This is a genomic window from Aeromonas sp. R4-3 (assembly GCF_040908275.1).
Classification (GTDB): Bacteria; Pseudomonadota; Gammaproteobacteria; order Enterobacterales; family Aeromonadaceae; genus Aeromonas; species Aeromonas rivipollensis.
The window spans coordinates 57,672-111,925 of record NZ_JBFODK010000062.1; the positions used below are offsets into that span (position 1 = coordinate 57,672).

Genomic DNA, 54,254 nt, shown 5'->3' on the forward strand with positions numbered 1-54,254 from the left:
CCCTGATAGCTGTCGCGCAGCATGGTCTGGGTCACCACTGATCCCACGGCGGCGCCGAAGGCCGAGACGACCCTGGCCAGCAGCAGGGTCTCGAACTCACTGGCCAGCAGAGCCAGCAGGGTGCCGACCCCGTAGGTGAACAAGCCCGCCAGCATGGCGGGACGCCGCCCGACGAGATCGCAGAGCCGACCCCAGCAGACCACGCCCACCGCAAACGCCAGGAAGTAGACAGACAGGGTCTGGGATGCCTGCCCCTCGCTCACCCCAAACTGGCTGGCAATCTGGGTCAATACCGGGCTGTAGAGGGTCTCAACCATCTGGGGAAACATCATCAATCCCACCACCAGCCAGCGCGGTGGCAACTTGTTGTGCATGACAAACCTCCTTCACAAGAGGTCGTCATTCTAGAGAGAGGGGGAATGTCCCATTACAATAAGCAGGACTATATACATCAAAAGTCGGACACATGGCCTTTATTCTTCCCGATCACCCTTTCGACCCGGACAGCCACGCTGGCAGCGTGATCGGCATCGCCTCCGCGCTGGGCTGGCATGACTCCGGCCTGCACAGGCACCAGCGCCACCAGCTGCTGTTCGCCCAATCCGGCTGCATGACCATGGAGCTGGCGGACAGGGTTTGCCTGCTCCCGCCGACGCGAGCGGCCTGGCTGCCGGCGGGCACGCCCCACAGGGTCTTGATGCGCGGTGTGGTGGCCTATCGCTCCCTCTACTTCACCCCGCACCCCGAGTTGCCGACCACAATGGCGGTGCTGGCGGTCAATCCGCTGCTGCAGGCACTGATCGAACGGATGGCGCTCTGGCCATGGGACCAGCCACAAGAGGAGCAGCATCGGACGTTGGCGCTCTTCATGGAGGAGTTGGGTCAGGCACCCCGAGAGTCCTGGCAGTTGCCGTTGCCGTCAGACCCGCGCCTGGCGGCCTGGCTGCAGGAGATAAAGCGGGGTGGCACCCTGCCCCCTCGGCTCAACCGGCTGGCCGAGGAGGTGGGTGCCAGTGACAAGACCATAGGTCGCATCTTCATGAGGGAGACCGGCATGAACTATCAGGCCTGGCGCCAGCAGTGGCGACTGCTGCGAGCCATGGAGTTGCTGGCAGAAAGCGAACCCATCAGCCGGATTGCCGCTTCCCTGGAGTTCTCCAGCGACAGCGCCTTCATCAGCTTCTTCAAACAGCACTCGGGGCAGACGCCCCTGCGTCACCTCAACTCTCGGGGTGAGTCGCCACGGCGGGGCTGACCTCCACCACCAGGGTATCCAGTGCCAATGGCTGGAGGTTGTGGATGGCATCCAGTACCACGGCATGGGATGCCTGCTGCTGCTGGGCACGCATTTCCTGCGCCAGCTTGGCGCTATCCAGCTCGGGCCTGGGGTTGTCGTTGGCCATGACGTTCAGGCTCAGGCTGCTCAGTATCAGGGTCGCGATCAGGGTCTTCATCTGGCTTGCTCCGGTATGGTTGAGATGACCAGAGAGTTATTCCAATAGTCGTGCCAACTATATAAACAATTGATTTTGTTTAAATAAAATGAAATCTGACGCCATTTGAGGCTTTGTTGCCCATCTTGCTGGTTATTTTGAAACCCATAAGTGGTAATTTTTACCACATCCAATTTCCGGGGCCCGTTCCACGTGGAACGTCCCATGATTTTGATCGACACCCGCTTTTAAACTGAGCTATGGTGCTAGCTCCCCCGTAACTGACTCTGGATCTGTCACCGAATGGAATTCTCCTTGTTCGGCGAGAAGTTCACTCGCCACGCCGGTATTACCCAACTCATGGATGACCTCAATCAGGGGCTGCTCAATCCGGACGCCATCATGCTGGGAGGCGGCAATCCGGCCCCCATCCCCGCCATGCTGGAACGTTTTCAGACCGAGGCCAAGCAGCTGCTCGACAATGGCGAGCTGATCAAGGCCATGGCCAACTACGATGGCCCGCAAGGCAAGGACAGGTTCACCAAGGCGCTGGCCGCCCTGCTCAAGAGAGAGCTGGGCTGGGACATCTCGGCCCGCAACATAGCCCTGACCAACGGCAGCCAGAATGCCTTCTTCTACCTGTTCAACCTGCTGGCCGGCGAGTTCGCCGATGGCCGCAAGAAGAAGGTACTCTTCCCCCTGGCCCCCGAATACATCGGCTATGCGGACTCGGCCCTGGCGGAGGATCACTTCGTCGCCTACAAGCCCACCATAGAGAAGCTGGCCGACGGCCAGTTCAAATACCATGTGGATTTCGAGAGCCTGGAGGTGGGCGACGACATAGGAGTGATCTGCGTCTCTCGCCCCACCAACCCCACAGGCAACGTGCTGACCGATGAAGAGATAGAGCACCTGGATCAGATCGCCCGCGACAAGGGGATCCCGCTGCTGCTCGACAACGCCTATGGCGTGCCCTTCCCCGGCATCATCTTCAGCGAGGCCAAGCCGTTCTGGAATGCCAACACCATACTCTGCATGAGCCTCTCCAAGCTGGGCCTGCCGGGCACCCGCTGCGGCATCGTCATCGCCGACGAGAAGATCATCCAGGCCATCACCAACCTGAGCGGCATCATCAACCTGGCACCGGGCAGCCTGGGGCCCGCCATCACCATCCCCATGATAGAGAGCGGCGAGATCATCGCCCTGAGCGAACAGGTGGTGAAACCCTTCTACAAGCAGAAGGCCGACTTCGCCGTGCAACTGCTGCGAGAAGCGATCCCCGATCCGCGCTTCCACATCCACAAGCCGGAAGGTGCCCTCTTCCTCTGGCTCTGGTTCGAAGGCCTGCCGATCCACTGCCAGGAGCTCTACGAGCGGCTGAAGGCGAAGAACCTGCTGATAGTGCCGGGTCACTACTTCTTCCCCGGTATCGACGACCCAGAATGGCGCCACAGCCAGGAGTGCATCCGCCTCAACTACTCCCAGAGCGAGGAGCTGGTGCGGCGCGGCATCGCCATAATGGCGGACGAGATCAACGCCATTTACCGCGGCAGCTGACTTGCCTGCAAATAAAAAGAAAGGCCTGCGATCGCAGGCCTTTCTCGTCTCTGGCGTCAGGCACCCCGGCCTGACATTCCCGGCTTAGCTCGGCAGCGCCAGCTGATCGGGTTTGCCGATGGGGATGGCGCGGGGTTTGAGTGCCTCCGGCAATTCGCGGGCGAGATCTATGGTCAGCAGACCATGCTCCAGTCTGGCCCCCTGTACCTCTACGTGCTGGCTCAGCTTGAAGGCGAGCTCGAAGTCACGCTCGGCAATTCCCTGGTGGAGGAACTGACGCTCACCGGCCGCTGCGGCCTTGCGCCCCTTCACCTTGAGGGTGCCATTTTCGGTCTCCAGCTCCAGCTCTTCGCGCTCGAAGCCAGCCACGGCGACCGTGATGCGGTAGCCGTCATGCTCCCGCTTCTCGATGTTGTAAGGGGGATAAGCCGCCGCCTTCTGGTCGAACAGGCCTTCCAGCTCACGGGCCATCCGCTCGAAGCCGACGGCATTGGAAGAGAGGTGAGAAAAATCGAGGTTACGCATAATCCTATCCTTCTAATAAGCAACAGGTTTGACTCTCCACAGGCCCGTCATCGGCACCCGGAAAGCAGGTAAAAACACTGAGAGTTCAGGCTATCAGCCGTTGATCTCGATCTTGCGGGGCTTCATCGCCTCGGGCACTTCACGGGCCAGATCGATGTGCAGCAGGCCATTCTTGAGATCGGCCCCTTTCACCCGCACATAGTCGGCCAGCTGGAAGCGACGCTCGAAGCCGCGCTCGGCTATGCCCTGATAGAGATAGTGGCGCTCGGTGTCAGCCTGCTTGTTGCCCTTCACCGTCAGCAGATTTTCCTGGAAGCTCAGCTCCAGCTCTTCCTGGGTAAAGCCCGCCACCGCCATGCTGATGCGGTAGTCGTTGTCACCCAGTTGCTCGATGTTGTAGGGGGGATAACCGGCATTGCCATTGCTGGCCGCAGATTCGATGAGATTGGCCAGACGATCGAAACCAATGGCAGAACGATAGAGCGGAGAAAAGTCGATAGAACGCATAGTATTACCCTCTTGTGAGCGATAACGGATTGTTTGCCCTCCTGATGGACGGGCGCCTGGTCGAAACCTCTGTCGAGCGTTCCGGCCTTGTTACCTATATAGGGGCTCACTTTTTCCTTTCAAGGGAAAAAATGAAAAGAAATTTTTGGCCACCCGTCAAAACTCATTTTGGCCCGATTGATATGGTAATAGGCCCGCGGGCCACTCATTCCCTGATGCCCTCCGCGCCATACTGGCTGCGTCCCCCCACCAGAGACCGGAGCACAACACCATGCAAGTTACCCAGGTTCGCAATGCCACCCTGCTCATCCACTACGCCGGCACCCGCTTCCTGATCGATCCCATGTTGTCTGCCAAGGGCAGCCTCCCGGGGTTTGAGGGAACGGCCAACAGCCAGCTGCGCAATCCGCTGGTCGAGCTGCCCCTGCCCATGACTGAGATCCTCGATGTGGATGCGGTGATAGTCACCCACGATCACCTGGACCACTGGGACCCTGCCGCGCAGCAACTGCTGCCCAAGCATCTCCCGCTGTTTGTGCAACACCAGAAAGATGCCGACACTATAAGCGCCAGCGGCTTCAAGGATGTGCGCCTGCTGAGCGAGCAGGCCGAGTTTGCCGGGATCCGGTTGCACCAGACCGAGGGGCAGCACGGCAACGATCAGGTCATGGCGGTGTTGGCCGAGCGGCTGGGTGAGGTATCCGGGGTGGTCTTCTCCCATCCCGCAGAGAAGACCCTCTATCTGGCGGGCGACACCGTCTGGAACGCCCAGGTTGAACAGGCGCTGCAACGGCACCAGCCCGAGGTCGTCATCCTCAACTGCGGCGATGCCCAGGTGCCGGGGCTGGGTTCCATCATCATGGGCAAGGAGGATGTCGCCGCCGTGTATCAGGCAGCGCCACAGGCCACCCTGATCGCCAGCCACATGGAGGCGGTCAATCATGCCCTGTTGTCACGGCACGAGCTGCGCGACTACATCGGCAAACAGGGGATGGCAACGCGGGTGCTGGTACCCGAGGATGGCGAGTCCATCGTCCTCTGATGAGAGAGGGCCATGCCACCACATGGCCCTTCGGCTTTCTGTTGCCGCCCCTTATCATGGGGATCCGAGTGCAAAGGAGTCTGCCACCATGCCCAACCCCATCGTCGTCGCCGTCATCACCTTCGATCACTTCAGCCCCTTTCACTGCGCTGTGCCCTGCCTCATCTTCGGCGACACCATGATGCCAGGCGCCTCCCTGTTCGAACTCAGACTCTGCGCCGGCGATGCCACCCGCCAGCCCGGTTCCTCCCAGGGCTTTCGCATCGACGCCAGCCACGGGCTGGAGGGGTTGGTCGGGGCTGACATCGTCATCATCCCCTTCTGGCGCGATCCGGCCGAACGACCGGCCCAGCCCCTGCTTGATGCCCTGATTGCCGCCCGACACAGGGGTGCCCAGATAGTGGGGCTCTGTCTGGGCACCTATGTGCTGGCCTATGCCGGTCTGCTGGAGGGGCGCAGGGCCTCGACCCACTGGGAGTTCGAGCAGGACTTCATGGGCCGCTTTCCCGCCGTGCGGCTCGATACCAATGCCCTCTACGTGGACGATGAGGGCCTCATCACCTCGGCCGGCACCGCCGCCGGGCTGGACTGCTGTCTCTACCTGGTGCGCGAGCACCATGGCAGCCGCATCGCCAACAAGCTGGCCAGGCGCCTGGTGGTGCCGCCCCATCGGGAAGGGGGCCAGGCCCAGTTCATCGAGCAGCCGGTGCCCGCCTCCACCCGGGATGCCAGGATCAACCAGCTGTTCGACCACCTGCGCATGCACCTGGCCGAGCCTCACAACCTGGACACATTGGCAGAGCACTGCCTGATGAGCCGCCGCACCTTCACCCGCCGCTTCCAGCGGGCGACCGGTCTCTCCGTCGGGGAGTGGTTGCTGGCCGAGCGCCTCAGGCGCAGCCAGGAGTTGCTGGAGACGAGCTCCCACTCCATGGATCGCATCGCCGAACTGGTGGGATTGAGGACGGCAGCCATACTGCGCCAGCACTTTCGCACCCGTTTCGGCGTGTCGCCGAGTGAATGGCGCCGCACCTTCGGGGGCCTGCGTTAGCCAGCAAAAAGCCGCTCACAGGGAGCGGCTTGTTCAATCGCGAGGACGCGTCGGATTAGACGTCGAGGTTGGCGACCCGCAGGGCGTTGGTCTCGATGAAGTCACGACGAGGCTCGACCGCATCACCCATCAGGGTGGAGAAGAGCTGGTCGGCGCCGACGGCGTCGTCTATGGTGACGCGCAGCATGCGACGGGCTTCCGGATCCATGGTGGTTTCCCACAGCTGATCCGGGTTCATCTCACCCAACCCTTTATAGCGCTGGATGTAGATGCCACGCTTGCCTTCGCCCATCAGCCAGTCGACGGCTTCCACGAAGTTGGCCACAGGTTTGACCTTCTCGCCACGCTTGATAAAACCGCCTTCCTCGATCAGGTTGGCGATCTCCTTGCCCAGGGAGACCAGCTGACGGTACTCGGAGGATTGCAGGAAGTCGTAGCTGATCGGGTACTCCCGGTCGACACCGTGCTGACGCACCACCGCGTGGGGCACGTACAGGCTGCGCTCTTCGTCGCGACGTACCTGGATCTGGTACTGGATGCCGTGGTTGCTCTCGTTGAGCACGGCTTCCATCCCCTGGCACCAGGCCAGCAGATCGCTCTCGCTGGCCAGCAGGGTTTCGTTCAACTCAGGCTGATAGATCAGCTGGGTCAGCACGGCATCCGGGGCACGGCGGGACATGCGGGTGATCAGGTGAGAGACGGCACGGTGCTGGTTGACCAGACGCTCCAGCGCCTCGCCACCTATGGCAGGGGCAGACTCGTTGACGTGCAGGGTAGCACCGTCCAGCGCCATGGAGGTCTGGTACTGTAGCAGCGCGTCTTCGTCTTTCAGATACTGCTCCTGCTTGCCCTTCTTGACCTTGTAGAGCGGCGGCTGGGCGATGAAGACGTAGCCACGCTCGATGATCTCCGGCATCTGACGGTAGAAGAAGGTCAGCAGCAGGGTACGGATGTGCGCACCATCGACGTCCGCATCCGTCATGATGATGATGTTGTGGTAACGCAGCTTGTCCGGGTTGTACTCGTCGCGACCTATGCCGCAGCCCAGTGCCGTGATCAGGGTGCCCACCTCTTGCGAGGAGATCATCTTGTCGAAACGGGCCTTCTCCACGTTCAGGATCTTGCCCTTGAGCGGCAGTATGGCCTGGTTCTTGCGGTTGCGACCCTGCTTGGCGGAGCCGCCAGCAGAGTCCCCTTCCACTATGTAGAGTTCGGAGAGAGCCGGGTCTTTCTCCTGACAGTCTGCCAGCTTGCCGGGCAAACCGGCGATGTCCAGGGCCCCCTTGCGGCGAGTCAGTTCGCGGGCCTTGCGGGCCGCTTCACGGGCACGGGCCGCATCAATGATCTTGTTGACCACTATCTTGGCATCGCCCGGGTTTTCCAGCAGGAAGTCGGCCAGCTTCTCGCCCATCGCCTGTTCAACGGCTGTCTTCACTTCGGAAGAGACCAGCTTGTCCTTGGTCTGGGAGGAGAACTTGGGGTCAGGCACCTTGACGGAGATGACCGCAATCAAGCCTTCACGGACGTCGTCGCCACTGGCGGCAGACTTGGCCTTCTTGCTGTAGTCCTCTTTGTCCATGTAGGAGTTGAGGGTACGGGTCAGCGCGGTACGGAAGCCCACCAGGTGGGTGCCACCATCCCGCTGCGGTATGTTGTTGGTGAAGCAGTAGACCCCTTCCTGATAGGCATCGTTCCACTGCATCGCCACTTCGACACCGATACCGTCCTGCTCTGTGGTGAAGTGGAACACCTTGGGATGGATCGGGGTCTTGTTCTGGTTCAGGTATTCGACGAAGGCCTTGATGCCGCCCTCGTAGCAGAAGTGAGCCTCGCGGCCATCCCGCTCGTCCAGCAGACGGATGGAGACACCTGAGTTCAGGAAAGAGAGCTCACGCAGACGCTTGGCCAGGATCTCGTAGTGATACAGGGTATCGGTAAAGATGGTCGGGCTCGGCCAGAAGCGCACTTCGGTACCTGTGCCCGTGCTGTCGCCAATCTGCTTGAGCGGCGCCTGCGGCTCACCCAGGTGATAGGTCTGCTCGTAGACGTGGCCGTTGCGACGTATGGTCAGCAGCAGCTTGTCAGAGAGGGCGTTAACTACGGAGACACCCACGCCGTGCAGGCCGCCGGACACCTTGTAGGAGTTGTCATCGAATTTGCCGCCGGCATGCAGCACCGTCATGATGACTTCGGCGGCGGAGCGGCCTTCCTCCTCGTGCATGTCGACCGGAATACCCCGGCCGTTGTCACGCACTGAGACGGAACCGTCGGAATGGATCTTGACCTGAATATCGGAGCAGTAGCCAGCCAGAGCCTCGTCAATGGAGTTATCGACGACCTCGAACACCATGTGGTGCAGGCCCGAGCCATCATCCGTATCGCCGATATACATCCCCGGGCGCTTGCGGACCGCATCCAGGCCCTTCAGCACCTTGATATTCGAGGAGTCGTAAGTATTTTCACTCATAGCTTACTCTCTGCCTTCTCTAACGTTTCGGAGATCTTGCCTTGTTCCACGTGGAACAGCTTGCAGTCACTCGCATCCATCATGTCTGCGAGCTGACCGGTATCGATGGCGGTGATAAACACCTGGGACGCGCACTGCTTCAGCCTTGCGGCCAGCAGGCGACGTTTGTCGACATCCAGTTCAGAGGCAAAATCGTCAATTAAAAAAATACAGCCACGGCTGCTATGTTGATTCAAATAGAGCCCTTGAGCCAGTCGCATGGCACAGACCAGCAACTTCAACTGACCCCTGGACAAAATATCCTGAGCGGGCACACCGTTCGCCTTGAGCCGCACATCCGCCTTCTGCGGACCGACCCCAGTGTATCCCAGCGAACGATCCCGCTCGAACCCCGCCTCCAGCAAGTCGCCGAGGGGAGTCTCTCTCTCCCAGCCCCGATAGAAACCGAGGCTGATGTCGAATTCCGGCAGAAAATCCGCCGTCATCTCCTTGATCAGGGGCGTAATAGCCTGACAGTAACTGGCGCGAAACTCCGCCAGTTCACCCCCGAGCCGCACCAGCTCCTGATCCCAGAACGCCAGCTGGCGATACTGGCTGCTCTGGCGCAGCAGCGCATTGCGCTGTTTCAGCAGACGCCGTACCCGTCCCCACAGGGAGAAGAAGGTCGGCTCCTGATGGAAGACACCCCAGTCCAGCCAGGCCCGGCGAGCCTGGGGCCCACCGGTCAGCAGGTTGAAACCATCGGGGTGGATCAACTGCACCGGCAGCAGCTCGGCCAGATCGGCCAATCGCTGGGCCTGGGCCCCGGCGATCTTGAGCTGGGTCTCGCCCCCCTTGTCCTTGGCAAGCCCGATGGGCACCTGACGCCCCTCCAGCTCGCACTGGGCAAACAGGGTAAACGCCCTCTCCCCCTGGCGGATGACCCGCCCGGTCAGGTGAGTACGAAAAGAACGACCGAGACCGAGGTAATGGATGGCTTCCAGCACGCTGGTCTTGCCGCTGCCATTGCACCCGACCAGGATATTGAGGCCGGGGGACAGCGCGAGACTGGCGTGCTGGATGTTGCGAAAGTCGCTGAGCTGGAGTTTGACCAGGGACACGACTAGATCCGCATCGGCATCACCACATACTGGGCATCTTGGCTGTCAAAATCCTCAATAATGGCACTGCTGATGGAATCGCTCAGGCTGATCCGGATTTGGTCACATTTTAACGTATTCAGCACGTCCAGCACATAGGAGACGTTGAAGCCGATCTCCATCTCGCCAGCGGCATATTGTACGTCAAGCAGCTCCTCGGCTTCTTCCTGTTCCGGGTTGTTGGCGGTGATGCGCAGCAGGTTTTCCTGCAGATTGAGACGCACCCCACGGAATTTCTCGTTGGAGAGGATGGCGGCGCGGGCGAAGGCCTGGCGCAGATCCTCACGACCGGCGATCAGGGCCTTGTCGCTCCCCCGGGGAATGACGCGACGCCAGTCCGGGAAGCGGCCATCCACCAGCTTGGAGGTAAAGATGAAGCCATCCAGGGCGGCACGCAGGTTGCTGCGACCGACCTGCAACCGCACCGGCTTGTCTTCCGCCTCCAGGAGGCGCACCAGCTCCAGCACACCCTTGCGGGGCAGGATGACCTGATGATCGGGCAGCGATTCCCCGACCACTTCGCGGCGGCAGGTGGCCAGGCGGTGACCGTCGGTGGCGACGGTGCGCAGGCCATGGCCCTCGCTCTCGAACAGCATGCCATTCAGGTAGTAACGCACATCCTGGCTGGCCATGGAGAACTGGGTCGCATCGATCAGCTTCTTCAGCTCCAGCTGGCTGATGTCGAACTCGAGCACGGATTCCCAGTCCTCGATGTTCGGGTACTCGGTCGCCGGCAGGGTAGAGAGATTGAAGCGGGAACGACCGGAGCGGATGATGAGGCGATCCCCTTCGGTGTTGAGACGGATATCCGCCCCTTCCGGCAGGCCACGGCAGATATCCAGCAACTTGCGGGCCGGTACTGTGGTACGCCCATCCTGGCTGTCGCTGCTGAGATAGACCTGGCCTATCATCTCCACCTCGAGATCTGTCCCGGTCAGCGATAGCAGGCCATTGCTGACATCGAGCAGGACGTTGCCGAGGATGGGCAGAGTCGGCCGGCCACCCAGGGCACCGGACACCAGTTGCAGAGGACGTAACAGGGCCTCACGGCTAATTTCGAGCTGCATCTGTGCTCTCCGTTGTGATTAGGAGGAAAAATTTCGGATCAGGTTGGAATATTCGAGCCCCATCTGTCCACTCAGTTCCGTTATCAGGACGAGAGGGTACGGATCAGGTTGGAATAGTCTTCCTTGATGTCGTGACTCTCCTCCTTCAGCTGCTCGATCTTGCGGCAGGCATGAAGAACAGTGGTGTGGTCACGGCCACCAAAGGCATCCCCTATCTCCGGCAAACTGTGGTTGGTCAGCTCCTTGGCCAGTGCCATCGCCAGCTGACGCGGGCGGGCAACGGAGCGGGAACGACGCTTGGACAGCAGATCCGCCAGCTTGATCTTGTAGTACTCCGCCACCGTCTTCTGGATGTTGTCTATGGTGACCAGCTTCTCCTGCAAGGCCAAGAGGTCGCGCAGCGCCTCGCGCACGAAGTCGATGTTGATGGCACGGCCGGTGAAGTTGGCGTTGGCGATCACCCGGTTGAGGGCACCTTCCAGTTCACGGACGTTGGAGCGCAGACGCTTGGCGATGAAGAAGGCCACCTCGTCCGGCAGATGGATCTGGTTCTCGTCCGCCTTGCGCATCAGGATAGCCACCCGGGTCTCCAACTCAGGCGGTTCGATCGCGACAGTCAGACCCCAGCCGAAGCGGGACTTGAGGCGATCCTCGACACCGTTGATCTCCTTCGGATAACGATCCGAGGTCAGGATGATCTGCTGGTTGCCTTCGAGCAGGGCGTTGAAGGTGTGGAAGAACTCCTCCTGGGAGCGCTCCTTGTTGGCGAAGAACTGGATGTCATCGATGAGCAGGGCATCGACGCTACGGTAATAACGCTTGAACTCTTCAATGGCGTTATTCTGCAGCGCCTTCACCATGTCCTGCACGAACCGTTCGGAGTGCATGTAGATGACTTTGGCGTCTTTCTTGCGTTCCTTGATGGCATTGCCAACGGCGTGCAGCAGGTGGGTCTTGCCCAGACCTGTGCCGCCATAGAGGAACAGCGGGTTATAAGCGCCACCCGGATTGTCGGCCACCTGACGGGCCGCCGCACGGGCCAACTGATTGGACTTACCTTCGACGAAATTCTCGAAGGTGTAGTTCACGTTGGTGTTGCTCTTGTGGTTCGGCTCGGGCTTGGCTTCCGCCTTGCTTTCCCAGCTCTTGTGAGAGTTATTCACAGGATCGACACCACGCGCCGGCGCTCTGGCGACCGCGACGGGATGGGGACGATTACCGATGTCAAAACGCAGGGTGGGAGCATCGGCTCCGCACAGCTCGTTGATGATGCCATTGACCCGGAGCAGGTACTTGTCGCGTACCCAGTCCAGAACGAAGCGATTCGGTGCATACAGGGTCAGAGTATTGTCACTCAACTCCGCTTGAAGCGGCCGGATCCACATGCTGAATTCTGCCGAGGGCAACTCATCTTGCAGCCGGTTAAGGCACTGCTGCCATAGCGAAGCAGTCACTCTAGACTCCCGTCAATTGATTAAGTAAAGACCGGCTATTCTACGTTTTTAGTGGCTGGATCTCCAGTTGCCGCCGCACGGATCCAGCAAATAAGATCCTTGACTTTCAAGGATCCAACGCCCCAGGATCTGATTTCATCCCCAAAGTTACCCACAGCCACCAACCGGTGATGTGGACAGAATGAGACCCTGTTGCTGCGGTTATTTTATATAACCAAATATCATTTATTCTTTATATTTTATTCCAATAACATCAGCGCCAACCCGTGATTACAACTAAAAATACAGAACTACAGAGAGAGGAATCCCCATGAAATCCACCATCAAGCTGATCTCCGGCGCCGCCATTCTGCTGGCCAGCCTGTCCGGCCAGGCCATCGCCCAAGAAACCATCAAGGTCGGCATGTCCGGCAAGTATTTCCCGTTCACCTTCGTCAAGCAGGACAAGCTGCAAGGCTTCGAGGTGGACATGTGGAACCAGATCGGTGAGCGCACCGGTTACAAGGTCGAGTTCGTCACCGCCAGCTTCTCCGGCCTGTTCGGCATGCTGGAAACCGGTCGCGTCGATACCATCTCCAACCAGATCACCATCACCGACGAGCGCAAGGCCAAGTACGCCTTCTCCCAGCCCTACGTCTATGACGGCGCCCAGATAGTTGTACGCAAGGGCAACAGCACCATCCACGGTCTCAAGGATCTGGAAGGCAAGACGGTCGCGGTGAACCTGGGCTCCAACTTCGAAGAGCTGCTGCGCAAGAACGACCCGAACAAGAAGATCGACATCCGCACCTATGACTCCAGCTTCGAGCAGGACGTTGCCCTGGGTCGCATCGATGCCTTCGTGATGGACCGCGTCTCCACCGCCCAGCTGATCAAGGAATCCAAACTGCCGCTGCAACAGGCAGGCGCACCGTTCGAGACCATCGAGAACGCCCTGCCCTTCCTGAAGACCCCGGAAAAACAGGCCGTGCTGAAGAAGGTCGACGAGGCACTGACCGCCATGCGTAAAGACGGTTCCCTGACCAAGATCTCGGAAAAATGGTTCGCAGCGGACATCACCAGCAAATAAATGATGGAATTTGATCTCGAGTACACGCTAGGGCTGTTTCCCATCCTGCTCAAATACCTGGGCACTACTATGGAAATGGCCCTGTGGGGATTCGTATTGGCACTCGTACTGTCGCTGGCCCTGGCGATAGTACGGGTGTTTCGCGTTCCCGCAATTCACTGGCTGGCGATGCTGTATATCTCGTTCTTCCGGGGGACCCCCCTGCTCGTCCAGCTGTTCCTGCTCTACTACGGGCTGCCGCAACTGTTCCCGATCTTCGTGGGGATGGATGCCTTTACCGCCGCCATCATAGGTCTGACCCTGCACTTCGCCGCCTACATGGCCGAGTCGATCCGGGCCGCCATTCTCGGCATCCACAAGAGCCAGATGGAAGCGGCCCTCAGCATCGGCATGAGTCGTTATCAGGCGATGCGGCGGATCATACTGCCGCAGGCGGCCCGCATCGCGACGCCGTCGCTGATGAACTACTTCATCGACATGATCAAGAGCACCTCACTGGCGTTTACCCTGGGGGTGGCCGAGATCATGGGCAAGGCGCAGATGGAGGCCTCCTCCTCCTTCAAGTTCTTCGAGAGCTTCATGGCGGTGGCCCTGGTCTACTGGGTGGTGGTCATCATCTTTACCCGCTTGCAGCACCTGCTGGAAGTACGCCTCAATCGTGCTTACTAAGAGGATGCCAGCGATGATGAACAAGCCATTACCCACTTGCGGCACAGGCTGGAAGTACCTCTCAACGGCCGCGCCTATTAAAGGAGACCTGTCATGATCAAGTTAACGGGTCTTGCCAAGGCCTATGACGGCAATCAGGTATTGAACGGCATCGATCTGGAGGTGAAGAAGGGGGACATTGTCGTCATCATCGGCCCCTCCGGCACCGGAAAATCGACCCTGCTGCGCTGCCTGAACCTGCTGGAGACCCCGGATGCAGGCACCCTTGCCATCGATGACCTTGAGCTGGATCTGGCCCATGCCAGCGAGCAGCAGGCCATCGAGCTGCGCAAGCGCGCCTCCTTCGTGTTCCAGAACTATGCCCTGTTCGCCAACAAGACGGCGCTGGACAACATAGCCGAGGGGCTGATCACCGTCTGGAAACAGCCGAAGGCGGAGGCCAGGGCCACCGCCCTTGGCATCCTCAAGGACATAGGCCTCGCCGACAAGCAGGATGCCTACCCGGCGTCCCTGTCCGGCGGACAGCAGCAGCGGGTCGGCATAGGCCGCGCCATGGCGGCTCACTCCAAGGTCATCCTGTTTGACGAGCCCACCTCGGCCCTCGATCCCGAATGGGTCGACGAGGTGCTGGGGTTGATGAAGGAGCTCGCCCGCCAGCACCAGACCATGGTGGTGGTGACCCACGAGATCGAGTTCGCCCGTGATGTCGCCGATCGGGTGATCTTCATGGAGGGGGGCCGGATCGTCGAACAGGGCCCGCCGGATCAGATATTGGTCGATCCCAAGGATCCCCGTACCCGGGAGTTCTTGCGGAAAGTCCTTAAATAGCTCTCTCTTTGGCGGCCTGGCCGCCTTTTTTCTTGGTGGATCCTTGTTTAACCCGGGGTTGCCAGTATAATTCGGGGCCCTTGATCCTCTGGATCCTGCCAGCTTCTCCTGCTTATTGTTGAGCCAGAAGAAGATGAGAGGGAACGGCGGATTGACGAGAAGCCGAACTCTGTTTAGAATTCGGCCTCTTTTGCTAGTCGTCACACGCTATAGCTGGCGCGTCGGCTAAGTGTGACAATCAAAACTGTACAGAAATACGGAATCGAATCATGAAACGTACTTTTCAACCGTCCAACCTGAAGCGCAAGCGCTCTCACGGTTTCCGCGCTCGCATGGCTACCGCCAACGGCCGCAAAGTTCTGGCCGCTCGTCGTGCCAAGGGTCGTGCCCGCCTGGTAGTCTAATGCCTACCCAGCACACCTTCTCTCGGGAGTTACGTCTGTTAACTCCCGAACACTTCAAACGCGTTTTCGCCGAGCCTGTCCGGGCCGCTTCTCCGCAAATTACGCTTCTTGCTTGCCCCAATTCCCTCGAACACCCCCGTCTTGGCCTGGCTGTGCCCAAAAAAGCACTCAAGCGTGCCGTCTGGCGTAACCGTGTCAAACGAGTGGTACGGGAGAGCTTCCGTCTCAATCAGGCCAATCTGCCCGCTATCGACATCGTCGTCATAGCCAAGGGTGGCGTAAAGGAGATGGACAACGAAGAGCTGTTCAAGTTACTGGAAAAGCTATGGCGCACTCTGTCACGCCGTTGCAATGGGTAGCTATCAAACTGATACGCCTGTATCAGCTAATCATTAGTCCCCTGCTCGGGCCGCGCTGCCGTTTCACCCCGACTTGTTCCCAATTTGCGATAGAAGCAATCCGACTTCACGGTTTCATAAAAGGCGTTTGGTTAGCCAGCAAACGTCTATTAAAATGCCATCCCTTATCCGAGGGTGGTTATGACCCGGTTCCGCAACCAAAGCGAAGAAACTGAAGACTATGGAATCACAACGCAATTTACTCCTGATCGGTTTGCTGTTCGTGAGCTTCTTGCTCTGGCAACAGTGGGAGTCCGACAAGGCTCCGAAGCCGGCCCCGACTACCGTGGCCCAAACCGAACATTTCGTACCTGAAGCCGGTCAGACCGGTGATATTCCTCAGGTTTCCGAGCAAGCCAACGCCACTACCGCACGCAAGCTGATCACCGTCTCCTCCGACGTGCTCAAGCTGACCCTGGATACCCAGGGCGGTGACATCGTCTCTGCCGAACTGCTGGCCCACAAGCTGGAAGAAGGCAAGGAACAGCCGTTCACTCTGCTGACCAGCCAGCCTGCGCACCTCTATGTTGCCCAGAGTGGTCTGGTGGGTCGCGATGGTCCTGACAGCCAGGCCCAGGGTCGTCCCACCTATGAAGCAGCCCAGACCAGCTACCAGCTGGCCGACGGTCAGGATCAAGTCGTCGTACCGATGACCTGGACCGACAGCAAGGGCGTCGTCTTCACCAAGGAGTTCGTGCTCAAGCGCGGTGACTACGCCATCGGCGTCGATTACAAGATCGACAACAAGTCTGCCGAGCCGGTTCAGGTGCAGTTCTACGGTCAGCTGAAGCAGACAGTGACCACGCCGAAGGACCAGGAAGGTCATGCCATGGTGGCCAGTGCCTACCGTGGTGGTGCCTTCTCCAGCGAAGATACCCGCTACAAGAAGTACACCTTCGACGAGATGAAGGATGCCGACCTGAACAAGACCACCAAGGGTGGTTGGGTCGCCATGCTGCAGCACTACTTCGTCTCTGCCTGGGCACCGAACGCCGAGGACACCAATAGCTTCTACAGCCGCGTGATCCCGGGTAAAGACCAGGCCATCATAGGCTACAAGGCGCCGCTGGTTGACGTGGCTGCCGGTCAACAGGCCGAAGTGAGCGGCAAGCTGTGGGTCGGTCCCAAGTTGCAGGATCAGATGGCCAAGGTGGCAAACCACCTGGACCTGACCGTCGACTACGGCTGGCTCTGGTTCATCGCCCAGCCGCTGCACTGGTTGCTGACCGTGTTCCACGGTTTCGTCCAGAACTGGGGTCTGGCCATCATCATGCTGACCCTGCTGGTACGCGGCATCATGTTCCCGCTGACCAAGGCCCAGTACACCTCCATGGCCAAGATGCGCATGCTGCAACCCAAGCTGGCTGCGCTCAAGGAACGCTTCGGTGACGATCGCCAGAAGATGTCCCAGGGCATGATGGAGCTGTACAAGAAGGAGAAGGTCAACCCGCTCGGTGGCTGTCTGCCGATCCTGGTGCAGATGCCCATCTTCATCGCCCTGTACTGGGCACTGATGGAGTCTGTCGAGCTGCGTCACGCGCCGTTCGCCCTGTGGATCACCGACCTGTCGGTGAAGGACCCCTTCTTCGTGCTGCCAATCCTCATGGGTGCCTCCATGTGGTATCTGCAGAAGATGAGCCCGACCACCATCACGGACCCGATGCAGCAGAAGGTGATGCAGTTCATGCCGATCATCTTCACCTTCATGTTCCTCTGGTTCCCGGCAGGTCTGACCCTGTACTGGCTGGTGAGCAACGTCATCTCCATCATCCAGCAGACCATTATCTATCGTCAGCTGGAGAAGAAAGGCCTGCACTCACGCACTTGATGCGCAGCCCATCTTCCCTGATGACAAAAGAGGCGGCCCTGGGGCCGCCTTTTTTATTACAATGTCCCCCAATTACCGAACAGACGAGTCAAGCAAGATGACAACAGATACGATCGTGGCCCAGGCCACCGCCCCCGGCCGGGGTGGCGTCGGCATAGTCCGCGTCTCAGGCCCCGCCGCCGAACGAGTCGCCGAAATCGTGCTCGGTCGACTGCCCAGGGTGCGCTATGCCGAATATCTGCCGTTCAAGGACGAGCAGGGCCAGCCCCTGGATCAGGGCATAGCCCTGCTGTTCAAGGCCCCCAACAGCTTCACCGGCGAGGATGTGCTGGAGCTGCAAGGCCACGGCGGCCCCGTCATCCTGGACATGCTGATCCGCCGTATCCTGCAAATCGAGGGCATACGCCCCGCCCGTCCCGGCGAGTTCAGCGAACGCGCCTTCCTCAACGACAAGCTGGATCTGGCCCAGGCCGAGGCCATCGCCGACCTGATCGAAGCCTCCAGCGAACAGGCAGCCCGCAGCGCCATGCACTCCCTGCAGGGGCAGTTCTCCGGCAAGATCCAGCAACTGGTGGAGAGTCTCACCAGATTGAGGATCTATGTGGAGGCCGCCATCGACTTCCCGGACGAGGAGATCGACTTCCTCTCAGACGGCAAGGTCGCGGGGGATCTGTACGGCATCATGGCAGAGCTGGATGGCGTACGTGGCGAGGCCAAGCAGGGGGCCCTGCTGCGGGAAGGGATGAAGGTGGTGATCGCCGGCCGTCCCAACGCCGGCAAGTCCAGCCTGCTCAACGCCCTGGCCGGGCGCGAATCCGCCATAGTCACCGAAATCGCCGGCACCACCCGCGACGTGCTGCGCGAGCACATCCACCTCGACGGCATGCCGCTGCACATCATAGACACCGCCGGCCTGCGCGATACCCAGGACAAGGTGGAGCAGATCGGCATAGAACGCGCCTGGGCCGAAATAGAGCAGGCCGACCGGGTGCTCTTCATGGTGGATGGCACCACCACGGATGCGGTCGACCCGCGGGAGATCTGGCCGGAATTTGTTGATCGGTTGCCAAAAAACATCGGCCTCACGGTAGTGCGCAACAAGGCCGACCTGACCGGCGAGGATCTGGAACCTAGCCAGGAACTGGGCCACGCCGTCTACCGCATCTCAGCCAAGACAGAGCTGGGGCTGCCCGCCCTGCGCGATCACCTGAAAGCCTGCATGGGCTTCCAGGGCAACACCGAAGGGGGCTTCATGGCCCGCCGCCGTCACCTGGATGCCCTGGAGCGCGCCGCCGAGCGGCTGCTGGTGGCCAAGGAGCAGCTCGAGGTCTATGTGGCCGGCGAGCTGGTGGCCGAGGAGCTGCGCCTGGCGCAGGAGTCCCTGTCCGAGATCACCGGCGAGTTCAGCTCGGACGATCTGCTGGGCCGCATCTTCTCCAGCTTCTGCATCGGCAAATAAACCTGCACGGCAGGCAATGAAAAGCCCGGGATGATCCCGGGCTTTTTTTGTGCATTTTTTCTTCACAACCCTAGAGGCGGCGCAGGCACCACATGAAGTAAGCGCCCCCTAACAGGGTGGAGACCAGCCCGACCGGCACCTCCTGCGGGAACAGGATCTGCTGGCCGACCCAGTCCGCCAACACCATCAGCAGGGCCCCGCACCCCGCCGCACCGAGCAGGTGCCAGCGGGCCCGCACCAGCCCCATCAGCTTGGCCATGTGGGGGGCCAGCAAGCCGGCGAAGGAGAGCGGCCCTATGACCATGGTGGCGCTGGCGGTGAGCACGGCCACCAGCAGCAAGATGATGAGCTGGGCACGGTTAAGACGAATGCCGAGCGCCGTCGCCACCGCAGGCCCCATGGGCATCAGATCGAGCCAGCGGCTCACCAGCAGGCAGGCCGCCAGCATCAGCAGCGCCAACCCTGTCAGGCCATAGGCCACCGGCAGGGTGACGTAATAGGTGGAGCCGGACATCCAGGAGAGCAGCTGCTGCACTCGCAGATCGCCGTTGGCCAGGGCGATGGCCTGCAGCGGCTCGAACAGCGCCGTGATGGCGATGCCGGAGAGCAGGATCCGCTCAGGCTGGAAGCCGTGCTTGCGGTTGACCAGCACCAGCAGCAAGAGGCAGCCGAAAGCGCCGATCAGGCCCCCAAGCATCATCATGGGCAGCGGCAAAGCGGGCAGCAGCAAGGCCGTCGCTATCACCCCCATAAAGGTGCCGCCGCTCACCCCCAGCAGCTCGGGGCTCGCCATGGGGTTGTTGCTGACCCGCTGCAGCAGGGTGCCCGCCAGGGCCAGCAAGACCCCGGCCGCCCCCGCCGCCAGGGTACGCGGCAGGCGCCACTCCAGCTGGGCCTGCCACCTGAGCCAGCTCGGCCAGCTCCAGCCGTGCATCCCCTGCCCGACCAGCAGGGACGCAACCACCGCCAATGCCAGCCCCATCAGCAGCAGGCTGATGAGGCGAGCAGGTGCGCCATGGCGTGCCACCGTCAGGCCGTTGGCGGCCTTGGGGGCACCCGACTTGAAGGCAAGCCGAGGGATCAGCCAGAGCAGCAGCGGCGCCCCCAGCAGTGCCGTCATGGCCCCGGTCGGGATCAGCACCGGCCAGAAGCGACTCATGGATTGCAGCAGCAGATCCGTGGCCGCCAGCAGTAGGGCACCCAGTATGGGGGCCCACAGCAGGCGCTGGCCGAGTTGCCTCACCCCCAGCAGTCGCACCATGGCCGGCGCCGCCAGCCCGATAAAGCCGATCAGCCCCACCACGCTCACCACACAGGCGGTGACGAAGACCGCGAGTCCAAGTCCGGCGAAGCGCAGCTGCTTGAGGGAGACCCCCAGACTGCGGGCGCTGGCATCGTCCAGCTCCAGCACGCCCAGGGGGCGGACCAGCAGGGCGGCCAGGGCCCCGGCTACCAGCAGCCGCGGCAGCAGGTAGAGGACGCCGCTCCAGCTGTTCTGGGCCAGGGAGCCGCTGCCCCACACCAGCAGGCCTTTCAGCTCCTCCTGGAAGAAGAGCAGCAGCCCCATGCTGATGGCCGCGAGATAGAGGTTGATCACCAGCCCGGCGAACACGATGACCACGGGATTGAGCTGGCGACGCCAGGCCAGGGCAAACACCAGCCCCATGGCGAGGCTGCCACCGGCCATGGCGATCCACTCCCTGCCGATCAGCAGCCAGGAAGGGGCGAACAGGGTCACCATCATCAGCGCCAGCTGGGCGCCGGAGGCCACCCCGAGCGTGGTGGGGGACGCGAGGGGATTGCGCAGCACCTGCTGCATCAGGGTGCCAGCGAGACCGAGAGCGGCACCGGCCAGCAGGCAGACCACCAGTCGCGGCAGCCAGCTGAAGTGGATGACAGCCTGGCGGGCGTCGTCCAGCCTGGGAGAGAAGAGCGCTTGCCACCAGAGGGAGCCCGGCAGCTGGCGCGCCAGCTCACCACAGGCCAGCACCAGGGTCAGCGCCAGCAGGCAGAGGCCCGGGCGCAGCAAGGGAGAGGAGACAAAACGGTTCATTGGGCTTCTCCCTTGAGGGTCACGCTTGCCTGCTCCTGCAGGGCCTCGCCGAGCAAGGTGGCGAAACGACGGGCGGCCAGCATGCCGCCGAAACTCCAGGTCGCGGGCAGATGCAGCACAGGCGTGTTCTGTACCAGCGGCAGGTGCTGCCAGAGCCCGGGTTCCTGCAGTTTTTCACTCACCCCCACGGGAATGGGATCCACCACCACCAGCCTGGCCTCGGGAATGGCCAAGAACTGCTCGAGACTGGCCACCGAGAAGCCCCAGGCGTTGGTCTCCCCCTGCCAGGCATTGCGCAGGCCGAGCCGCTGCATCACCGCCTCGAACAGGCTGTGGCGGCCAAACACCCGCACATGGCGCTCGTCGATGAACTGCACCACCAGCAAGGGGGGCAGATCGGCGGGCAGCGCCCCCTTCATCTGCGCCAGATCCCGCTCCAGCGCGGCGAGCTGGCGCTCGGCCTCGGCGGTTCTGTTCACCAGCGCGGCTATGGTCAGTGTCGCCTCGCGCAGTCGCGGCCACAGCTCGGCATCGGGCTCATAGAGGGCGATGGACTGCACGGGCGCGATGCGGGACAGGGTTGGCGCCAGCGGTGCCGCCAGCGGGGATATGAGGATGAGATCGGGCTTGAGCTCCGCCAGCAGCTCCCGGTTGGGCTGGGCCCGCAGGCCTATGTCGATCACCTCGGCGGGGAGCCGGGGTTCGCCGACCCAGGCACGATAGGAGTTCACATCCCCCATGGCCAGCGGGGTCACGCCGAGGGCCAGCAGGGTTTCGGCTATGGTCCAGTCCACGGTGGCGATGCGCGGAACCGTGCCGCCGGCAGCAGGGGCTGCGGGCTGCGACTCAGCCTGCGCCGCCAGCGGCAACAGCAGGCTGACGAGACAGGGGGCAATCTTCAGTAGACGATTCAAGAGAGGACCCCGACTAGACGATAGCGATGGCGTGGTCATGGGCCGGGTGGCGAATGACTTCCATCGGGATGCCATAGATGGCATGCAGGGTCTCGCCGGTCATGATGCGCGAAGGCTCGCCATGGGTCAGCAGACGACCGCTGTGCAGCGCCACCAGCCGATCGCAGAAGCGGGACGCCATGTTGATGTCGTGAATGACGATGATGACCCCGAGGTTGAGCTGGCGACTCAATTGTTTGACGAGCGCGAGCACCTCCACCTGATGAGCCACATCCAGCGCGGCCAGCGGCTCGTCCAGCAGGATGAAGCGGCTCTCCTGGGCCAGCAGCATGGCTAGCCAGACCCGGCCCCGCTCGCCGCCGGAGAGGGTATCCACCAGCCGGTCGGCAAACCCCTCGGTATGGGTCAGTGCTATGGCCTTGTCGACCTGGCGGTGATCGGCCTCCCCCATTCGCCCCAGCAGACCACGCCAGGGATAGCGCCCCATCTCCACCAGCTCACGGCCAAGCAGATTCTCGGCGCTCGGCAGATGTTGTGGCAGATAGGCGACCTGACGGGCGAAGTCCCGGTTGCCCCAATCGGACAGCGGCTTGTCATCGAACAGTATCTCCCCATCGCTCAGTGGCTGCTGGCGTGCCAGCAGCTTGAGCAGGGTGGATTTGCCCGAGCCGTTGTGGCCGATGAGGCCATAGACCTGACCCTGCTCGAAGCGCAGGCTGGTGGGTTGCAGCAGCGTGCGGTCATTGACCGCGAAGCTCGCGGCTTTCATCTCAAACATGATTCATTCCTGTGCTGAAGGGGACAGGCTCTCGCCTCCCCCTTGCGGCCGGTATCAGACCGGCACCTCGCTATCCAGATGGGCGACGGCATCCCGGCTCACCTGCTCGCGCCGCTCGCCAGTCAGCTCGGTGAGGCGGCCCTGACGCATCTCCAGCAGGCGATCCGCCAGGGAGAAATAGAGATCGTCGTGGCTGATGGCGATCACCGTCTTGCCCATCTCCTTCAGGCGCGGTAACAGCACCTGATAGAAGATGCGGCGGAACTGGGGATCCTGATCCGCCGCCCACTCGTCAAACAGCATCACCTCGCGCTGCTCCGCCAGTGCCAGCAGCAGGGCGACCCGCTTGCGCTGCCCCTGGGAGAGATCGATGTTGGCGATGAAGCCTTCCTCTATGACGAGCTTGCTGCCCATCTGCAGCCGCTCCAGCCACTCGGCTACCAGGGCCTCTTTCGGCTCAGGCCCCAGCAGGTGCTGGAACAGGTGGTAGTCGGTGAAGATGGCGGAGAAGAGCGCCAGGTAGGCGTTGCGATCGGCGATGGGCTCACCATCCAGCAGGATCCGGCCAGAGACAGGCTGATAGAGCCCGGTCAGCAGCATGGCCAGGGTCGACTTGCCGGAGCCGTTGCCGCCTATAATGAAGATCTGCTCCCCCCGCTCAATGGTCAGATTGATGGGCCCCACGGCGAAGCCGCCCTCCCCCTGATAGTGAAAGCTCACCTGCTCCAGCTCGATCCGTTGCCAGGCACTGGGGGCCGGTGGCAGCGGGAAGGCGGGTTCCGGCTCGGCCAGATTCAGGGTCGCTATCTTGTCGAACGCCACCTGGGCCGAGATCAGGGTCGGCAGGGCGCCAATGCCCTGCAACAGCGGGGTGCGCAGGAACAGCAGGGTCAGGGCGAAGGTGGCGGCCACATTGGTGTTGGCCCAGCCGAGGCCATTGGCCAGGAAGAAGACCAGGCCTATGGCCCCCAGCATCATGATGTTCGACCAGTTCACCGCGCTCAGGTGATAGGTATCGGCGCGGATGATCTGCTCCCGGTAATCCCGGGCGTTCTGCTCATAGAGCTGGTGGTAGACGAAGTGGGCCCGCTCGCGATTGAGCGCCAGTTCCTTGCTGCCGGCGATGATGGACTGGTAGTTCTGATAGAGCCTGTCTTCGGCCTGACGCATCTGGGCCAGGTGACGATAGACCCGGTTCACCAGCAGCCAGCCCACCACCATGGTCACAGTGACCCAGAGGGCGGTGACACCGAGCAGGGCGGGAGAGAGCAAGCCGAGGTAGATGATGGAACCCAGGGTGAGCACCAGCCCCTGCACCAGCTCCGGCAGGCGCACGAAGGCGATGGTGATCTGGCCGATGTCGCTGGAGAGAGAGGCCAGCAGCGGTCCCTGCCCTATCTGGCGAATGCGGGCGACGTCGGTGTCCAGCAGTTGCTTGAGCAGGCGGCCGCGCAACCTGTAGACGAAATGATGACCGAGTGTGGTCAGGGCTAGCTGGGATCCGAGTGTGATCACCAGCAGCAGCAAAATGAGGCCGAGCAGTTGGCCCAGGATCGGCAGCGGATCGCCGACTGACTCGATAAGATATTGATTGATAAAGGCAATGACGCCTATCCCACTCACAGCGCTGAGCAGACTGAGCAGGGTAATGGCGATGAAGGGCCAACGGTATTGGCGGTAAACCAGTGACAAGAGTTCCATGACAGGCCTGTATACAAAAAGAAGGAGGGCGGGAGCTTGAGGCTCCCGCCCGGCCTGTATCTTACCAGCGGTAGTTGACTGAGCCGACTATGCTGCGCGGCTCACCGTAGTAGCAGTAGTAATCACAGCTCGCCACATAGGTGTCGTTCAGCAGGTTGTTGACGTTGACCTGGGCACGCCAGTTCTTGGCGAAGTCATACCCGATCATCGCATCCCACACCGTCTGGGCCGGCACCTGGGCCGAACCGTAGATGGGGTTGTAGTTGGCATCCACGGCACCTATGCCGACGCTGGAGCCGATGTAACGTACCCCGGTGCCCACTTCCAGCCCGGAGACCGGACCCTGCTGCACCTTGTAGTTGCCCCAGAAGGAGGCCTGGTGGCGCGGGATCAGGCTGGCCTGGCGATCACCGTTGCCGGTGTCGTTGGTCTTGGCGTCGGTGTAGGTATAAGCAGCGGTCAGGCGCAGCGCCTCTGTGGCCTGCACGCTCCCTTCCAGTTCGACGCCCTGGGAGGTCACTTCGCCAGCCTGGGTTTGCTGGCCGGAACCGGTAGAGACCAGCGAGTTGGTCTGCTCCAGATCGAACAGCGCCAGGTTGATGTAGCCATCGAGGAAGCTGGGCGCGTACTTGATGCCGGTCTCGTACAGCTTGCCCTCGAGCGGCTTGTAGGAGTTCTTGGTGTTGGGATCTATACCCGGCAGCACCTCGAACGACTCGGCATAGGCGAAGTAAGGGGAGAGGCCGTTGTCGGCCAGGTACATCAGACTGCCGGAGAGCGAGAGGTTGTCATCGTACTGTTTCTCGTTCTTGCTGGTGGCTTCGCTGATGTTGTGGGTCTCCACATAGTCGAAGCGGCCGCCGGCGGTCAGCAACCAGCGATCGTCCCAACGGATCTGGTGCTGGGCATAGAGGCCGCTCTGGCCCTTGGTGTTCTTCTGATAGGTGGCGGTGGACTCATCGAAACCGGGGAAGCCGCTGTAGTCCGGGTTCATGGTATCGATGGATCCCATGCCGTAGTTGTCGGCCTCGACTCCTTCGTTCACGTGACGCTGCAGATCGATCCCCAGCAGCAGAGTCTGCTCGGTACGATCCGTGTTCCAGTAACCCACCATCTGGTTGTCCATGGTGGCGCTCTTGGTGTCGCCATCACGGTAGACCAGGCCACGGTAGGCGGTGGTGCCTTCGTAAGTCGGGAAGATATAGGTCTGGCGCAGCAGCAGATCGTTGTAGTTGAAGCGGACGTTCTGCTTGAACTCCCAGGTCTGGTTGAACTGGTGGGCCAGCTCGTAACCTGTGGAGATCTGGGTATTGCGGTTGCGATCGTAATCCGGCTGACTCAGGTTGGTGGCGGGCTCGATCTGGCCGCCCGAGGTGTTCAGGGTGCCATAGACGGGGAAGAAACCGTTGGTGGGCACCCCTTCGTCGTGCAGGAAACTGGCCAGCAGGGTGAGGCTGGTGCGATCCGAGATATCCAGGGTCACGCTCGGCGCCAAGTAGGCGCGCTCGTTGTAAGTGCCATCCAGCACGCCGTCGCGCTCCTTATAGAGCGCAACCATGCGATAACGGCTGTCGTCGGTCAGATCGTCGGAGAAGTCGACCCCGACCTGACGCAGATCCCGGTTGCCCAGTTGCAGATTGACCAACCCTTGCGGGGTCGCGGTCGGACGCTTGCTGATGGAGTTGATCACGCCGCCGGGAGGGGCCTCGCCGTAGAGGATGGAGGCCGGGCCTTTCAGCACTTCCACGCTTTCCAGGCCGAAGGGCTCGGGGGTCCACACATAGTAGCCGGTGCTGAACAGGCGGTTGCCATCCAGGTAGGAGGCGGCATCGAAGCCACGGACCTTGAACCAGTCGGTGTTGTTGTCCGAGCCATAGAGACCGGTGAGCACGCCAGAGCGGTAGCGCACTGACTCATCGAGCTGAAGCACGGCGTGCTGATCCAGCTCCTCGCGATTTACCACGGAGACGGCGCGTGGGGTCTCTGCCATGGGCACTTCGACCTTCATGGCGGTGCCGGTGACCACCATGGTTTCAGCCGCCTTGGGCAGCTCTTTATCCGCTTGTTCCGCAGCCAGAACGGGCAGGCTAGCCAGCAGGCAGGAGAGCGGCAACAGCTGGGCCCCCTTCTTTCGCATCACTGCATTTTGGGTATTTTTTTGCGCAATCATATAAGTGTCTCAAATATCAATGAGTTATATTTTGGTTTCTTATTATGGGTGCCCAATGCGGCCGGTCTGCCCGACTCCTTAGGCGAATAAATCGGCACAATGCTACTACAAGAGCCATGATCGAATCGATTCAATAATTGCTAATCATTTGCATCTCTATTGTTACCTGCTGTATCAACGGACGACATTTCCGGCAGAAAGACTCATTCAGGAGGGTGATCAAGAGGAGGGAACCAGGGGAAGATGAAAAAAGATGGCGAGGGCGGCCTCTGCCATAAAAATCGTGAAGGATCCTTATCCCCAAGCTTTATCCATATTTATCCACATCCTTTGGCGGTAGAATCCCGGCTCTCCGTTTCTTTCGATGACATCAGGATCCATTCCATGGCCAAACTCAATCTTGTCGTCGGCTCCATGCTGGGCGCCGCCGAATATGTCGCAGATCATGTCGCCAGCCTGCTGGAACAGGCGGGCCACCAGACCCGGATCCACAACCCGGCCAGCCTGGCCGAGGTGCTGGCGGAGCCGGATGCCATCCTGTTGGTGATCACTTCCACCCATGGTGCCGGCGACGTGCCCGACAATCTTCAGCCCTTCGCCAAGGATCTTGCCGACCAGCATCCGGATCTCAACGCCTTGAAATATGGGGTGATCGGGCTTGGGGACCGCAGCTATGACACCTTCTGCCAGGGTGGCAAGACGCTGGATCGACTGTTGGCCGAGTGCGGCGCCAGCCGGATCGGGGATCGTCTGGAGATAGACGTGACCCAGCACGAGATCCCGGAAGATGCCGCCGAAGCCTGGATCCATGACTGGATGCAGATGATCGCCTGATCAGGGCCTGGGAGATCCGGTAAAAACACCTTGATCTCCCCGCTTATCCCCAAATTCCTATCCACCAGGTTATTAACAGATAGATCCGGGAGAGTTGTTCTACACGGTTACCCACAACGTCCAGGGGTAATGTGCATAACTATAGTGTTAAGCTCTGTAAAACCTATAGTTATCCATGTATGAGATCTTATCCAGTTCTGGTCTGTGTATAAAACCACTGGTTATCCCCCCGTTCACGGCCCTGGGATCCAAGCTTTTCCACAAGCTGGGATCGTCTTTAAACGGATGATCTTTATGATCAAAAAGGGCTTATCAACAGAAATCGTGGATCCTAATAAAAGATCCAGTAAAAGATCGATCTAAAGATCCTTAAGATCTACTAACGGATCCTGCATCCATACTGATCCTGAAGTAGACGTTCCCCTCAAGAGGCTAAACGGATAGAATGATCCGCCCTTCAGCCCAGGCAAATAAAGATCTTCAGGCGTGCAGATCAAGGTGATCCCCAATGCAATACCATGAACAATTTGATGTGATCGTCGTCGGTGGCGGTCATGCAGGAACCGAAGCAGCAACAGCGGCCGCCCGTATGGGCCTGAATACCCTGTTGCTGACCCACAACATCGATACGCTGGGACACATGTCCTGTAATCCGGCGATCGGCGGGATCGGCAAGGGACACCTGGTCAAGGAAGTGGATGCCCTGGGCGGGATCATGGCGCAGGCCATCGATCTTGGCGGGATCCAGTTCCGTACCCTCAACTCCTCCAAAGGGCCCGCGGTGCGTGCCACCCGTGCCCAGGCGGATCGCCTGCTTTACAAGGCCGTGGTGCGCCAGACCCTGGAAAATTACCCGAACCTGAAGATCTTCCAGCAAGCCTGTGACGATCTCGTCATGGACGGGGATCGTGTCGCCGGTGTGGTCACCCAGAGCGGGATCCGCATCAGCGGCAAGACGGTGGTGCTGACGGTAGGGACCTTCCTGAACGGCCTGATCCACATCGGGATGGAAAACTACAAGGGCGGCCGCGCCGGGGATCCTCCCTCGATCGCCCTGGCCCAGCGTCTGCGCGAGCTGCCGCTGCGTATCGATCGGCTCAAGACAGGCACGCCGCCACGCATCGATGCCCGCACCGTGGATCTCTCCGTGATGCAGCAGCAGCACGGCGACGATCCTCGTCCCGTCTTCTCGTTCATCGGCAACGCCAGCCAACACCCCCGTCAGGTGCCTTGCTACGTTACCCACACCAACGAGAAGACCCACGAGGTGATCCGCAACAACCTGGATCGCAGCCCCATGTACGCCGGGGTGATCGAGGGGATAGGCCCCCGTTACTGCCCGTCGATCGAGGACAAGATCACCCGCTTCGCCGACAAGACGGCGCACCAGATCTTCGTCGAGCCGGAAGGCCTGACCACCCACGAACTCTACCCGAACGGGATCTCCACCAGCCTGCCGTTCGACGTGCAGGTGCAGATCGTCCGTTCGATCCGCGGCTTCGAGAATGCCCACATCACCCGCCCCGGCTACGCCATCGAATACGACTTCTTCGATCCGCGGGATCTCAAGGCCAACATGGAGAGCAAGTGCATTCCAAACCTCTTCTTCGCCGGCCAGATCAACGGCACCACTGGCTATGAAGAGGCGGCCGCCCAGGGGCTGATGGCCGGTCTGAACGCCGGTCTGCGCGCCCAGGGCAAGGATGCCTGGCATCCCCGCCGGGATCAGGCCTACATGGGCGTGATGATGGACGATCTCTCCACCCTGGGCACTCGCGAGCCCTACCGCATGTTCACCAGCCGCGCCGAATACCGTCTGCTGCTGCGGGAAGACAACGCCGATCTGCGCCTGACCGCCATAGGTCGCGAGCTGGGCCTGGTGGATGACCATCGCTGGAGCCTGTTCAACACCAAGATGGAGCAGGTGGAGCTGGAGCGTCAGCGCATGCGTTCGACCTGGATCCACCCGCAGCACCCGTCGCTGGAGGCGGTCAACGCCCTGGTCAACACGCCCCTGACCCGGGAGCAGAGTCTGGAAGAGCTGCTGCGTCGCCCCGAGGTGACCTACGATGCCCTGATGGCCATCGAGGGGGTCGGCCCGGCGCTGGAAGACGCGGCAGCGGCGGATCAGGTGGAGATCCAGATCAAGTACGCCGGCTACATCGAGCGCCAGCACGACGAGGTGGAGAAGCAACTGCGCAACGAGAACACCCTGTTGCCGCTGGACATGAACTACCGCGACGTGAACGGTCTCTCCAACGAGGTGATCGCCAAGCTGAATGATGCCAAGCCGCAGACCATAGGTCAGGCCTCCCGCATCTCCGGCATCACCCCGGCGGCCATCTCCATCCTGCTGGTTCACCTGAAGAAACACGGCCTGCTGCGTAAAACCGCCTGAGGATCCTTACCGTTGGAAAATATGCTGGAAAGATTGAACGGCCTGCTCATGCAGGCCGGTATTGTTATCACCGACACTCAAAAGACCCAGTTGGTGCAGTTGGTTGAGTTGCTGCACAAGTGGAACAAGGCTTACAATCTCACCTCGGTGCGAGATCCTGACGCCATGCTGGTCAAGCACATCCTCGACAGTCTGGTGGTGAGCCCTCACCTGCACGGTGAGCGTTTCATCGATGTGGGCACAGGCCCGGGCCTGCCCGGCCTGCCGCTGGCCATCATCAATCCGGACAAGCAGTTCGTGCTGCTCGACAGCCTGGGCAAGCGGATCAACTTCATCCGCCAGGTGATCCAGGAGCTGGGGCTGACCAATGTGACGCCCGTCAAATCCCGGGTGGAAGAGTATCAACCCGAGGTGGGTTTCGATGGGGTACTCAGCCGGGCCTTCGCCTCGCTGGAGGACATGCTGAACTGGTGTCACCATCTGCCGTCACCCGAGGGCAGCTTCCTGGCGCTCAAGGGACAATACCCCGAGCAGGAACTGGCACAGTTGCCTGCCAGCATTCGTCTGGTTGCCACCCATCAGCTGGTGGTGCCCGAACTGGAAGGTGAGCGTCATCTGCTGGAGTTTAAAGCCATCCAGCCCGAATAGGGCCGCCGTATTCATTTAGGGGATAGTGTGGGAAAAGTCATTGCCATAGCCAACCAGAAGGGTGGAGTGGGTAAAACCACCACCTGTGTGAATCTGGCCGCCTCCCTGGCCGCTACCCGGCGCAAGGTGCTGGTGATCGATCTGGATCCGCAGGGCAATGCCACCATGGGCAGCGGCGTCGACAAGTACGAAGTCGAACGCACCGCCTATGAACTGCTGATCGACGATGCTCCCATCAACGAGGTGATCATCCCCGAGACCTCGGGTGGCTATCACCTCATCGCCGCCAATGCCGACGTGACGGCGGCGGAAATCCGTCTGATGGAGTTCTTCGCCCGCGAGATCCGCCTGCGCAACGCCCTGGCCTCGGTAAGGGACAAGTACGACTATGTCTTCATCGACTGCCCGCCTTCTCTCAACATGCTGACCGTCAACGCCATGGCCGCCGCCGACTCCGTGCTGGTGCCCATGCAGTGCGAGTATTACGCGCTGGAAGGGCTCACCGCCCTGGTGGACACCATCAGCAAGCTGGCGGCCGTCGTCAACCCGGAGCTGAAGATCGAAGGCGTGCTGCGCACCATGTTCGATCACCGCAACCGGCTGGCCAATGATGTGTCCGATCAGCTGAAACAGCATTTCGGGGACAAGGTCTATCGCACCATCATCCCCCGCAACGTTAGACTGGCGGAGGCGCCGAGCTTCGGTGCCCCGGCCATGCACTATGACAAATCATCGGTGGGGGCCAAGGCCTATCTGGCCCTGGCTGGCGAGATCCTGCGTCGTCAGGAGCAGGAGTCTCAGCCGATCACCGCAGACCGAGAGAGCATATGACGCCGAAGAAACGTGGGCTGGGCAAGGGGTTGGATGCCCTGCTCAGCACCAGCACGGCCGCCCGCCAGAAACAGGTGATGAGCGACCAGCGTACCGAACAGGCCATGGCGCCCACCAACCAGGGCGAGCTGCGCAAGCTGCCGCTGGAGTGGCTGCAGTCCGGCAAATACCAGCCGCGCAAGGACATGTCCCAGGATGCGCTGGAAGACCTGGCCAACTCGATACGGGCGCAAGGCGTGATTCAGCCGATAGTGGTACGCTCCATCGGCGAGAATCGCTTCGAGATCATCGCAGGTGAGCGGCGCTGGCGCGCGTCCCAGCTGGCCCGGCTCGAGGTGGTGCCCTGCATCGTCAAGGACGTGCCCGACGAGGCCGCGGTGGCCATAGCGCTGATTGAGAACATCCAGCGCGAGGATCTCAACGCCATCGAAGAAGCGGTGGCCCTGCAGCGACTGCTGACCGAATTCGAGCTGACCCACCAGCAGGTGGCCGAGGCGGTGGGCAAGTCCCGCACCACTGTCACCAACCTGCTGCGCCTGAACCAGCTCAACGAGGACGTGAAGCGGTTCGTCGAGCACGGGGATCTCGACATGGGCCATGCCCGTGCCCTGCTGGCCCTGAGCGGCCCGGCCCAGTCCGAGCTGGCCAAGCTGGTCGCCCAGAAGGGGTTGACGGTGCGAGATACCGAGAAACTGGTGCAAAAAACGCTGGAACCGGCAAAAACCAAGGTCGAGCCCGCCCGCGATCCCCAGTTTGGTTACCTCGAGCGCCAGATTTCAGAAAAAATTGGCAATCAGGTACAGCTTCAGCCGGGCAAGAAGGATAGCGGCAAGTTAGTAATAAGTTACGATAACTTAGCGGATTTGGACCGGGTATTGGGCTATTTTGGTCTGTCAGAATCGTGATTTTTACGCTTTTTGTAGTAATAAAACATCCATTCCTTTCGATATGAACATAACCTTAATTTCGCGCGGAAAGCCGCAAAAATTAAGGATTTTTGCCATGTTGCAATAGCCGTCTTCACGGGTATAATTTGACCGGCTTTTCGAGCTGTGAACCTGGGGTCTTCGGATCCCGATTTTTTACAGTTCTGTAATGTTCAGGGGTAGGTTGGTGAAACAGAAAGTAGCCTTGGAAGGTTTGACGCTAGCCTTGGCTATGCTCGTTTGTCAGCTCATCCTGATCCTGGCGATCAGTTCCGTCTGGTTTTATCAGACCGGGGCGTTTGCCGGACGTTCTTCCCTCTTCGGGGGGGGAATGTACTGGGTTCCTCAAGCCCTGTTCACGCTCTGGGTTCTGCGCCGCAAGGTGACGAAAGAGAGCGTGGGCCTGGTTTTGCGGGACTTTTATGGTGGGGCAGGGATTAAGCTCATTACTACAACAGGACTTTTCGCCCTGATGTTTGGCTCCGGGATCGAGGTCGACACCGTCTCGTTCTTCGCCACTTATATCCTCGCCCTCGTTGTACAGTGGATAGTTTCATTCACGCTTAACAACCACTATTAGGAAAACTCATGTCTGCAACCGGAGAAGTCCTGACTCCTCAGGGATATATCTCCCACCACCTGACCCACCTGCAAGTCGGGTCCGGGTTCTGGACGGTGAATATCGACTCAATGATATTTTCCGTCTTGCTAGGCGCCCTGTTTATCTGGTCGTTCCGCCGCGTAGCCGTCAAGGCCACCAGCGGTGTGCCCGGTAAGCTGCAGTGCTTTGTGGAGATGCTGGTCGAGTTTGTGAATGGTAACGTCAAAGACATCTTCCATGGTCGGAACCCGGTCATAGCACCGCTGGGACTGACAGTGTTTGTCTGGATCTTCCTGATGAACTTCATGGATCTGATCCCCGTTGACTTTATCCCTCACGCTGCACAGTTGATGGGTGTTCCCTATCTGCGTGTGGTTCCCTCTGCTGACGTTAACATCACCATGTCCATGGCTTTGGGCGTGTTCTTCTTGATCCTGTACTACAGCATCAAGGTCAAGGGTATCAGTGGATTCGTGAAGGAGCTGACGCTTCAGCCTTTCAACCATCCCGCTGCCATCCCGGTTAACTTCATCCTTGAAACCGTCACGTTGATTTCCAAGCCTGTTTCATTGGGTCTGCGACTGTTCGGCAACATGTATGCTGGCGAACTGATCTTTATCCTGATTGCGGGTTTGTTACCCTGGTGGTCACAGTGGATCCTGTCCGTGCCTTGGGCAATTTTCCACATCCTGATCATCACTTTGCAGGCGTTTATCTTCATGGTTCTGACCATCGTCTATCTGTCGATGGCGCAAGAAGACCATGGTTGATGCAACTCAAATAATCCTTTTTATACAATCAATTACATCTAAATAAATGGAGATCCTCATGGAAAACTTGAACATGGACCTGCTGTACATCGCTGCTGCAATGATGATGGGTCTGGCGGCTATCGGCGCCTCCATCGGTATCGGTATCCTGGGTGGCAAGTTCCTGGAAGGTGCTGCTCGTCAACCGGACCTGATCCCTGTTCTGCGTACCCAGTTCTTCATCGTCATGGGTCTGGTGGATGCGATCCCGATGATCGCCGTTGGTCTGGGTCTGTATGTGATGTTTGCGGTTGCCTAAGTCGTCACGACTCACGCAGAACCCATTAACTAACTTAAGAGGACATCGGCTGTGAATATCAACGCCACCCTCCTCGGCCAAGCAATTGCTTTTTTCATCTTCGTAGTGTTTTGCATGAAGTACGTATGGCCGCCGCTGATCGCTGCCATCGAAGCCCGTCAGAAAGAAATTGCTGATGGTCTCTCTTCTGCCGAACGTGCCAAGAAAGATCTGGATTTGGCCAAGGCCAACGCCACCGATCAGCTGAAAGAAGCCAAGCTTCAGGCTGCTGAAATCATCGATCAGGCCAACAAACGCAAGGCCCAGATCATTGATGAAGCCGCTGTCGGAGCTCAAGCAGAGCGGGAAAAAATCCTGGCTCAGGGCCGTGCAGAGATCGAAGCTGAACGTCATCGTGCCAAAGAAGAACTGCGCAAGCAGGTTGCTGCTCTTGCCATCGCGGGTGCAGAGAAGATCCTGGCACGCCAAATCGACCAGGCTGCCAACAGCGACATCGTCGACAAACTGGTAGCAGAACTGTAACGGGAACGGGGCTATGTCTGAACTGACTACAATCGCTCGCCCCTACGCCAAGGCTGCTTTCGAGTTTGCCGTTGAGCACAAGGCGGTTGACCAATGGCTGGAGATGCTCGGTTTCGCCGCACAAGTGGCCGAGAACGAGACCATCCATGACCTGGTAAACGGCTCCGTGGCCGCCGAAGAACTGGCAAATCTGTTTGTCGGTGTCTGCGGTGAGCAGCTCAACGAGCATGGTCAGAACCTGATCCGGGTGATGGCTGAGAATGGCCGCTTGGGTGTGCTGCCGGCTGTCGTTGCTGAATATGTCGCGCTCAAGGCTGAACTGGACAAAGAAGTTCAGGCTGACGTGATTTCGGCGATCGAACTGACCGACCAGCAGAAGGCCGCTATTCAGGCTTCTCTGGAACAACGTCTCGCGCGCAAAGTGAAGCTGAATTGCAGCATCGATGCGTCCTTGATGGCCGGGGTGCTCATCAAGGCCGGTGATCTGGTTATCGACGGCACGGTCCGCGGTAAGCTGGATCGCATGGCCGACGCGCTGCAATCTTGATTGGGGTATTAGAGCATGCAACTGAATTCCACTGAAATCGCCGAGCTGATCAAGCAGCGCATTGCGCAGTTTGATGTCAAAAGCGAAGCGCGTAACGAAGGTACCATCGTCTCTGTGAGCGACGGTATCATTCGTATCCACGGTCTGGCCGATGCCATGCAGGGTGAAATGATCGAGCTGCCGGGTAACCGCTTCGCTCTGGCATTGAACCTGGAGCGTGACTCCGTTGGTGCCGTTGTCATGGGTCCCTATGCCAACCTGGCGGAAGGGATGAAAGTAAAAGGTACCGGCCGTATTCTGGAAGTGCCGGTCGGTCGTGGTCTGTTGGGCCGGGTGGTCAACACCCTGGGTCAGCCGATCGACGGTAAGGGTCCGGTAGACAACGACGGCTACTCGCCGATCGAAGTCATTGCCCCGGGCGTTATCGAGCGTAAGTCTGTTGACCAGCCAGTCCAGACCGGTCTGAAAGCCATCGATGCCATGATCCCTATCGGTCGTGGCCAGCGTGAGCTGATCATCGGTGACCGTCAGGTTGGTAAGACCGCCATCGCGATCGACACCATCATCAACCAGAAAGACTCCGGCATTAAGTGTGTCTACGTTGCGATTGGCCAGAAGGCCTCCACCATCGCCAACGTGGTGCGCAAGCTGGAAGAGCACGGCGCCCTGGCCAACACCATAGTGGTCGTAGCTTCTGCCTCCGAAGCGGCTGCCCTGCAGTACCTGGCTCCCTATGCCGGTTGCTCCATGGGTGAGTACTTCCGTGACCGCGGTGAAGACGCGCTGATCATCTATGATGACCTGTCCAAGCAGGCCGTAGCCTATCGCCAGATCTCCCTGCTGCTGCGCCGTCCGCCAGGACGTGAAGCTTACCCGGGCGACGTCTTCTATCTGCACTCCCGTCTGCTGGAGCGTGCTTCCCGCGTCAACGTCGAGTACGTCGAGAAGTTCACCAAGGGTGCCGTGACTGGCCAGACCGGTTCTCTGACCGCGCTGCCGATCATCGAAACCCAGGCTGGCGACGTGTCTGCGTTCGTTCCGACCAACGTGATCTCCATCACCGATGGCCAGATCTTCCTGACCACTCAGCTGTTCAACTCCGGTATTCGTCCGGCGGTTGACCCGGGCATCTCCGTATCCCGTGTGGGCGGTGCCGCTCAGACCAAGATCGTCAAGAAGCTGTCCGGTGGTATCCGTACCGCGCTGGCCCAGTATCGTGAGCTGGCGGCCTTCGCCCAGTTCTCTTCCGATCTGGACGATGCGACTCGCAAGCAGCTGGACCATGGTCAGAAAGTGACCGAGCTGATGAAGCAGAAGCAGTACTCTCCGATGAGCGTGGCTCACCAGTCTCTGGTGCTGTTCGCCGCCGAGAAGGGCTACCTCGCCGATGTCGAACTGAGCAAGATTGTCGACTTCGAAGCCGCTCTGCTCTCTTACGCCAATACCCAGCATGCTGAGCTGATGGCTGAAATCAATGCCAAGGCCGACTACAACGACGCGATCGTTGGCAAGCTGACTGCGTTGCTGGATAGCTTCAAGGCAACCCAGACCTGGTAAGCGTGTGTGGCAGCGCAAGCTGCCACCTGATGGAGAGAAGAGATGGCCGGCGCAAAAGAGATACGTAACAAGATCGGGAGTGTGAAAAACACTCAGAAGATCACCAGCGCTATGGAAATGGTGGCAGCCAGCAAGATGCGCCGTGCGCAGGAACGCATGTCTGCCAGCCGTCCGTACGCTGAAACCATGCGCAAGGTGATCGGCCATATCGCTCAGGGGAACTTGGAATACAAGCACCCCTACCTCATCGAACGTGAGGTCAAGCGAGTGGGTTACATCGTCGTCTCCACCGACCGTGGCCTGTGTGGCGGCCTGAACATCAACCTGTTCAAAGCCGCCCTCAACGATATGAAGCAATGGAGCGCGAAAGGTGCCAAGGTTGACCTGGCACTGATCGGTAGCAAAGCCTCCAACTTCTTTGAGCGGCACGGCGCCAAGGTGAAAGCCCACGTCTCCGGACTGGGTGACAACCCGAGCGTCAATGACCTGATTGGTTCAGTCAAGGTCATGCTGAAGGCTTACGACAACGGTGAGATTGACAGGCTGTATCTGGTGTACAACAAGTTCGTCAACACCATGGTTCAGCAACCAAAAGTCGATCAACTGCTGCCTTTGCCCGTAACAGAAGACAGCAAGCTCGCCAAGAAACACCACTGGGATTACCTCTATGAGCCGGATCCCAAGCAGCTGCTGGATACCCTGTTGATTCGCTACGTCGAATCCCAGGTGTACCAGGGCGTGGTAGAAAACTTGGCAAGTGAACAGGCAGCCCGAATGGTTGCCATGCAAGCCGCGACTGACAACGCCGGCAACCTGATTAACGATCTGCAACTGGTGTACAACAAGGCCCGTCAGGCCAGTATTACCCAGGAACTGACAGAGATCGTATCCGGTGCTGCTGCGGTGTAAGGCAAGGGTTATCAAAGGTTTAGAGGATTTGACATGAGTAACGGTTTCATCGTCCAAATCATCGGCGCTGTAGTGGACATCGAGTTCCCGCAGAATGCCGTGCCCCAGGTGTACGATGCACTGAAAGTCATCAGCGAAGGCCAAGGCCAGGGTCTGGTACTGGAAGTTCAGCAACAGATCGGCGGCGGCGTCGTTCGTTGCATCACCATGGGTTCCTCCGACGGTCTGCGTCGTGGGTTGGAAGTAGTTAACAGCGGCAAGGCCATCCAGGTACCGGTTGGTACCTCGACCCTGGGTCGTATCATGAACGTACTGGGCGAGCCCATCGACGAGAAGGGTCCGATCGGCGAAGAAGAGCGTTGGTCCATCCACCGCGAAGCCCCCAGCTACGAAGATCAGTCCAACAGCGCCGAGCTGCTGGAGACCGGCATCAAGGTTATCGACCTGGTTTGTCCGTTCGCCAAGGGTGGTAAGGTCGGTCTGTTCGGTGGTGCCGGTGTAGGCAAGACCGTCAACATGATGGAGCTGATCCGTAACATCGCGATCGAACACAGTGGTTACTCTGTATTCGCCGGTGTGGGTGAGCGTACCCGTGAGGGTAACGACTTCTACCACGAGATGATGGAGTCCAACGTACTGGACAAAGTATCTCTGGTTTACGGTCAGATGAACGAGCCGCCCGGAAACCGTCTGCGCGTCGCGCTGACCGGTCTGACCATGGCCGAGAAGTTCCGTGACGAGGGTCGTGACGTGCTGTTCTTCGTGGACAACATCTACCGTTACACGCTCGCGGGCACTGAAGTATCCGCACTGCTGGGCCGTATGCCTTCTGCAGTAGGTTACCAGCCGACCCTGGCCGAGGAGATGGGTGTTCTGCAAGAACGTATCACCTCCACCAAGACTGGTTCCATCACGTCAGTCCAGGCCGTTTACGTGCCTGCGGATGACTTGACCGACCCGTCTCCGGCGACCACCTTCGCCCACCTGGATGCGACCATAGTTCTGTCCCGTCAGATCGCGGCACTGGGTATCTACCCGGCCGTTGACCCGCTGGACTCCACCTCCCGTCAGCTGGATCCGCTGGTGGTAGGCAAGGAGCACTACGAGACCGCTCGTGGTGTGCAGATCGTACTGCAGCGCTACAAAGAGCTGAAGGACATCATCGCCATCCTGGGTATGGATGAACTGTCAGAAGAAGACAAACTGACCGTATCCCGTGCCCGTAAGATCGAGCGTTTCCTGTCCCAGCCGTTCTTCGTGGCCGAAGTATTTACCGGTTCTTCCGGCAAATACGTGCCGCTGAAAGAGACCATCCGTGGTTTCCAGGGCATCCTGAAAGGCGAGTACGACGATCTGCCCGAGCAGGCGTTTTACATGGTTGGCAGCATCGACGAAGTCGTCGAGAAAGCCAAGAAACTGTAAGCCTCGATAGGAGGGCCCATGGCTGAGATGATCTCCTTTCACCTGGATGTGGTGAGCGCCGAAGGGAAACTGTTTTCCGGTCGCGTGCAATCGGCCCAGGTAACAGGCTCCGAGGGTGAGCTGGGTCTCCGCCACGGTCATGCTCCGTTGCTGACTGCCATCAAGCCGGGCCTGGTCCGCTTGATCAAGCAAAATGGTAGCGAAGAGGTGTTGTACATCTCCGGCGGTATGCTGGAAGTGCAACCCGAGTCCGTGACCGTGCTGGCCGATACCGCCATTCGTGCCAAAGACTTGGATGAGGCGAAAGCCCAGGAAGCCAAGCGTCGTGCCGAAGAGCGGATCCACAGCTCCCATGGTGATATCGACTATGCGCAGGCATCTGCCGAGCTGTCCAAAGCGATGGCCCAACTGCGGGTTATCGATATCGTCAAAAAGAATTACCGCTAATCACGGTGATGCAAAAAGCGACCTTCGGGTCGCTTTTTTTTTGCCCGTTGGATAGACTCCGCCGGGTATTTTCTCATGTTTCAAAGGCTGGCTATGTCTCTCAACGTCGTGATCCTGGCTGCGGGTAAAGGTACTCGCATGCGTTCCGTTCTGCCCAAGGTGCTGCACCCTGTCGCCAACAAACCCATGGTGTCCCATGTGATCGACACCGCCCGCCAGATAGGTGCCGAACAGTTGCACCTGGTCTATGGCCACGGCGCCGAGCTGCTCAAGGAGCGGATTGCCGCCCCGGATCTCAACTGGGTGTTGCAGGCGCAGCAGTTGGGCACCGGCCATGCCGTCGCCCAGGCGATCCCGTTCTGGCAGGATGAGGATGAGGTGCTGGTATTGTACGGCGACACCCCGCTGATCCAGCCCGAGACCCTGCAACGGCTGCTGGCCGCCAAGGCCGACGACGGCATGGCGCTGCTGACAGTGGTGCTGGACAACCCCACCGGCTATGGCCGTATCGTCCGTGAAAACGGCCAGGTAGTCGGCATAGTCGAGCAGAAGGATGCCAACGCCGAACAGCTCGCCATCCGCGAGGTGAATACCGGTGTGCTGGTGGCCAATGGCGCCCAGCTGCGTGGCTGGCTGTCCCGTCTGGACAACAAGAACGCCCAGGGGGAGTTCTATCTCACCGACGTGATCGCCATGGCCCATGGGGATGGCTGTCCCATTGCCGCCGTCCATCCGGACAGCGCCATGGAGGTGGAAGGGGCCAACAACCGGGTCCAGCTGGCGGCCCTCGAGCGCAGCTATCAGCAGATGCAGGCCGAGAGGCTGATGATCGCCGGCGTCACCCTGATCGATCCGGCTCGCTTCGATCTGCGCGGCACCCTCGAGATCGGGGAAGAAGTGGTGATCGACGCCAACGTCATCATCGAGGGCAAGGTCAAACTCGGCAACCATGTGCGCATAGGTGCCGGCGCCGTGCTGAAGGATTGCGAGATTGGGGATCACAGCGAGGTGAAACCCTACTCCGTCATCGAGGGCGCCCTGGTGGCGGATCAGTGCTCGGTCGGCCCCTTCGCCCGTCTGCGCCCGGGTGCCGTGCTGGAGCAGGATGCTCACGTCGGCAACTTCGTCGAGATGAAGAAATCCCGGCTCGGGGTCGGCTCCAAGTGTGGTCACCTGACCTACCTGGGGGATGCGGACATTGGCGCCAAGGTGAACATAGGTGCCGGCACCATTACTTGTAATTATGATGGGGTGAACAAGTTCCAGACCATCATAGAGGATGACGTCTTCGTCGGCTCCGATACCCAGCTGGTGGCGCCGGTGCGCATCGGCAAGGGCGCGACCCTGGGGGCGGGTTCCACCATTACCAAGGATGTGGCCGAGAACGAGCTGGTCATCACCCGGGTGCCCCAGCGTCACATCAAGAACTGGGCCCGCCCCGTCAAGAAGAAGTGATGCCCAGTCAATGAAATGAAACCGGCGCCCTCAGGGCGCCGGTTTTGTTTTCAGCTCTCCTGGCTTGGGGAAGAGGAAGGCGGCGGGTTGCCCATCACCCCATACCAGTCCAGCTTGCGGGTCAGCACCATGACCAGCGTCAGTATGGCGAACAGCAACAGGGCGCCGAGCAGCAGGGCTATCTCCTCGGCCTGCAGCAGCCCGAACAGTATGGCGTAGACAAGCCCGAGCAGGGCCGCGAAGCCGAGGCCCTGACGCGGCCCCCCCAGCACGTGGCTGAGGTAGAAGCCGTTGAGCGACACGCTGGCGAGGCTGGCGACCAGATAGGCCCAGCCAAAGCCCAGGTGCTCGGTCAGCGCCAGCAGCACCAGATAGAAGATGGCCAGCCCCATGCCCACCAGGGCGTACTGGATGGGGTGCACCCGCAGCCCCTTGAGCAGCTCGAACATGAAGAAACTGAGGAAGGTGAGGCCGATGAACAGCAGGGCGTATTTGGCGGCCCGCTCGTTCTGCTGATAGTGATCCACCGGCTGCACCAGGCTGACGCTGAAGGTCGGCAAATCGCTCCCCGCCCCCTTCATCATGCGGGTGAAACGCCACTCCATGTCGGTGGCAAACCAGCTGGTCTGCCAGCTGGCGTCGAACCCCTGATCGTTCAGGGTGCGGCTGCCGGGCAGAAAATCGCCGATGAAGTTGGGATGGGGCCAGTTGCCACTCAGGTTGAATCTGCTGTCCTGGCCGATCGGCACCACCTCAAGCGCGTTCATGCCCTGCAGGTTCAGCTCGATGTGAAAGCGGCCATCTTCCCCGGGCAGGCTGTCGAGCGGGGCATGGATGCCGGCCAGACCGTCACCCAGCAGGGCGCCGGGGGCGAACGGAATGCGCCGCTCCCCGAGCTTCAGCTCGGGCACACTGCTGATGCCGCGGGCATCGGACAGCACCAGGCTGAGGTAGGGTTTGCCCGGGACCAGGGCGGGATCCGCAGCGTCGAAGCTCAGATCCGGGTTGCCGGCCACCAGCGCCTTGTCGGCCAGACTGGCCGGCAACCGGCCGGAGAGGGAGAGCCGGCTGTGATAGACCTGGGCCTGATAGATGCCGAGCTTGCGCGGGGTGACCTCCATGCTGGCCCGCACATCCAGCCTGTCCGGCAGCAGGTAGCGATAGACCCGCTCCTCGCGCACGAAGCGCTTGCCATCCTGCTCGACGGTGACGGCCCGGGTATAGGGTTGCACCAGCACTGGCCCCAGCAAGCGCTGCGGACCACTGCTGCTGGCCATTATGCTGTGGATGGCCTGGCTGCGGTAGGCCTGGCGCTCCCGGTTCAGCTCCATGATGGAGTGAACGGGGATCATCAGCAGCAGGCTGAGCAACAGCAGCAGCACTATCTTGTGGGTAAATATCTGTTTGACCATGACGCCTCTCCTTGTTGATGGGGTCGAGTGTGCCGGGGTCGGGTGAAGCGGGGATGGGGCCCTGTGAAGTGGGGGTGAAGGGGGATAAAAAAACCGGCGCCAGGCGCCGGTTGGGGATCAGAGTTTCTTCAGCTCTGTTGGCAAGGCGGCAAACACCTCTTCCTTTGCCCTGAGGGACGCGAACTGCTTGCCGGGTTTTTGCACCACTGTGTGCACGAAGATGAGCTTCTTGTCCTGCTTGCTGGCCCAGCCGACGAACCAGCCGATCTGCTGATCCCGGTTGAGGCTGCCATCCAGCAGCTTGGGGTAGCCCATGCCGGTCTTGCCGTGGATCTGCCAGCCATCGATGTCGGGCTGACGCAGCAGCGTGCTGGTGCGGCGTACCGCCTCGGCGGAGACCGGTAGCTTGCCGCTCACCAGCTTGCCGAGGAAGCGGGCCTGCTCCTGGGGGCTGATGGCGAGGCTGGAGCTGAGCCAGGCCTGGGTCAGACCGTCGTGCTTGCCCGGGTTGCCCGAGAGCTCCCGGTTGCCGTAGTCGAAGCGGTCGACGTATTGCTGGAAGCGCGCCTCTCCCAGCCACTCGGTGAGGCGTTGGGAATACCAGATCACCGAGAATTTCATCCAGCTGCTCGGGGTTGTGGTCTGCTTCCATTCCGGCAGGAAGTCAGGGTCACCGGCTTTGAATGGCAGGGCGGGTAGCTGTTCATCCACCAGGAAGCCGCTCTCATAGCCCATCAGCGCGAGGGGGATCTTGAAGGTGGAGGCGGGCGTCAACTGGCTGGCGCAGTCACCCTGGGCGCTGAGGGGTTTGCCGCTGCCATCGGCAAACAGCAGGCAACCCGTGGTGGCGCTGGCGGGCAAGGCACAGAAGAGGCCGGCGGCAAGCAGGCCGGACAACAGAATACGGGACATGAACATCTCCTTGATTCATCAGAACGCGTATCGACGGGTCCGGGCGGGACCCTATCCGAGGAGGTGCAGCTTAGCCAGGTTCTGTGTGCTCGGTGTGAAGTCGTGGCTCAAGCCGTGGGCAACCAGAGTTCGGCCAGTACGCCGCCTTCCGGCTGGTTGGCGAGGATCAGCCTGCCGCCATGCTGGCGAGCCACCTCGGCGGCAAAGCTGAGCCCGAGGCCGCTGCTCTTGCCCTTGTCGGGTCTGGGCAGCGAGTAGAAGCGCTCGAAGATCCTGGGCAGCGCATAGTCCGGGATGCCGGGTCCCTGATCCCGCACCCGGAAGCAGTAGCCCCCCTGCTCCAGGGCGCCGCTCAGCCGGATATGACCCCCGGCGGGTGAGAAATCGAGGGCGTTGTCCAGCAGGTTGCCCAGGGCCTGCTCCACCAGCAGGGGATCCCATTTCTGCCTGGGGGCGTCGGCGAGCTCTGCCGCCAGGGCCACCTGACGACGGGCAGCGACTATCTGGCGGGCATCCAGAGCCCGTCTGCCCAGTGTGGCGGGGGCTATGGCCTGTCTGTCCAGCCCCTGCCCCGATTCGAGGCGCGCCAGCTGCAGCATGCGTTCGATCAGTTGCTGCATGCGGGCCGTCTCCAGATTGATGTTGCCGATAAAGCGCCGCGCCACTTCGGGCGGCGGTACCTCGGCGAGGATCTCCCCTGCCCCGCGGATGGCGGCCAGCGGGCTTTTGAGCTCATGGGTCAGGCTGTGCACATAGGCTTCGATGTAGGATTTGCCGTCCAGCTGGCGGCGCATGGTCTCGAGGGAGTGGCCGAGCCGGTCCAGCTCCGGGCTGTGGAGCCTCGGCAGGCTGGCGGGCTGGCCCTGGCTGACCGCATCTGCGTAGTGCACCAGCTTGCCGATGGCGCGGGTGAGCCACCACACCAGCAGGGCACCGATCAGCAGCGAGAGGCAGAGCAGCAGGGCTGCCCCCTGCAACAGCTGGTGCTCGCTGCGCTCTATCATGGGCAGCAGGGTGCGGTTGGGCTTGGCGACAGTGAGGGAACCCAGGATCTCGTCCCCCTCGCGCAGGGGGGCGGCCACGTGCATCACCGAGCTGGCGGGATCGTCAGGATCGCTGCGGGTGCTGCGGGCGCCATACTCCCCGCGCAAGGTGCGGTAGACGTCGTTCCAGCGGGAATAGTCCTTGCCCAGATCCACCCCGTCCGAGTCATAGACCACCTTGCCTTTAGCGTCGACCACATAGATGCGGTACTCCGCCTGCTGCTTGAGGTGACCGTCGATCAGGGCGTTGATGGGGCTCTGGTTGAGGCGGGCAAAGGCGCTGGCCAGCCGGCCATCCGCCATCTTCCCCTCCTGCAGATCGTCCAGGGCCAGGGGGGCCAGCAGCTGGGCCATGTCCACCAGGGTATCCTCGGTGGCGCTGCGCACCCCGGGTTTGATCTCCTCGACGAAGATCTCCAGCACGAACCAGGCGGCCAGCGCGAAGATCAGCACCAGACCGCACAGCAGTTGCAACCCTATCCTCATGGCCGTCCCCCTCTGTGGTTCCGCTGCACTGGCCTGCCTGGCCGTTGCGATCCCCTGTGGCTCATGCCAGCTCCAGGCTGTAGCCCAGCCCGCGGTGAGTCAGGATAAGATTGGCCTCGGCGTCCCGCTCCCGCAGCTTGGCGCGCAGGGTCTTGATGTGGGTGTCGACGGTGCGATCCAGGCTCTCCTCCGCCCCGCTCCACACCAGATCCATCAGCTGCTGGCGGGAGTAGACCCGGCCCGGCGCCTGCATCAGAGTCTTGAGCAGCAGGTATTCGTAGCGGGTGAGATTCAGGGGCTGACCGTGGAAGCAGATGCGGGCCCGCTCCTCGTCCAGCGCCAGCAATTGGCTCGGTTGGGGGATTATGGGCTGGCTGCGGCGCAGTATCACCCTCACCCTGGCGCACACCTCCCGCGGCGAGAAGGGCTTGGCCACGTAGTCGTCGGCCCCTATCTCCAGCCCGATCAACCTGTCTATCTCCTCGCTGCGGGCGGTGAGAAACATCAGGGGCGTGTCGGTCAGGGCACGTACCTGCTTGCACAGCTCGAAGCCGCCGATGTCCGGCAGCCCCACATCCAGGATCAGAAAATCCGGTCGCGACCGTTCCAGTCGCGCCAGCAACGGCTGGCCGAGGGGGAACCACTCCACCTCGAAACCATCGGTCTGCAGGGCATAGATCAGGGTGTCGGCGATGCTGGCCTCATCTTCCACCAGCCAGATGACTCGTTTTTGCATGGCGTCCTCGTCATAAATCGGCCTGACCATTCTGGCATCGAACCAAATCGGATCCTATTTGCCGTTTGATTTTTCCAAAAAAGGTATTAATATTTCGCCATTCTTTCGAATCGAAACTTTAAGATGACCAAACGCAACACTCAACAGCGCCGTCACACCATAGTGACCCTGGTGCAGGAACAGGGCGAAGTCAGCGTCGATGCCCTGGCCAAGCACTTCTCCACCTCGGAAGTGACCATCCGCAAGGATCTGGCCGTGCTGGAGACCGGCGGTCTGCTGCTGCGCCGTTACGGTGGTGCCGTGCCCCTGCCGAGCGAGATGGTGGTGGACAGCAACCCGGATCAAGTTTCGAAACGAAAGCTGGCCATAGCCCGTGCCGCCGCCGAGCGCATCCGCGATCACAACCGCGTCATCATCGACAGCGGCAGCACCACCAGCGCCATGATCCCCATGCTGGGCAGCAAGCGCGGCCTCATCGTGATGACCAACTCCCTCAACGTGGCCGGCGCCCTGCGCGAGCTGGAGAACGAGCCCACCTTGCTGATGACCGGCGGTACCTGGGATCCCCACTCCGAATCCTTCCAGGGTCAGGTGGCGGAGCAGGTGCTGCGCTCCTATGACTTCGACCAGCTGTTCATCGGCGCCGACGGCATAGACCCGGAGCGGGGCACCACCACCTTCAACGAGCTGGTGGGCCTCTCCCGTGTGATGGCCGAGGTGTCCCGCGAGGTCATCGTCATGGTCGAGTCGGAGAAGATAGGCCGCAAGATCCCCAATCTCGAGCTGCCCTGGTCCAGCATCCATACCCTGGTGACCGATGAGGGGCTGGACGGCGAGGCCAGAGCACAGATTCAGGCCAGGGGGATAGCACTGATCTGCGCCCCCGTGGCGGTTTGACCCAAACATCCAACTATCCAAACGAATTTCCGTTTTTACCTCTTGAGGAGAAGTCTATGTGTGGCATCGTCGGGGCAGTGGCCCAACGTGATGTGGCTGAAATCCTGGTAGAAGGCCTGCGCCGTCTGGAATACCGCGGCTATGACTCCGCCGGTGTGGCCGTGTTCAGCGCCAACCAGCCGCTGCAGCGGGTGCGTCGCCTCGGCAAGGTGGCCGAGCTGGCCAAGGCGCTGGAAGAGCAGTCCGTCCACGGCGGCACCGGCATAGCCCACACCCGCTGGGCGACCCATGGCGAGCCGTCCGAGCGCAATGCCCACCCCCATGTCTCCGAGCATATAGTGGTGGTGCACAACGGCATCATAGAGAACCACGAAGAGCTGCGCAGCCAGCTGCAGGGCATGGGTTACGAGTTCAGCTCTGACACCGACACCGAAGTGATCGCCCACCTGGTACACCACGAACTGAAATCCGCCCCCAGCCTGCTGGCGGCCATGCAGGTCACGGTGAAGCAACTGCGCGGTGCCTACGGCACAGTGGTGATGGACAGCCGTGACGACAGCCGTCTGGTGGTGGCCCGCTCCGGCTCGCCCCTGGTGATCGGCCGCGGCATCGGTGAGAACTTTATCGCCTCCGATCAGATGGCCCTGCTGCCGGTCACCCGTCGCTTCATCTTCCTGGAAGAGGGGGATGTGGCCGAGGTGACCCGTCGCGACGTGCACATCTTCGATACCCAGGGCAATGCCGTGGTGCGCGAGGAGCTGGAGTCCGAGCTTTCCCACGACGCCGGTGACAAGGGCGAGTACCGCCACTACATGCTCAAAGAGATCTACGAGCAGCCCAAGGCCATCACCAACACCCTGGAAGGGCGTCTGGGCAGCGATCACGTGGTGGTCGAGTCCTTCGGCAACGGCGCACGCGCCATCTTCGACAAGGTAGAGCACGTCCAGATCGTGGCCTGCGGCACCTCCTACAACTCCGGCATGGTGGCCCGTTACTGGTTCGAAGAGATCGCCGGCGTCTCCTGCGACGTGGAGATCGCCTCCGAGTTCCGCTATCGCAAGTCCGTGGTGCGCCCCAACAGTCTGCTGGTGACCCTGTCCCAGAGCGGCGAGACAGCCGACACCCTGGCCGCCCTGCGCCTGGCCAAGGAGTCCGGTTACATGAGCTCCCTGGCCATCTGCAACGTGCCGGGTTCCTCCCTGGTGCGGGAATCTGACTTGGCCTTTATGACCCGGGCCGGTGCCGAGATTGGCGTCGCCTCCACCAAGGCGTTCACCACCCAGCTGGCCGGCCTGCTGATGCTGGTGGCCTCCGTCGGTCACTGCCGTGGCAACCTGAGTGCCGCCGCTGAGGCTGAGCTGGTCAAGGCGCTGCAAGCCCTGCCGCTGCGCATCAAGGAGAGCCTGGCGCTGGCCAAGCAGATCGAGACCCTGGCCGAAGAGTTTGCCGACAAGCACCACAGCCTGTTCCTCGGCCGTGGCAGCCAGTACCCCATCGCCATGGAGGGGGCGCTCAAGCTGAAAGAGATCTCCTACATCCACGCAGAAGCCTATGCCGCCGGTGAGCTCAAGCACGGCCCGCTGGCACTGATCGATGCCGAGATGCCCATCATAGTGGTGGCGCCGAACAACGATCTGCTGGAGAAGCTCAAGTCCAACGTGGAAGAAGTCCGTGCTCGTGGCGGCATCCTCTACGTGTTCGCCGATGCCGACGCCGGCTTCAAGAGCGACGAGACCATGAGGGTGATGAGCCTGAACCACGTGGAAGAGATGATAGCCCCCATCGTCTACACGGTGCCGTTGCAGCTGCTCTCCTACCACGTCGCCCTGATCAAGGGCACGGACGTGGATCAGCCGCGCAACCTGGCGAAATCCGTGACAGTGGAATAAGCCGTTGTCAGACATAAAAAAAGAGCCGCTGTTGCGGCTCTTTTTGTTGCTGAGGACCGGCTCAGGAGAGCCGCAGGTTGGTGATGGTCACATCGTTCAGCGAAGGCACTATGATGCCGCTGGAGATGCTCTTGGCGATCGCCTGGTTGCGGTTCTTCGAATCCGTCTTGTTGGTGACCTGATTGAGGTGGAAGTTTACGGTGCGCTCGCTGATGCCGAGTATGGTGGCTATCTCCCAGGAGGTCTTGCCCTCGCTGGCCCAGAACAGGCACTCCTTCTCCCGATCCGACAGCTCGGCCAGATGCTTCATCAGGTCCGGCCTGCTCTTTATCAGCTGCAGCGCCGCGTTGAAGATGTAGCTGGCGCAGAACGACAGCATGGGAACGTTTTCAAACATCAGGTCGGAGTTGGATTTTTCCTTGCTGATGAAGGAGAGGATGCCGTGTTCCCCCTGGGGCGTGTGCAACGGGAAGGAGACACCGTTTCTCACGCCAAAGTCGGCGGCGAGGTTCATCACTTCCCGGCTGGCGCTGGGCAGCCAGGGGGAGTCGCAGTCGAGCTTGTTCCAGAAGATGGGCTGGGTCTGCTTCAGGCCCAGAAAGACCACAGGATCCTGGGTCAGGTAGTGCCGCTCCGTGTAGGCATCAAACCAGCTGGTCGGGCAGTTGTTGAACAAGGCCACGTGTGATTTCTGCATGCTGATGGGGAAAATGATCAGCAACCTGAAGTAATCAAATCCCATCTGATGGCTGAAGCGCTCCAGTTGCTGCTGGATATCGCTGGTTTTCTTGGCCTTGGTGAACCGATCTATGTGTTCCCAGATCGCATCGTTAAACATGTAAGTCTCCTTCTTCGACCACTTATCATCCTGATCGAAAAGACATTTTTTAGTTATTTAAAATGGTGTTGTGACTACCAACGCCAGTTGTTCCCGTGCTTGTCTAAAAAGTATCCTGTTTTTTCGGCCACAGGCCAAGAAAATCATCTGATTGCCACTGGCACGACTCTTTGAGACAATGAGAATAGTTATCATTGTTAAGATTGTGTACCATGAAAAAGATCTGGGGTCTGGCCTTGTTGCCATTGGCCGTTCATTTCGTCGCCTCGGCAGACGATTTGGTCGCGCCCGCACTGAAAAACAGCATCGCGGATGGGAAAGCCTCCCAGCAGCGCGTAGAAAAGGCGGCCGATGCCGCCGTTGCCGCCCGGCTGGAGCTGCAAAATGCCCAACTGCAACTGCGGGATCTGGAAGCCTACAACCGTTACATGCAGTCTCTGGTGGCCGATCAGCAGAATGAGCTGGGCAAGCTCACTCAACAGCTGGAAGCGGTACAAGAGACCCGGCAGGGGCTGATCCCGCTGATGCTGCAGATGCAGGCGGATCTCGAGCAGCTGGTGCAGAATGACATTCCCCTGCGCAAGGAGGACCGTCTGGCGCGGGTCGAGCAGTTGAAGGTGACCCTGGCCCGGGCGGACGTGAGCGAGGCGGAGAAGTTCCGCCAGCTGCTGCAGGCCTACCAGATCGAAGCCGAATACGGCAGCCGGATGGATACCTATCCCGCCCAGCTGGCGCTGGATGATGCCGAACGTCGGGTCGATGTGCTGGCGCTCGGCCGGGTCTCCCTGCTGGCCATGACTGCCGATCGCTCCCAGGCCTGGCGCTGGTCCGCCGAGAGCAAGAGCTGGTTACCGCTGGATAGCGAGTGGCTAACCCCCCTTGCCGATGCGCTGGACATGGCGGCCGACAAGAAAGTCCCGCAACTGTTGCATGTGCCCCTGTCTGTCGCCCGTAGCCAGGAGGCTCAGTCATGAAATGGTTCCCCCTTCTGATAACACTCTCCCTCTGCTCCCAGCTGGCCCTTGCCAATGAAGAGTGGCAACAGCAGGAACAGGCCCGCGAACAGCAGGCACAGCAGGATCTGGCGTCTGTCTCCACCGAGTTGACCAGTGCCCGTGCCAGGCTGGCCGAGGCCCAACGCCTGAGCAAGGAGCTGGCCAGCCAGTTTGCCAGCAATGAAAAGCAGCTGGTCGAGCTCAACACCCGGTGGGAGCAAGCCTCCGGCGACATGAACGAGATCTTCGCGGTGACCCGTCAGGGCGCCAGCGATGCGGTCAAGCTGCTGGGTGACTCCTCGGTGCAGGGTCAGTATCCGGATCGCCTGACTGCCTTGAAGGCGATGGCCCAGGACAAGCAAGTGCCGGATCGCGCCGCCCTCGCCCTGCTGCCCGCCACCCTGTTGCAGGAGATCCGCGAGTCGGGCCGGGTTGTCCAGTTCAACGGCAAGGTGCTCGATGCCCAGGGGGCAGCCAGTGAGCAGTCGCTGACCCGGGTAGGCAGCTTCGCGCTGTTTGGTAGCGAAGGCTTCCTGCAACCGAGCGGTGAAGGGCTGAGTCCGGTACTGGGCTTGCCCGGCGGAGTGCTGTCCGAGCTGAGCGCCTATCAGGGCAAGGAAGGCGAGGCCTTGCCGCTGGATCCCTCCCACGGCGTCCTGCTCGAGATGCTGGCCCAGGCACCGACCTTCTGGCAGCAAGTCCAGCAAGGGGGCCAGGTAGGCGCCATCATAGTGCTGCTGGCCGCCATCGGCCTCGGCATTGCCGCCGTACGGCTCTGGACCCTCTCCCGTGAACTGACTCTGGTGCGTCGCCAGCTCAAGAGTGGCGAATACCACGCCGACAACGCCCTCGGTCGGGTGTTGACGGTGGCGGAACAGCATCCCGAGCTGAGCATGGAGACGCTCGAACTGAGGCTGGACGAAGCCATACTGCAGGAGACGCCCCGGATGGAGCGTGGCATCGGCATGGTCAAGGTGATCGCCGCCATCGCCCCCATGCTGGGGCTGCTCGGTACTGTCACCGGCATGATAGGCACCTTCCAGGCCATTACCCAGTTCGGTACCGGCGATCCCAAGATCATGGCGGGCGGCATTTCCATGGCTCTGATCACCACAGTCCAGGGGCTGGTGGCCGCCATTCCGCTGATCCTGGCCCACAGCCTGCTGCAATCCCGTTTCACCGAGCTCTCCAACGTGCTGGAGCAGCAGGTCGCCGGCATTTTGGCCGAGCGGGCCGAGAATAACGGGGACGGGATGGAGCGGGTGGCATGATGGTCGACATCTGGCAACAGTTGCAGAGCTTCATGGGCCGTGGCGGTCCCGTGCTCTGGGTCATCCTGGCCTTGCTGGTGCTGATGTGGATTTTGATGATCGAGCGGCTGCTCTACCTCAACCTGGGCTTCGGCCCGCTGCAGCGGCAGTTGTTCGGCCGCTGGCAGGGACGCAGCGAGCGCCACAGCTGGCACGCCAAGGCGATCCGCAGCCGCTGGCTGGCCGAGGCCGAACTCGAGCTCAACCGCCACCTCATCTTCATCCGCACCCTGGTGGTGCTCTGCCCCATGCTGGGCCTGCTCGGCACTGTGACCGGCATGATAGGCGTATTCGATGCGTTGGCCGCCGCCAACCGCTTTAACCCGGAGAGCATGGCGGGCGGGATCTCCCGCGCCACCATCCCCACCATGGCAGGCATGGTGGTGGCGCTCTCCGGCGTGTTGTTACTCAGTCGTCTCGAGAGCCAGGCCAGGCGTGCGCTGGCCAAGACCCGGGACGGCCTGCGAGAAGAGAAGGTAATGCAATGAGACGGCAATCCAAACGCCAGCGTGATGAAGTGCAGATCGACATGACTCCCATGCTGGATATCGTGTTCATCATGCTGATCTTCTTCATCGTGACCACCTCCTTCGTACGGGAAGCCGGGCTCGAGGTGCACAGGCCCCAGGCGAGCCAGGCCAAGGCGCAGAAGCCCTCCAGCATCATGCTGGCGATCGGCGCCCAGGGGCAGATCTTCCTCGATCGCAAACAGGTGGATGTGGAGCGGGTGCAGGCCAGCCTGGCCCGTCTGCTGTCGGAGCAGCCCGATGCCAGCCTGGTGATCCAGGCCGATGAGCGGGTGCCCCACGGCAAGGTAGTGCGGGTGATGGATGAGGCCAAGGCGGCAGGCATCGCCAATATCGCCGTGGCGGTGGCGCCGAAATGAAGTTCAAGCTGATGAGCCTGGGGCTGGGGGTTGTCCTCAGTCTGGCGATCCTGCTGTTCATGGCCACCCTGGTGGAACCTCCCCGGGGAGAGAAGGCCTCGTCCGAGCAGAAAGCCATCGTCATCAACATGCAGACCGAGGTGAACGAGGTACAGGTGCGCGAGCGCCCTGTACCCCAGGAGCCAGAACCCTTGCCGGAGCCTCCCGCCGCCCTGGCGTCCACGCCAATGCCCATGCCGGCGGCGGCACCGCTGCCCTCGGTGCAGCCGAGCCTGGATCTGGTCTCCAGCCTGAGCGCGGTACAGGTATCTGCCCCCGGGGTCGCAACCAGCCCCACCCCGGTGGCAAGCGGCAGCTTCCATGGTCAGTCTCAAGGCGCGGGCATAGGTGTCGGCGACATGTTGACTCCCTTGCAGCGGGTCGAGCCCGTCTATCCCTATCGGGCCCAGCAGGCCGGCATAGAAGGCTCGGTGACCTTGCGCTTCAGCGTCGATGCCGAGGGGCGGGTACAGGATGTGGAAGTGATCGACGCCAAGCCCAAGCGACAGTTCGAGCGGGCGGCGATTCAGGCCGTCAGCAAATGGCGCTACCAGCCAAGACCGGGTGCCACCGACAAGCTGGTGCAAACCATCAATCTCAAATTCAAATTGGAGTCGTAACCATGTTGCGGATCTGGATCTGTCTGCTGGCCCTGGTCAGCCAAGCCTGTCTGGCCATGGAAGTGAGCCCTCATTTCTCCCGTCAGCTGGAGCCTGTGATGAAGCTCTATCAGTCGGGTCAGTGGCAACAGGCCCAGAACAAGGCGACCGGGCTCAAGCCTGGCTCCGATGCCGAGCGCGCCTGGCTGGCCCAGTTGCAGGCTTCACTGGCGGCCAACTTGCAGCAGACCGCGCAGGCGAGTCGCTACGTGGAACAGGCGCTGGCCTATAAAGAGTGGCCCGAGCAGCAGCAGCTCCAGTTGCTGCGTCTGCGTGGGGATATCCAGGCGCAGCAATCCAACTGGTCCGGCGCCATCGCCAGCTACAAGGCCGCACTGGCACTCAAGTCTGACGATGCCTTGCGCCTGCGTCTGGCCGGCCTCTATTACCACAACAAGCAATATGGCGAGGCGGTCAGCCAGAGCGAGCAGTTGCTGAAGAAAGGCTGGCACAGGCAGACGGCGATCATTCGCCTCTCCGCCCTCACCGCCCTGCAACGTTATGGCGCAGCGGCAGAGCAGGCGGAAGAGCTGGTGCGTCATGAACCCAAAGAGAGCAAATGGTGGCAACAGGCCGTTTCACTCAATCTCTCCGCCAAGCGTGGGGACCAGGCGCTGGCGCTGTTGCAGACCGCCATCGATCGTCAGTTGATGGACGATGCGGCCGCCCGCAACCAGCTGATCCGGCTCTATGCCTGGCAGGGGCTACCCTATCGCGGCGCCCGTCTGCTGGAAGCCGCCATGGCGAAGGGACAGATGAAGGCGAGTGCCGAGAACCAGCAACTGCTGGCCCAGTTGTGGGAAGGTGCCCGCGAGTGGCCCAAGGCGGTAGATAGCTGGCAACTGCTCGCCAAACAGCATGCCCAGTCCAAGGCGGCCATGCGCGTCGCCGAGCTGCTGCTGCAACAAGGCAAGACAGAAGCCGCCATGACTCAGCTGGTAGCCATGAAGTCAGCCAAGGGTGAGCAGGGCAATAGAGCCAAGGCGCTGCTGGTGCAGGCACACCTTAATAAGGAGCAGTATGCCCAGGCGCTGGAGCTGGCTCGCGAGCTGCAACAGCAGGATAACTGGCAACAGCGGGCGACCAGCTGGGTCAACTACATCCAGGCTCAGACCGATGGGGTGAACAAAAAAGCGGCATAAAACGGGGCTAAAACTCGCATTTCATGAGGTTCAGCCTGCTTTTTCAGCAAACGAACTCATTTTTACAAAAAGCCCTTGTCATCCCGGCGCGGCTCCCTATAATGCGCCCCTACCAGCACGGCGGAACACGCCGAACTGATGAGCCAGCTTCCTAGTGAAGTGGGCGCCGAAAGAAAAGCGAAAACAACCGCTTGACTTTCGAAGTGAGGAGCGTAAGATGCGTCTCCTCAACGCGACAAGCGTGACGCTCTTTAACAATTTGAATCAAGCAATCTGTGTGGGCACTCACAGCATCGAACATCAAAAACAATTTTTGATTTTCAATGTCTGGT

The 54,254-nt window shown here is 60.7% G+C and carries 53 protein-coding genes (1 of these 53 only partly in view); 35 read left to right on the top strand and 18 right to left on the bottom strand.

Annotated features, from left to right (window positions below; translation table 11 throughout):
• Positions 1 to 374 carry the 5' portion of a multidrug effflux MFS transporter gene (locus AB5Y91_RS20080; RefSeq protein ID WP_139745072.1) on the bottom strand. The gene continues 754 nt to the left of window position 1, outside the view, so 374 of the gene's 1,128 nt are visible here — the first part of the coding sequence; it begins with the start codon at positions 372 to 374; its stop codon lies beyond the left edge, outside the window.
• A gap of 92 nt (positions 375 to 466) precedes the next feature.
• Here AB5Y91_RS20080 and AB5Y91_RS20085 point away from each other — a divergent pair, with 92 nt between their 5' ends.
• Entirely contained in the window at positions 467 to 1,255 is a 789-nt protein-coding gene (locus AB5Y91_RS20085; protein WP_368170620.1) for a helix-turn-helix transcriptional regulator, read from the top strand.
• On the opposite strand, the gene AB5Y91_RS20090 is transcribed toward AB5Y91_RS20085, so the two are convergent.
• On the bottom strand, positions 1,221 to 1,454 hold the full coding sequence (locus tag AB5Y91_RS20090; RefSeq protein ID WP_163135487.1) for a hypothetical protein: 234 nt from the start codon (positions 1,452 to 1,454) through the stop codon (positions 1,221 to 1,223). The genes AB5Y91_RS20085 and AB5Y91_RS20090 overlap by 35 nt on opposite strands.
• A gap of 282 nt (positions 1,455 to 1,736) precedes the next feature.
• Here AB5Y91_RS20090 and AB5Y91_RS20095 point away from each other — a divergent pair, with 282 nt between their 5' ends.
• Positions 1,737 to 2,990, top strand: a complete 1,254-nt coding sequence (locus AB5Y91_RS20095) for a valine--pyruvate transaminase (RefSeq protein WP_368170621.1) — start codon at positions 1,737 to 1,739, stop codon at positions 2,988 to 2,990.
• An 84-nt stretch (positions 2,991 to 3,074) separates the two neighbouring features.
• Here the strand turns inward: AB5Y91_RS20095 and AB5Y91_RS20100 are convergent, their stop codons facing one another.
• Positions 3,075 to 3,515: an Hsp20 family protein gene (locus AB5Y91_RS20100; RefSeq protein WP_025325190.1), complete on the bottom strand. Its 441-nt coding sequence runs from the start codon at positions 3,513 to 3,515 to the stop codon at positions 3,075 to 3,077.
• Positions 3,516 to 3,608: 93 nt separating this feature from the next.
• A complete protein-coding gene (locus tag AB5Y91_RS20105) occupies positions 3,609 to 4,022 on the bottom strand; it encodes an Hsp20 family protein (protein ID WP_025325189.1) in 414 nt (137 codons plus the stop codon).
• Positions 4,023 to 4,293: 271 nt separating this feature from the next.
• On the opposite strand from AB5Y91_RS20105, the gene AB5Y91_RS20110 reads away from it, so the two are divergent.
• Together AB5Y91_RS20110 and AB5Y91_RS20115 are read left to right on the top strand one after the other, a co-directional pair.
• The gene (locus AB5Y91_RS20110; RefSeq protein WP_368170622.1) at positions 4,294 to 5,064 is read left to right on the top strand and encodes an MBL fold metallo-hydrolase; all 771 of its coding nucleotides are present in this window, start codon (positions 4,294 to 4,296) and stop codon (positions 5,062 to 5,064) included.
• A gap of 88 nt (positions 5,065 to 5,152) precedes the next feature.
• Positions 5,153 to 6,115: a helix-turn-helix domain-containing protein gene (locus AB5Y91_RS20115; RefSeq protein WP_368170623.1), complete on the top strand. Its 963-nt coding sequence runs from the start codon at positions 5,153 to 5,155 to the stop codon at positions 6,113 to 6,115.
• A 55-nt stretch (positions 6,116 to 6,170) separates the two neighbouring features.
• On the opposite strand, the gene gyrB is transcribed toward AB5Y91_RS20115, so the two are convergent.
• The 4 genes from gyrB to dnaA all read right to left on the bottom strand — a co-directional run bounded on the left by gyrB (position 6,171) and on the right by dnaA (position 12,242).
• On the bottom strand, positions 6,171 to 8,582 hold the full coding sequence (gyrB, locus tag AB5Y91_RS20120) for a DNA topoisomerase (ATP-hydrolyzing) subunit B (protein ID WP_106885373.1): 2,412 nt from the start codon (positions 8,580 to 8,582) through the stop codon (positions 6,171 to 6,173).
• Positions 8,579 to 9,682, bottom strand: coding sequence for a DNA replication/repair protein RecF (recF, locus tag AB5Y91_RS20125; RefSeq protein ID WP_005326309.1), 1,104 nt, complete (start codon positions 9,680 to 9,682; stop codon positions 8,579 to 8,581). The genes gyrB and recF overlap by 4 nt, the downstream gene beginning before the upstream one ends.
• 2 nt (positions 9,683 to 9,684) lie before the next feature.
• Positions 9,685 to 10,788, bottom strand: a complete 1,104-nt coding sequence (dnaN, locus tag AB5Y91_RS20130) for a DNA polymerase III subunit beta (RefSeq protein ID WP_025325184.1) — start codon at positions 10,786 to 10,788, stop codon at positions 9,685 to 9,687.
• An 83-nt stretch (positions 10,789 to 10,871) separates the two neighbouring features.
• Positions 10,872 to 12,242 (bottom strand): chromosomal replication initiator protein DnaA, encoded by a 1,371-nt coding sequence (dnaA, locus tag AB5Y91_RS20135; RefSeq protein WP_025325183.1) that lies wholly within the window; start codon positions 12,240 to 12,242, stop codon positions 10,872 to 10,874.
• A gap of 310 nt (positions 12,243 to 12,552) precedes the next feature.
• On the opposite strand from dnaA, the gene AB5Y91_RS20140 reads away from it, so the two are divergent.
• The 8 genes from AB5Y91_RS20140 (at position 12,553) to mnmE (ending at position 18,897) form a co-directional block, all read left to right on the top strand.
• The gene (locus AB5Y91_RS20140; protein WP_106885375.1) at positions 12,553 to 13,311 is read left to right on the top strand and encodes an amino acid ABC transporter substrate-binding protein; all 759 of its coding nucleotides are present in this window, start codon (positions 12,553 to 12,555) and stop codon (positions 13,309 to 13,311) included.
• The gene (locus AB5Y91_RS20145) at positions 13,312 to 13,980 is read left to right on the top strand and encodes an amino acid ABC transporter permease (RefSeq protein WP_025328884.1); all 669 of its coding nucleotides are present in this window, start codon (positions 13,312 to 13,314) and stop codon (positions 13,978 to 13,980) included.
• Between the two features lie 93 nt (positions 13,981 to 14,073).
• Entirely contained in the window at positions 14,074 to 14,808 is a 735-nt protein-coding gene (locus AB5Y91_RS20150) for an amino acid ABC transporter ATP-binding protein (protein ID WP_106885376.1), read from the top strand.
• A 269-nt stretch (positions 14,809 to 15,077) separates the two neighbouring features.
• Positions 15,078 to 15,212 carry a 50S ribosomal protein L34 gene (rpmH, locus tag AB5Y91_RS20155; protein ID WP_005307156.1) on the top strand — a complete coding sequence of 45 codons (135 nt, stop codon included), beginning with the start codon at positions 15,078 to 15,080 and terminating at the stop codon, positions 15,210 to 15,212.
• Entirely contained in the window at positions 15,212 to 15,571 is a 360-nt protein-coding gene (gene rnpA / locus AB5Y91_RS20160) for a ribonuclease P protein component (RefSeq protein ID WP_025328882.1), read from the top strand. Before rpmH ends, rnpA begins: the two co-directional genes overlap by 1 nt.
• Positions 15,538 to 15,786, top strand: a complete 249-nt coding sequence (gene yidD, locus AB5Y91_RS20165; protein ID WP_010672280.1) for a membrane protein insertion efficiency factor YidD — start codon at positions 15,538 to 15,540, stop codon at positions 15,784 to 15,786. Before rnpA ends, yidD begins: the two co-directional genes overlap by 34 nt.
• A gap of 5 nt (positions 15,787 to 15,791) precedes the next feature.
• Positions 15,792 to 17,438 (top strand): membrane protein insertase YidC, encoded by a 1,647-nt coding sequence (gene yidC / locus AB5Y91_RS20170; RefSeq protein WP_163156855.1) that lies wholly within the window; start codon positions 15,792 to 15,794, stop codon positions 17,436 to 17,438.
• A gap of 97 nt (positions 17,439 to 17,535) precedes the next feature.
• Positions 17,536 to 18,897 carry a tRNA uridine-5-carboxymethylaminomethyl(34) synthesis GTPase MnmE gene (mnmE, locus tag AB5Y91_RS20175; protein WP_368170624.1) on the top strand — a complete coding sequence of 454 codons (1,362 nt, stop codon included), beginning with the start codon at positions 17,536 to 17,538 and terminating at the stop codon, positions 18,895 to 18,897.
• Between the two features lie 70 nt (positions 18,898 to 18,967).
• Here the strand turns inward: mnmE and fhuB are convergent, their stop codons facing one another.
• From fhuB to AB5Y91_RS20200, 5 genes are all read right to left on the bottom strand, one after another.
• A complete protein-coding gene (gene fhuB, locus AB5Y91_RS20180) occupies positions 18,968 to 20,950 on the bottom strand; it encodes a Fe(3+)-hydroxamate ABC transporter permease FhuB (protein ID WP_368170625.1) in 1,983 nt (660 codons plus the stop codon).
• Positions 20,947 to 21,864: an ABC transporter substrate-binding protein gene (locus AB5Y91_RS20185; protein ID WP_262113860.1), complete on the bottom strand. Its 918-nt coding sequence runs from the start codon at positions 21,862 to 21,864 to the stop codon at positions 20,947 to 20,949. Before AB5Y91_RS20185 ends, fhuB begins: the two co-directional genes overlap by 4 nt.
• Before the next feature lie 13 nt (positions 21,865 to 21,877).
• Positions 21,878 to 22,642 carry an ATP-binding cassette domain-containing protein gene (locus AB5Y91_RS20190; protein WP_106885380.1) on the bottom strand — a complete coding sequence of 255 codons (765 nt, stop codon included), beginning with the start codon at positions 22,640 to 22,642 and terminating at the stop codon, positions 21,878 to 21,880.
• Positions 22,643 to 22,696: 54 nt separating this feature from the next.
• Entirely contained in the window at positions 22,697 to 24,343 is a 1,647-nt protein-coding gene (locus tag AB5Y91_RS20195) for a multidrug ABC transporter permease/ATP-binding protein (protein WP_289980389.1), read from the bottom strand.
• 61 nt (positions 24,344 to 24,404) lie between these two features.
• Positions 24,405 to 26,513: a TonB-dependent siderophore receptor gene (locus AB5Y91_RS20200; protein ID WP_289980391.1), complete on the bottom strand. Its 2,109-nt coding sequence runs from the start codon at positions 26,511 to 26,513 to the stop codon at positions 24,405 to 24,407.
• 384 nt (positions 26,514 to 26,897) lie between these two features.
• Between AB5Y91_RS20200 and mioC the strand changes: the two genes are divergently transcribed.
• The 15 genes from mioC to glmU all read left to right on the top strand — a co-directional run bounded on the left by mioC (position 26,898) and on the right by glmU (position 40,678).
• Entirely contained in the window at positions 26,898 to 27,347 is a 450-nt protein-coding gene (gene mioC, locus AB5Y91_RS20205; protein ID WP_025328874.1) for an FMN-binding protein MioC, read from the top strand.
• 508 nt (positions 27,348 to 27,855) lie between these two features.
• Positions 27,856 to 29,745, top strand: coding sequence for a tRNA uridine-5-carboxymethylaminomethyl(34) synthesis enzyme MnmG (mnmG, locus tag AB5Y91_RS20210; protein WP_106885383.1), 1,890 nt, complete (start codon positions 27,856 to 27,858; stop codon positions 29,743 to 29,745).
• Between the two features lie 21 nt (positions 29,746 to 29,766).
• On the top strand, positions 29,767 to 30,393 hold the full coding sequence (gene rsmG / locus AB5Y91_RS20215; RefSeq protein WP_106887825.1) for a 16S rRNA (guanine(527)-N(7))-methyltransferase RsmG: 627 nt from the start codon (positions 29,767 to 29,769) through the stop codon (positions 30,391 to 30,393).
• A 27-nt stretch (positions 30,394 to 30,420) separates the two neighbouring features.
• The gene (locus AB5Y91_RS20220; RefSeq protein ID WP_043132402.1) at positions 30,421 to 31,224 is read left to right on the top strand and encodes a ParA family protein; all 804 of its coding nucleotides are present in this window, start codon (positions 30,421 to 30,423) and stop codon (positions 31,222 to 31,224) included.
• Positions 31,221 to 32,129: a ParB/RepB/Spo0J family partition protein gene (locus AB5Y91_RS20225; protein WP_106885385.1), complete on the top strand. Its 909-nt coding sequence runs from the start codon at positions 31,221 to 31,223 to the stop codon at positions 32,127 to 32,129. The genes AB5Y91_RS20220 and AB5Y91_RS20225 overlap by 4 nt, the downstream gene beginning before the upstream one ends.
• A 190-nt stretch (positions 32,130 to 32,319) precedes the next feature.
• The gene (locus AB5Y91_RS20230) at positions 32,320 to 32,730 is read left to right on the top strand and encodes an ATP synthase subunit I (RefSeq protein WP_025328869.1); all 411 of its coding nucleotides are present in this window, start codon (positions 32,320 to 32,322) and stop codon (positions 32,728 to 32,730) included.
• An 8-nt stretch (positions 32,731 to 32,738) separates the two neighbouring features.
• Positions 32,739 to 33,521, top strand: a complete 783-nt coding sequence (gene atpB / locus AB5Y91_RS20235) for a F0F1 ATP synthase subunit A (protein ID WP_025328868.1) — start codon at positions 32,739 to 32,741, stop codon at positions 33,519 to 33,521.
• 58 nt (positions 33,522 to 33,579) lie between these two features.
• Complete coding sequence (gene atpE, locus AB5Y91_RS20240; RefSeq protein ID WP_010672265.1) at positions 33,580 to 33,819, top strand: F0F1 ATP synthase subunit C; 240 nt, start codon at positions 33,580 to 33,582, stop codon at positions 33,817 to 33,819.
• A 51-nt stretch (positions 33,820 to 33,870) separates the two neighbouring features.
• On the top strand, positions 33,871 to 34,341 hold the full coding sequence (atpF, locus tag AB5Y91_RS20245; protein ID WP_025328867.1) for a F0F1 ATP synthase subunit B: 471 nt from the start codon (positions 33,871 to 33,873) through the stop codon (positions 34,339 to 34,341).
• 13 nt (positions 34,342 to 34,354) lie between these two features.
• On the top strand, positions 34,355 to 34,888 hold the full coding sequence (gene atpH, locus AB5Y91_RS20250) for a F0F1 ATP synthase subunit delta (protein WP_106885386.1): 534 nt from the start codon (positions 34,355 to 34,357) through the stop codon (positions 34,886 to 34,888).
• A 15-nt stretch (positions 34,889 to 34,903) separates the two neighbouring features.
• Positions 34,904 to 36,445 (top strand): F0F1 ATP synthase subunit alpha, encoded by a 1,542-nt coding sequence (gene atpA / locus AB5Y91_RS20255; protein WP_005326253.1) that lies wholly within the window; start codon positions 34,904 to 34,906, stop codon positions 36,443 to 36,445.
• 42 nt (positions 36,446 to 36,487) lie between these two features.
• A complete protein-coding gene (atpG, locus tag AB5Y91_RS20260; RefSeq protein ID WP_041206629.1) occupies positions 36,488 to 37,354 on the top strand; it encodes a F0F1 ATP synthase subunit gamma in 867 nt (288 codons plus the stop codon).
• Between the two features lie 33 nt (positions 37,355 to 37,387).
• Positions 37,388 to 38,776 carry a F0F1 ATP synthase subunit beta gene (atpD, locus tag AB5Y91_RS20265; RefSeq protein WP_042651591.1) on the top strand — a complete coding sequence of 463 codons (1,389 nt, stop codon included), beginning with the start codon at positions 37,388 to 37,390 and terminating at the stop codon, positions 38,774 to 38,776.
• An 18-nt stretch (positions 38,777 to 38,794) separates the two neighbouring features.
• Positions 38,795 to 39,223 carry a F0F1 ATP synthase subunit epsilon gene (locus tag AB5Y91_RS20270; protein ID WP_162520132.1) on the top strand — a complete coding sequence of 143 codons (429 nt, stop codon included), beginning with the start codon at positions 38,795 to 38,797 and terminating at the stop codon, positions 39,221 to 39,223.
• A gap of 93 nt (positions 39,224 to 39,316) precedes the next feature.
• Complete coding sequence (gene glmU / locus AB5Y91_RS20275; RefSeq protein ID WP_368170626.1) at positions 39,317 to 40,678, top strand: bifunctional UDP-N-acetylglucosamine diphosphorylase/glucosamine-1-phosphate N-acetyltransferase GlmU; 1,362 nt, start codon at positions 39,317 to 39,319, stop codon at positions 40,676 to 40,678.
• A gap of 50 nt (positions 40,679 to 40,728) precedes the next feature.
• On the opposite strand, the gene creD is transcribed toward glmU, so the two are convergent.
• The 4 genes from creD to blrA all read right to left on the bottom strand — a co-directional run bounded on the left by creD (position 40,729) and on the right by blrA (position 45,267).
• Positions 40,729 to 42,090, bottom strand: a complete 1,362-nt coding sequence (gene creD, locus AB5Y91_RS20280) for a cell envelope integrity protein CreD (RefSeq protein ID WP_368170627.1) — start codon at positions 42,088 to 42,090, stop codon at positions 40,729 to 40,731.
• Between the two features lie 117 nt (positions 42,091 to 42,207).
• Complete coding sequence (blaOXA, locus tag AB5Y91_RS20285) at positions 42,208 to 43,002, bottom strand: class D beta-lactamase (RefSeq protein ID WP_106885389.1); 795 nt, start codon at positions 43,000 to 43,002, stop codon at positions 42,208 to 42,210.
• 107 nt (positions 43,003 to 43,109) lie between these two features.
• Positions 43,110 to 44,531 (bottom strand): beta-lactam sensor histidine kinase BlrB, encoded by a 1,422-nt coding sequence (blrB, locus tag AB5Y91_RS20290; protein ID WP_368170628.1) that lies wholly within the window; start codon positions 44,529 to 44,531, stop codon positions 43,110 to 43,112.
• 61 nt (positions 44,532 to 44,592) lie between these two features.
• Positions 44,593 to 45,267 carry a beta-lactam response regulator transcription factor BlrA gene (gene blrA / locus AB5Y91_RS20295; RefSeq protein ID WP_042651612.1) on the bottom strand — a complete coding sequence of 225 codons (675 nt, stop codon included), beginning with the start codon at positions 45,265 to 45,267 and terminating at the stop codon, positions 44,593 to 44,595.
• A gap of 123 nt (positions 45,268 to 45,390) precedes the next feature.
• Here blrA and AB5Y91_RS20300 point away from each other — a divergent pair, with 123 nt between their 5' ends.
• Both AB5Y91_RS20300 and glmS read left to right on the top strand, forming a co-directional pair.
• Positions 45,391 to 46,164: a DeoR/GlpR family DNA-binding transcription regulator gene (locus tag AB5Y91_RS20300; RefSeq protein ID WP_139745121.1), complete on the top strand. Its 774-nt coding sequence runs from the start codon at positions 45,391 to 45,393 to the stop codon at positions 46,162 to 46,164.
• Between the two features lie 56 nt (positions 46,165 to 46,220).
• Positions 46,221 to 48,053 (top strand): glutamine--fructose-6-phosphate transaminase (isomerizing), encoded by a 1,833-nt coding sequence (gene glmS, locus AB5Y91_RS20305; protein ID WP_368170629.1) that lies wholly within the window; start codon positions 46,221 to 46,223, stop codon positions 48,051 to 48,053.
• Positions 48,054 to 48,114: 61 nt separating this feature from the next.
• Here glmS and AB5Y91_RS20310 read toward each other — a convergent pair whose 3' ends face one another.
• Positions 48,115 to 48,891: a LuxR family transcriptional regulator gene (locus AB5Y91_RS20310; protein WP_106885393.1), complete on the bottom strand. Its 777-nt coding sequence runs from the start codon at positions 48,889 to 48,891 to the stop codon at positions 48,115 to 48,117.
• 212 nt (positions 48,892 to 49,103) lie between these two features.
• Between AB5Y91_RS20310 and AB5Y91_RS20315 the strand changes: the two genes are divergently transcribed.
• From AB5Y91_RS20315 to AB5Y91_RS20340, 6 genes are read left to right on the top strand one after another with little or no spacing between them, the layout of a single operon-like run.
• A complete protein-coding gene (locus tag AB5Y91_RS20315; RefSeq protein ID WP_368170630.1) occupies positions 49,104 to 49,865 on the top strand; it encodes a DUF3450 domain-containing protein in 762 nt (253 codons plus the stop codon).
• Complete coding sequence (locus AB5Y91_RS20320) at positions 49,862 to 51,157, top strand: MotA/TolQ/ExbB proton channel family protein (protein WP_368170631.1); 1,296 nt, start codon at positions 49,862 to 49,864, stop codon at positions 51,155 to 51,157. The genes AB5Y91_RS20315 and AB5Y91_RS20320 overlap by 4 nt, the downstream gene beginning before the upstream one ends.
• The gene (locus AB5Y91_RS20325) at positions 51,154 to 51,684 is read left to right on the top strand and encodes a MotA/TolQ/ExbB proton channel family protein (RefSeq protein WP_368170632.1); all 531 of its coding nucleotides are present in this window, start codon (positions 51,154 to 51,156) and stop codon (positions 51,682 to 51,684) included. The genes AB5Y91_RS20320 and AB5Y91_RS20325 overlap by 4 nt, the downstream gene beginning before the upstream one ends.
• On the top strand, positions 51,681 to 52,082 hold the full coding sequence (locus tag AB5Y91_RS20330) for an ExbD/TolR family protein (RefSeq protein ID WP_368170633.1): 402 nt from the start codon (positions 51,681 to 51,683) through the stop codon (positions 52,080 to 52,082). Before AB5Y91_RS20325 ends, AB5Y91_RS20330 begins: the two co-directional genes overlap by 4 nt.
• The gene (locus AB5Y91_RS20335) at positions 52,079 to 52,741 is read left to right on the top strand and encodes an energy transducer TonB (RefSeq protein WP_368170634.1); all 663 of its coding nucleotides are present in this window, start codon (positions 52,079 to 52,081) and stop codon (positions 52,739 to 52,741) included. The genes AB5Y91_RS20330 and AB5Y91_RS20335 overlap by 4 nt, the downstream gene beginning before the upstream one ends.
• Before the next feature lie 2 nt (positions 52,742 to 52,743).
• A complete protein-coding gene (locus AB5Y91_RS20340) occupies positions 52,744 to 53,922 on the top strand; it encodes a hypothetical protein (protein ID WP_368170635.1) in 1,179 nt (392 codons plus the stop codon).
• The last annotated feature ends 332 nt before the right edge of the window (positions 53,923 to 54,254 follow it).

Bases quoted from the DNA above. Each gene is read 5' to 3' on its own strand.
- AB5Y91_RS20085 (WP_368170620.1), top strand. From the start codon at position 467: ATGGCCTTTATTCTTCCCGATCACCCTTTCGACCCGGACAGCCACGCT.
- AB5Y91_RS20090 (WP_163135487.1), bottom strand. From the start codon at position 1,454: ATGAAGACCCTGATCGCGACCCTGATACTGAGCAGCCTGAGCCTGAAC.
- AB5Y91_RS20095 (WP_368170621.1), top strand. From the start codon at position 1,737: ATGGAATTCTCCTTGTTCGGCGAGAAGTTCACTCGCCACGCCGGTATT.
- AB5Y91_RS20100 (WP_025325190.1), bottom strand. From the start codon at position 3,515: ATGCGTAACCTCGATTTTTCTCACCTCTCTTCCAATGCCGTCGGCTTC.
- AB5Y91_RS20105 (WP_025325189.1), bottom strand. From the start codon at position 4,022: ATGCGTTCTATCGACTTTTCTCCGCTCTATCGTTCTGCCATTGGTTTC.
- AB5Y91_RS20110 (WP_368170622.1), top strand. From the start codon at position 4,294: ATGCAAGTTACCCAGGTTCGCAATGCCACCCTGCTCATCCACTACGCC.
- AB5Y91_RS20115 (WP_368170623.1), top strand. From the start codon at position 5,153: ATGCCCAACCCCATCGTCGTCGCCGTCATCACCTTCGATCACTTCAGC.
- gyrB (WP_106885373.1), bottom strand. From the start codon at position 8,582: ATGAGTGAAAATACTTACGACTCCTCGAATATCAAGGTGCTGAAGGGC.
- dnaN (WP_025325184.1), bottom strand. From the start codon at position 10,788: ATGCAGCTCGAAATTAGCCGTGAGGCCCTGTTACGTCCTCTGCAACTG.
- AB5Y91_RS20140 (WP_106885375.1), top strand. From the start codon at position 12,553: ATGAAATCCACCATCAAGCTGATCTCCGGCGCCGCCATTCTGCTGGCC.
- AB5Y91_RS20145 (WP_025328884.1), top strand. From the start codon at position 13,312: ATGATGGAATTTGATCTCGAGTACACGCTAGGGCTGTTTCCCATCCTG.
- AB5Y91_RS20150 (WP_106885376.1), top strand. From the start codon at position 14,074: ATGATCAAGTTAACGGGTCTTGCCAAGGCCTATGACGGCAATCAGGTA.
- rpmH (WP_005307156.1), top strand. From the start codon at position 15,078: ATGAAACGTACTTTTCAACCGTCCAACCTGAAGCGCAAGCGCTCTCAC.
- rnpA (WP_025328882.1), top strand. From the start codon at position 15,212: ATGCCTACCCAGCACACCTTCTCTCGGGAGTTACGTCTGTTAACTCCC.
- yidD (WP_010672280.1), top strand. From the start codon at position 15,538: ATGGCGCACTCTGTCACGCCGTTGCAATGGGTAGCTATCAAACTGATA.
- yidC (WP_163156855.1), top strand. From the start codon at position 15,792: ATGGAATCACAACGCAATTTACTCCTGATCGGTTTGCTGTTCGTGAGC.
- mnmE (WP_368170624.1), top strand. From the start codon at position 17,536: ATGACAACAGATACGATCGTGGCCCAGGCCACCGCCCCCGGCCGGGGT.
- fhuB (WP_368170625.1), bottom strand. From the start codon at position 20,950: ATGAACCGTTTTGTCTCCTCTCCCTTGCTGCGCCCGGGCCTCTGCCTG.
- AB5Y91_RS20190 (WP_106885380.1), bottom strand. From the start codon at position 22,642: ATGTTTGAGATGAAAGCCGCGAGCTTCGCGGTCAATGACCGCACGCTG.
- AB5Y91_RS20195 (WP_289980389.1), bottom strand. From the start codon at position 24,343: ATGGAACTCTTGTCACTGGTTTACCGCCAATACCGTTGGCCCTTCATC.
- AB5Y91_RS20200 (WP_289980391.1), bottom strand. From the start codon at position 26,513: ATGATTGCGCAAAAAAATACCCAAAATGCAGTGATGCGAAAGAAGGGG.
- mioC (WP_025328874.1), top strand. From the start codon at position 26,898: ATGGCCAAACTCAATCTTGTCGTCGGCTCCATGCTGGGCGCCGCCGAA.
- mnmG (WP_106885383.1), top strand. From the start codon at position 27,856: ATGCAATACCATGAACAATTTGATGTGATCGTCGTCGGTGGCGGTCAT.
- rsmG (WP_106887825.1), top strand. From the start codon at position 29,767: ATGCTGGAAAGATTGAACGGCCTGCTCATGCAGGCCGGTATTGTTATC.
- AB5Y91_RS20225 (WP_106885385.1), top strand. From the start codon at position 31,221: ATGACGCCGAAGAAACGTGGGCTGGGCAAGGGGTTGGATGCCCTGCTC.
- AB5Y91_RS20230 (WP_025328869.1), top strand. From the start codon at position 32,320: ATGTTCAGGGGTAGGTTGGTGAAACAGAAAGTAGCCTTGGAAGGTTTG.
- atpB (WP_025328868.1), top strand. From the start codon at position 32,739: ATGTCTGCAACCGGAGAAGTCCTGACTCCTCAGGGATATATCTCCCAC.
- atpE (WP_010672265.1), top strand. From the start codon at position 33,580: ATGGAAAACTTGAACATGGACCTGCTGTACATCGCTGCTGCAATGATG.
- atpH (WP_106885386.1), top strand. From the start codon at position 34,355: ATGTCTGAACTGACTACAATCGCTCGCCCCTACGCCAAGGCTGCTTTC.
- atpA (WP_005326253.1), top strand. From the start codon at position 34,904: ATGCAACTGAATTCCACTGAAATCGCCGAGCTGATCAAGCAGCGCATT.
- atpG (WP_041206629.1), top strand. From the start codon at position 36,488: ATGGCCGGCGCAAAAGAGATACGTAACAAGATCGGGAGTGTGAAAAAC.
- atpD (WP_042651591.1), top strand. From the start codon at position 37,388: ATGAGTAACGGTTTCATCGTCCAAATCATCGGCGCTGTAGTGGACATC.
- AB5Y91_RS20270 (WP_162520132.1), top strand. From the start codon at position 38,795: ATGGCTGAGATGATCTCCTTTCACCTGGATGTGGTGAGCGCCGAAGGG.
- glmU (WP_368170626.1), top strand. From the start codon at position 39,317: ATGTCTCTCAACGTCGTGATCCTGGCTGCGGGTAAAGGTACTCGCATG.
- creD (WP_368170627.1), bottom strand. From the start codon at position 42,090: ATGGTCAAACAGATATTTACCCACAAGATAGTGCTGCTGCTGTTGCTC.
- blaOXA (WP_106885389.1), bottom strand. From the start codon at position 43,002: ATGTCCCGTATTCTGTTGTCCGGCCTGCTTGCCGCCGGCCTCTTCTGT.
- blrB (WP_368170628.1), bottom strand. From the start codon at position 44,531: ATGAGGATAGGGTTGCAACTGCTGTGCGGTCTGGTGCTGATCTTCGCG.
- blrA (WP_042651612.1), bottom strand. From the start codon at position 45,267: ATGCAAAAACGAGTCATCTGGCTGGTGGAAGATGAGGCCAGCATCGCC.
- AB5Y91_RS20300 (WP_139745121.1), top strand. From the start codon at position 45,391: ATGACCAAACGCAACACTCAACAGCGCCGTCACACCATAGTGACCCTG.
- glmS (WP_368170629.1), top strand. From the start codon at position 46,221: ATGTGTGGCATCGTCGGGGCAGTGGCCCAACGTGATGTGGCTGAAATC.
- AB5Y91_RS20310 (WP_106885393.1), bottom strand. From the start codon at position 48,891: ATGTTTAACGATGCGATCTGGGAACACATAGATCGGTTCACCAAGGCC.
- AB5Y91_RS20315 (WP_368170630.1), top strand. From the start codon at position 49,104: ATGAAAAAGATCTGGGGTCTGGCCTTGTTGCCATTGGCCGTTCATTTC.
- AB5Y91_RS20320 (WP_368170631.1), top strand. From the start codon at position 49,862: ATGAAATGGTTCCCCCTTCTGATAACACTCTCCCTCTGCTCCCAGCTG.
- AB5Y91_RS20325 (WP_368170632.1), top strand. From the start codon at position 51,154: ATGATGGTCGACATCTGGCAACAGTTGCAGAGCTTCATGGGCCGTGGC.
- AB5Y91_RS20330 (WP_368170633.1), top strand. From the start codon at position 51,681: ATGAGACGGCAATCCAAACGCCAGCGTGATGAAGTGCAGATCGACATG.
- AB5Y91_RS20335 (WP_368170634.1), top strand. From the start codon at position 52,079: ATGAAGTTCAAGCTGATGAGCCTGGGGCTGGGGGTTGTCCTCAGTCTG.
- AB5Y91_RS20340 (WP_368170635.1), top strand. From the start codon at position 52,744: ATGTTGCGGATCTGGATCTGTCTGCTGGCCCTGGTCAGCCAAGCCTGT.